Genomic DNA, 57671 nt, shown 5'->3' on the forward strand with positions numbered 1-57671 from the left:
GCCGAGCAGGCCGTCGGCCTGTAGCGGCGCCACCGCCCAGGCGCGCCAGTCGAACATGCCCTGGGCGGTGAATACCGCCACCAGCAACAACACGGCGGCCAGGCTGATGTTGAAGGCACGCAAGATCCGGGAACGATCCAGGCGAGCTTGGGTGGTGGTTTCTGCGGCGGCAACAGGATGCGGTGTCATACCTTCACGGATGGCGTCGCACGGGGGTTTTACAAGCCTGCCCGGCGCGGGATAAGCAGGCCCGGCGACGGGATAATCCAATCCCGGCGCCGATCGTTGGCGCATCCGCCTGCGCCACATCACGGATGATCTGTTGCTTGGCTGCAGGGTCCTTGCCCGCCCACCATCGCCGGACACGCTACAAGTACGTCCTTGTGAGCTCTGGCGCGGCATCCATGCCGCGCAAGGTCCCGCGACGGTGAGCGGGCAAGGACCAGTGGAGATGGTCGGTGCGCCTGTTTTCAACAAAGCCACCTACAACTCTTTGGTGCGGTGTCCTCGCCGCTTGCGAGACCGTTGGCGGCATGGATGCCGGCATCGAGTCCCCAGGGACGGGTTCACGGTGTGTCCCGCGAGCGGTGAGGGTACCGCGCCCTCGACTCACCTAGCTTTTGATTGTTGATCGTCGCTTGGCTGCAGGGCCCTTGCCCGCCCACCATCGCGGGACACGCTGCACGTACGTCCTTGTAGGCGCTTACGCAGCGTCCATGCCACATAAGGTCCCGCGCCGGTGAGCGGGCAAGGACCTGTCGAGATGGTCGACGCGCATGGTTGCCAGCAGTGCAGGCTGCGCCACCAATCCCGAATCCCGACTGCCCAATCCCGGCCCCTCAGTGCCCGGCAGGCTTGGGTGGGCGCAGCAGGCTCAGCACGATGGTGCCCACCAGGATCGCCACCACCACGCCCAGCGACACCAGCACCGGGATCTTGTACAGATCGATGATCATCATCTTGATGCCGATGAACACCAGGATCACCGCCAGGCCGTAGGGCAGCAGGTGGAAGCGGTCGGCCATGCCGGCCAGCAGGAAGAACATCGCGCGCAGGCCCAGCACCGCGAACACGTTGGAGGTGAGCACGATGAACGGGTCGGTGGTGATCGCGAAGATCGCCGGGATGCTGTCCACCGCGAAGATCACGTCGATCACCGCGATCAGGATCAGCACCACGAACAGCGGCGTAAACCAGCGCTTGCCGTCCTTGATCACGCTGAGCAGGTTGCCGTGGTACTGCGGGCTCAGGCGCAGGTGCCGGCGCATCCAGCGCAGCACCGGGTTGGCTTCCAGATCCGGCTCCTTGCCGGCGGAGAACCACATCTTGATGCCGGTCAGCAGCAGGAACGCGCCGAACACGTAGAGCAGCCAATGGAACTTGGCCAGCAGCATCGAGCCGGCAAAGATCATGATCGCGCGCAGCACGATCGCGCCCAGCACACCGATGATCAGCACGCGCTGGCGCTGTTCTTCGGGCACGCCGAAGTAGGTCATCACCATCAGGAACACGAAGATGTTGTCGACCGCCAGGGATTTTTCCACCAGGTAGCCGGTGAGGAACTGCAGCCCGATCTGGTCGGCCTGCGCGTCCCCGACGCTGCCTTGCAGGTACCACCACAGCCCGGCATCGAAGGCCAGCGCCAGCAGCACCCAACCGATGCTCCACCAGGTGGCTTCCTTGAAGGTCACCTTGTGGGCGCCCCCGTGGCGCATCAGCACCAGATCGATCAGCAGCGCGGCGACCACCACCACCGCGAAGCCACCCCATAACCAGACGTTGCCAATGGTTTGCATAAGAATCCCGAAAAAGTGAAAGCGGCCTGGACAGCCGGTTGGGCTGAGGCCTTGTGACACGGAAATCGTGGATTCCGGGTGACGGACCTTCGCCTGCGCGGCGAAGGTCTCGCTCGCAACCGGCTGGGCCGGTTGCCGTTGCACCGGAGCGCCTGATGCCAGGGCTCGTCATGACGGCGACAACGCTGGGAGCTACTCCCCTTCTGCGCCCGATTCTGCGTGCCCGGCGCAGGCACGTCAATCCAGCCGGATACAATGGGCCGATGAATATTCCAGTCCCCCTCGTCCGTCTCAAGAATGCCTGGCGCTCCAGCCACCCGTGGATCTTCCAGAAGTTGGTGGAAAAGCCTGCCGCCAAGCCCAAGCCCGGCACCATCGTCGATGTGGTCGGCGTGGACGGGGAGTGGGTCGGGCGCGGCTTCTACAACGGCCATTCGCGCATTGCCGTGCGCATCCTGGAAACCGACCGGTCGGTACCGGTGGATGCGGGCTGGTTCTCGCGCAAGATCGCCGCGGCAGTGAGCCTGCGCCGCGACTGGCTCAAGCTCGATGGCGTGTCCGATGCCTGGCGCGTGGTGCACAGCGAAGGCGACGGCCTGTCCGGCCTGGTGGTGGACCGCTACGGCGACCTGGTGGTGGTGGAGTTCTTCGCCGCCGGCATGTTCCGCCACCGCGAATGGATCTACGAGGCGCTGCGCGAACAGTTCCCCGGCTGCCGCTTCCACAGCTTTGCCGACGAGCACGTGCAGAAGCAGGAAAGCTTCGACTTCCACAGCAACACCACCACGGAAGCTGCGGTGATCACCGAGCACGGCATCAAGTTCCGCGCCGACCCGGCCGGTGCGCACAAGACCGGCTTCTTCGCCGACCAGCGCGACAACCGGCAGTGGCTGAGCGAGCAGGTGGACGGCAAGACCGTGCTGGACCTGTGCTGCAACACCGGCGGCTTTGCGGTGTATGCGGCCGCCCGTGGGGCAGCCGAGGTGCTGGGCGTGGACATCGACGAAGACGTCATCGCCATCGCCAAGGGCAACGCCAAGCTCAATAACGTGCGGCCCAAGTTCGTGCAGGCCGACATCTTTCCGTGGCTGCGCGACGCGGCCAATCGCGGCGAACAGTTCGATGTGGTGATCCTGGACCCGGCCAAGATGACCCGCGACCGCGACCAGGTGATCCCCGCGCTGAAGAAGTACCTGGACATGAATAAATTGGCGCTGGGCGTGGTCAAGCCCGGCGGCCTGTTCGCCACCTTCTCGTGCACCGGCCTGGTGGCCGAGCAGGAGTTTCTGGACATGCTGCGGCGCGCCTCGTATTTCTCCGGCCGCACCATCCAGATCCTGAAAGTGGCCGGCGCCGGTTCCGATCATCCGTTCATGGCGCATGTGCAGGAATCGCGCTATTTGAAGGCGGTGTTCTGCCGGGTGATGTAGCAGCGCGTTGCGGCGGAAGACGGTCTGCCGCGTTGCAGGCAGCGTCTTCCGCGCCGCGATGCCATCGCATCGCCGGCCAGCAGTAGGTCGAAGCAGACATGCAACCAGGAGCCGGCGATGACCTCCAGCGACGAAGACGAACGCAAGGCCCTGCGCCGGTTGCTGCGTGAGATTGAGCGGCCTAATGCCAGCCTGCTGGCCAGCAACTGGCCGGTGTTCGGCGTGTGGCTGCTGTTTTCCGGGGCCTTCATGTACCTGTTCCAGACCGGCGACGGTTCGCCGCTGCACCCGTTGCTGCTGGCGCTGGGCTCGACCTGTCTGGGCGTGTTCGGTGCGTGGATCGTGTTCCGTTCGGTGTGGGCGCGGCAGTGGCCGCATGTGCGCGAGCACATCGATGTGGACAGCGTGCGCGCGCGGCTGGCGGAACTGGAGGACTGACGCGGCAGCGCGCGTAGCGATCCACGCGCGCTGGGCTGGCGGACGTATCCCACCGCTGCGCAACTACCGTCGGCGGGTGGCGCCGTCATTGCCGGTATTGCGGGGCCTTGCTTGACACGGTGGCGCGTGGTCGCGCCGTCGGCATCGCCACCTCATCGGCGTTGCAACTTGCACATCGCACGCTATGCCGCGCGGATTGACCGCAGCGCTGCAGCGTCCCATGTGTGCCGCAGTGCGCATGCAGCAAGCCGCTATGATCGGCTCACCCCCACTGCCTGAGAGATCGCATGCACCTGCGTCCGCTGTGCCTGTCTGTCGCGTTGTTGCTGGCCGCCGCGCCGCCTGCACATGCACTGGAATTTTCCAAGGCCGAACTGGCGCGCGCGACTGCCCTGCAGAAACGCCTGGTCACGCTGGATTCGCATCTGGACACGCCGGCCAATCTGGAGCGCGCCGACTTCGATGTGCTGCAGGCGCATGCCGGCAACCGCCTGTCGCAGGTGGATTACCCGCGCATGGTCGAAGGCGCGCTCGATGGCGGTTTTTGGGCGGTCTACACCGGCCAGGGCAATCGCAGTGCAGCCGCGCACCTGGACGACCGCGATGCCGGCCTGCAGCGTCTGCTGAAGATCCACACATTGGTGGCCGCGCAACCGCAGCGTTTTGCGTTGGCCACCACGCCGGCCGATGCCGCGCGCATCAAGGCCGACGGCAAGCGCGTGGTGTACATCAGCATGGAAAACGCCAGCCCGCTGGTGGCCGATCCCAGCTTGCTGCGCTTCTATTACGCGCAGGGGCTGCGCTTGATGAGCACCGTGCACTTTCTCAACAACGAGTTCGCCGATTCGGCCACCGACCCCAAGGGTGCCGAATGGAACGGCCTGAGCCCGGCCGGCAAACAGCTGGTGCAACAGGCACAGGCGCTGGGCATCGTGATCGATCAATCGCATGCCTCCGATGCGGTGTTCGACCAGTTGATTGCGCTGTCGCCGGTGCCGATCGTGCTCTCGCACAGCGGCGCGCGTGCGGTCTACAACCACCCGCGCAACATCGACGATGCACGCCTGAAGGTGCTGGCCGCGCATGGCGGGGTGATCCAGGTCAATTCCTACGGCGGCTATCTGGTGGACAGCGGCGCCAGCCCCGAGCGCAAGGCGGCCGAGAAGGCGCTTACCGACCAGTACGGCGGCTGGGAGCACGTCAAGATCGCCGACGGCACCAAACTCAGCGCCGCGCTGAAGGACCTGGATGCACGCTACCCGATCAAGCGCGCCACCGAAGAAGACTTCTTCGCGCATCTTGAGCACATCTTGGCCGTGGTCGGGCCCGAGCACGTGGGCATCGGCATGGATTGGGACGGCGGTGGCGGCGTGGTGGGCCTGGAAGACGTCTCCGACCTGCCGCGTATCACCGCATGGCTGCTGCGCAAGGGCTACAGCGAACAGCAGATCGCCGGCATCTGGGGCGGCAACCTGTTGCGGGTGATGGGCCAGGCGCAGGCGTATGCGGCGGGGAATCGGGAATCGGGAAGGGGGAATCGGTGAAGCAGGCTGCCGGGATTCGGTGGTGGTGATTCGGGATTCGGGAGTCGCACGGCTGGCGGTGCGCGCGGATGTGGTGCCGGCTGCTGCATCGGACCCGCCGGGATGGGGAAGTCCGCGCGTTGCCGGTGCGGCGTCTCGAACGATTCGCCAGCCGTGCACCTAGCGCCGATCCTCAGGCGCGTTCCGGTTCGGCCGATGCCGCGCGTGCCTGGTCCGAAATCGAGCGCGACTCCACCACGTCGCGCGCAGGCGTCGGGTGAGTGCGGGTGGTACATGCCACAGTGTGCACCGGCCGCCTGACGCAGTCCTTAGGCATTTGCACAAAAAGTGGGCCGTGCAGGCGTCTAAACCGGCAGCACCCTGACGAAGATTCCGTAAAAACGCTCAATCTAGAATGCGTCGACCGCCTACCCGGTGTCGGCGCTGCCGCACTGTGCACCGGCTGGCCGACCGACTGCTGGAGCGTGCGATGACCCAAGCTACCCGGCCCCTGCCGCCCCCCGATGGCATGGGCCCGACCTACCGCAAGATCCTGTGGCGGCTGATCCCGTTCCTGTTCGTCTGCTACCTGTTCAATTACCTGGACCGGGTCAATGTCGGCTTCGCCAAGCTGCAGATGCTGGGCGATCTGGGCATGAGCGAGACCGTGTACGGGCTGGGCGCGGGGATCTTCTTCATCGGTTACCTGGCCTGTGGAGTACCGAGCAACCTGATCCTGCAGCGCATCGGTGCCCGGCGCTGGGTGGCGATCATGATGGTCAGCTGGGGCCTGCTCTCCACCTGCCTGCTGTTCGTGCGCACCCCGGCCGGGTTCTACACCCTGCGCCTGCTCACCGGTGCGGCCGAGGCGGGCTTCTTCCCCGGCATCGTGCTGTACCTGACGCGCTGGTTCCCGCGTGCCCGGCATGGTCGGGTCATGACCGTCTTCATGTCGGCGATCCCGATCTCCGGGGTGCTGGGCGGGCCGTTGTCCGGTTGGATCCTGGGTCACTTCTCGGCCGGGCAGGGCGGGTTGGCCGGCTGGCAGTGGATGTTCCTGCTGCAGGGCCTGCCGACCGTGCTGCTGGGCATCGGGGTGTGGTTCCTGCTCAGCGACGGCGTGCAACAGGCCAGCTGGCTCACCCCGCAGGAAAAACAGGACCTGGCAGGCGTGCTGGCCGAGGACGAAGCAGGCAAGCCGGCCGGCGCGTCCACCTCGCTGGGCGCGGTACTGCGCAATCGGGCGGTGTGGCTGCTGGGCACGGTGTACTTCTGCATCCAGAGCGGGGTGTATGCGATCAACTTCTGGCTGCCGTCGATCATCCAGGGCAGCGGCGTCACCGACCCGATCCGCATCGGTCTGATGAGCGCCATCCCGTACCTGGCTGCTGCGGTGTTCATGGTGTTGATGGGCCGCTCGGCCGACCGCCGCGGCGAGCGGCGCTGGCATCTGGTGGTTCCGCTGCTGATGGGCGCGGCCGGCCTGTGCATCGCCGCCAGCGTCACCGACAACCTGGGTTTGGCCTTGTTCGGCATGACCCTGGCCACGATGGGGGCGGTCAGCGGCTTGCCGCTGTTCTGGCCGCTGACCAACGGCTTTCTCACCGCCGCGGCGGCGGCCGGCGGGCTGGCGCTGATCAATTCCACCGGCCAGGTGGCCGGTTTCCTCAGCCCGTATCTGGTGGGCTGGATCAAGGACGCCACCCACAGCACCGAGGTGGCGCTGTACGTGCTGGCCGGCGCCATGCTGCTGGGTGCCGCGCTGGTGCTGCGGGTGCCGGCGCGCGCGGTGAACCGGTGATGCGTCCGTCCCAGCGAGTGTGCCCATGAAGATCGTCATTGCCCCCGATTCGTACAAGGAAAGCCTGTCTGCGCTGGAAGTGGCCACGCAGATCGAGGCGGGCTTTCGCGAGGTCTTCCCCGACTGGCAGTACCACAAGGTGCCGGTTGCCGACGGCGGCGAAGGCACCGTCGACGCGCTGGTGGCCGCCACCGGCGGGCGGGTGGTCGCCTGCACCGTCAGCGGCCCGCTCGGCACCCCGGTGCAGGCGTTCTTCGGCCTGACCGGCGACGGCCGCACCGCGGTGATCGAAATGGCCGCCGCCAGCGGCCTGGCGCTGTTGCCGCCGGCCGAGCGCGCGCCGCTGCGCACCAGCACCGCGGGCGTGGGCGAGCTGATCCTCGCCGCCTTGGACGCTGGCGCACGGCGTTTCATCATCGGCATCGGCGGCAGCGCCACCAACGACGGCGGCGCCGGCCTGGCGCAGGCCTTGGGCGTGCGGCTGCTGGATCGCCAGGGCGAGGCGATCGGTCCGGGCGGCGGCGCGCTGGCCACGCTGGCGCGCATCGACACCGAAGGCATGGATGTGCGGCTGCAGGATTGCCAGTTCGAAGTGGCCTGCGACGTGGACAACCCGCTGATCGGGCCGACCGGTGCCTCGGCGGTGTTCGGCCCGCAGAAGGGTGCCACCCCCAGCATGGTGCGCCAGCTCGATCGCAACCTGCAGCACTACGCCGACCTGCTGCAGCGCGACCTGGGCGTACGGTTGCACGCGCTGCCCGGCGGCGGCGCGGCCGGCGGGCTGGGCGCGGCCTTGGTGGCGTATCTGGGCGCGCAGCTGCGGCCCGGAGTGGAGATCGTCGCCCAGGCGCTCGGGTTGGACGCGCTGGTCGCCCAGGCCGATCTGGTCATCACCGGCGAAGGCCGCCTGGACAGTCAGAGCCTGCATGGCAAGACCCCGGTCGGCGTGGCGCGGGTGGCGCAACGGCATGCCAAACCGGTGATCGCCATTGCCGGTTGCCTGGGCAACGGTGCTGCGCTGCTGCATGGCCACGGCATCGAGGCCATGTTCGCGGTGGTGCATCGTGCCTGCACGGTGGAACAGGCATTGGCCGAGGCCGCCAGCAATGTGCGCATCGCCGCGCGCAACGTGGCGGCAACGCTGCAGCTGGGCGGGGCATTGGCACAGCTCGGATCGGGGAGCGGGCGGGGCTGACGGCAGCGCCCGGATGGCTCGGACGGGCGGGGCGCGTGCGCTCGCGTTCGAGTCCGCCCTCCTGGACGGCGGGCGCGCCCACTGCATGTACAACCCAACCGCGCGAAGGCTGCCGGCAGTCTTCGCACCGACCCCGGGCATCGGCCGCTGTGCCTCCACCGTCACACGCGTACGGAACACGTGCGACGCGAACATGCCACCGTAACCGCCCCCGATCGCGGCAACAGACCCCACGCCCATGCTCACGCTCGACCGCACCCTGGCGCAGTCCATCGTCGACCGCGCGATGACCATCATCGACGGCAACGTCAATGTGATGGACCACGCCGGCGTCATCATCGCCAGCGGCGAACCGGCGCGCATCGGCCAGCTGCACGAAGGCGCGCTGCTGGTGCTGTCCCGGCAGGGCCGGGTGGAGATCGATGCGGCGCTGGCGCAGCAGCTGGATGCGGTGCGCCCCGGCGTCAACCTGCCGCTGATCGCCGATGGCCGCATCGTCGGCTGCGTCGGGCTGACCGGCGACCCGCAGCGGATCGGGCAACAGGCCGAGCTGGTGCGCATGGCCGCCGAAGCGATGCTGGAACAGGCCGGGCTGCTGCGCCTGCTGGCGCGCGACGCGCGCCTGCGCGAAGAAGTCACGCTGGGCCTGATCCGTCCCGACGGTCCGACCCCGGCGCTGGCCGGCTGGGCCGAGCGGCTCGGCATCGCGCTGGACCTGCCGCGTGTGGCGGCGGTGATCGAAGTGGAAAGCGATAGCCTGGACCTGGACGCGACGCTGGTGGAACTGCAGCGCCTGCACACTCTGCTGTCCACGCCCGAGCGCGGCAACCTGATCGCCGCTACCGCTCTCAACGAGCTAGTGGTGCTCAAGCCGGCACTGGACCGGCGTGGCCACTGGGACGTGGAGGAGCAGCGCCGTCGCGCGCACAGCCTGCTCGAGCGCATGCGCGCCAGCAGCCGGCTGCGCATCCGGCTGGCCCTGGGCCAGTATTTTCCGCAGTCCAACGGCCTGGCGTTGTCGCACCAGATCGCGCGCACCACCATGCGCATCGGCAAGGCGCGCACCCCGCAGGCGGACGCGTTCTTCTACGACGATTACCGCCTGCCGGTGCTGGTGGACGACCTGCGCCAGGCCTGGCAGGCCGAGGAACTGCGCAAGCCGCTGCAGGCACTGCTGGCGCAGGACCGTCGCTGTCAGTTGCTGAAGACCTTGTCGGTCTGGTTCGGCGCCGGCATGCGCATGGCCCCCACCGCCAAGGCGCTGGGCATTCATCGCAACACCCTGGATTACCGCATGCAGCGCATCCAGGAACTGTGCGCGGTGGACCTGGGCAATACCGACGACTGCATGCGCCTGTACCTGACGCTGCAGATGCGCGACGACAGCGCCGCGACCGTGGCCAATACCGACGCGCACGCCCCCGACTGAGCGAGCCACAACCGCCCCTCATGCTGCGCTGTGCGGTGGCGCACGCAATGCCGCCTTGGCTGGTATGCGCAGTCCGCTAGACTGCGCGGATTGCCCGGCTGCGAGCGCTCCGTTGAACCAGTGCGATACCGTCGTGTCATCTGCGTCCAGCGAGGCCCAGCGCCTGGCACGTCTGGCGTTGTTGCAGGTGGTCGACACCGCCGCCGAGCCGTTCTTCGACGCCTTGGCCGCTGCCGCGCAGGCGATCGCCGGTACCCCCATCGCGCTGGTCTCGCTGGTGGACGAACATCGGCAGTGGTGGAAGGCCAACATCGGCCTGCCGGGGGTTTCGGAAACCCCACGCGAGCTGGCGTTCTGCGCCTACACCATCCAGGGCGATGCGGTGATGGAAGTGCGCGACGCGCCGGCCGACCCACGCTTCCACGACAACGCCCTGGTCACCGATGCGCCCGGTATCCGCTATTACGCCGGCGCCCCCATCGTGCTGCCGGATGGCCTACGCATGGGCACGGTATGCGTGATCGACCAGCGCCCGCGCGCGCTGGAGCCGGCGCAGTTGCAGGCCTTGCAGCAACTGGCCAGGGTGGCGGCCGAAGGCCTGGAGCAACGCCGCGTGATGCTCGAGCGCGAGACCGCCAACGCCCAGCTGCAGCAGCGGCTACGCGAGAGCGAGGCGTTCCTGGAGCGCACCGGGCGGGTGGCCGGGGTCGGCGGCTGGGAGGTGGATGTGGCCAGCGGCACGCTGATCTGGTCGGACCAGACCTGCCGCCTGCACGATGTTCCGCCCGGTTACCGGCCCAGCCTGACCGAGGCGATCGGCTTCTATCCGCTGGAAGCGCGCGCGGTCATCACCGAAGCGGTCGACGCCTGCGTGCGGGACGGCACGTCCTGGGATCTGGAGCTGCCGCTGACCAGCGCCACCGGGCGGAGGCTCTGGGTGCACAGCACCGGCTCGGTGGAACATGTGGATGGGCGCAAGCGCCTGATCGGTGCGGTCCAGGACGTGACCGACCGGCACCGGGCGGTGGACGCGCTGGCCGCCAGCGAGCGCAAGTTCCGCAAGATGTTCCAGTACAGCCTGGGCCTGATCTGCACCCACGACATGCATGGCCGGCTGGTCAGCATCAATCCGGCCGCCGCACGCTCGCTCGGCCGCAGCGTCGAGCAGATGGAAGGCCGCTCGCTGGTGGAATTCGTGCGCCCCGAGCGCCACGCCGCCTTGCGCGGGTACCTCTCGCGGATGGTGCTCGATGGCCAGGATTCGGGAGTGATCGAACTGGTGGCCGGCGACGGCAGCCTGCGTCACTGGCAATACCACAACGTGCTGGACGTGGAATCGGACGCCACGGTGGTGCTGGCGCATGCCCAGGACATCACCAACCAGTACCGGCAGGAAAAGCAGCTGCTGGAATGGTCGTTCACCGACCCGCTCACCAACTGCTACAACCGCCGCTTCCTGGACGAGCTGGACAAGCGCGATCCCAGCGTGCGCTGGGGCTGCATCGTGGTGGATCTGGACAAGTTCAAACTGGTCAACGACACCCATGGCCACCAACGTGGCGACGAGGTGTTGGTGCAGATGGCGTGGTTCCTCAACCAGCCGCTGCGCACCCAGGACCGCCTGGTCCGCCTGGGCGGCGACGAATTCCTGGTATTGCTGCACCAGGCCACCCAGGCACAGCTGGATGCGTTGAAGCGCGACTACGTGGGGGCCATCGACGACGCGCCGATCCGCTTCACCCTGGGCACGGCCCTGCGCCAGGACGGCGAGGCGCTGGCGGCGGTGGTCGATCGCGCCGACCACTCGCTGTACTCGCTGCGTCGCGCCCGCCGCGGCACGGGCACCAGCGACCAGCGCTGAGCCTGCGCGCCACCTAAAGCTGCACCGAACCCATGTGACCGGCTGCGGGGGCACGTGCCGATGAATACGCGATCGCCTATCATGTAAACGTTTACAACTACATGGATTGGAATGGATACCTTCGATCGCACCCAGCTCAGCCCCAAGTGGCAGTTCCGCTTCGCCTTCTTCGACCGTCACGGCGGCCCCAGGGACCCTGCCTACAAGGAGGCGCTCAAGACCCTGCCGTTCGGGGAGAAGCTCAAGGTGGGCATGAACTTCTACGCGTTGTTCTTCGGCTTCATCTATTTCTTCATCCTGGGCCTGTGGCGCAAGGCGCTGGGCCTGATCGGCGTCGGCCTGGTGGTCGGCATCGTGGCCTCGTTCCTGCCCGCATCGATCGGTAACGCGCTGAGCATTCCACTGGCCCTGCTGGCCGGCATGAGCGCCAACTACGCCTACTACCTGGACAAGGTGAAGGGCAGCACCAGCTTCAACCCGTTCGAAGGCATGCGCTGGTAAGTGGCGCATCCGGGCGCCGGACCCTCCCACCGACGTCCTCCTCCAAGCCCGGTCGCATGACCGGGCTTTTTTGTGGGCGCGGTGTCGGTACCCGCAGCGTCAGCGACCCGACTTCAATGTCTTAGCATCATTGCCAGCCAGATGGCAGACGATCGCAGTAGAAGCGCTTCATTCCTCGCCGCCCTCGCATCCCGCTGGCGGTGACGTCGTCGCCGCAACGCCAGGATTCGAAAACAGGCCTCGCTGCAATTGCATGCGTCCTGAGGCAGGTCTCTCGTGCATGCGCTGCGAGCGTGTTGCCGATGCACCTCCCTTCTCTTGCAGGTCCGGCAGCGCGACTGCTGCCCAGCGGCGCTGGGCCTGGAGACCGGCACCGGACCGACTGCCATCTAGGCGGCACCTGGGACACAGCCCGGACGCATTGCTTAGCGCAGCAGATAAGCAGTTGGAATGAAATTTTAACCCATTGATCAAAAAGACCTATCTCTCTTGAAGATCCGCTTGAGTCCGCCCGGATTGTTGCGTCGCGGCGTGGTGCAGATGCTGCCGCGTGCTTAATCTGTTCCAACAGGTGACCTGCCAGATCCAAATTTAGATCGATCCAAACGCGCCAACCATCCGCAGTGCTTGAAAGACGTGGTGTGCCCGTTGCACCGCCACCTTCGACGAGACGCTTGAATGACCGACTCCCGCCATTGTCGCCACACCCGCCTGCAGCAGGCGCTGCTGCTCGCATCGCTGTCGCCCGTGGCTGGGCTGGGCCCGGCCCGGCGCGCGCTCGCGGCAGAAGCCGTGCTCGATTCTTGAGGCGTGCAATTGGCTGGGCGCGGGTCGGATGCGGACGGGTCGTGCGCCCGGCATCGTCCAGGCACGCAAGCTGCCTGCCGATTCCGGACACGGCCAAACCGCACGACCATGTCGGCGCGCGGTGTCATCGTCTTGCGCACACGCGCGTGGTGCGTCGGTTGCTGCGTCGCGCGGCGGCGGGCACGCGCCTTCCACCTGCGGCTTTGTCCGCCCTCTCCCCCAAGGTGTCCTGCATGCTGTCAGTCGTCTCGCCCAATCGTTTTACCGCACGTGCTGCGCGCACACCGTTCTGGCGCCGCGCCGCCGTGGGTCTGTGCCTGCTTGGCGTGGCCATGTCCGGGCCGCTGGCCGCGCAGGACCCGGCGCAGGTCAACACCTTCATCGGCAGCAAGGACGACGGCAATACGTATCCGGGCGCCTCGGCGCCATTCGGCCTGATCCAGGTCAGCCCGATCGGCGCGCACTACGCTGGCTGGCGCTACGACGACCCCAGCATTCGGGGGTTCGGCCATTCGTTCCTGTCCGGCGCCGGCTGCTGGGAGCAGGGCGGCCAGGTGTCGGTGCTGCCGGTCACCGGCAGCATCGGCCCCGGCGGCGACTTCGACACCACCGATGCCAAGGCCTTCGACCAGAAACGCTACGCCGCGCGTTACACGCATGATGGCGAAGTCGGCCAGGCCGGCTACTACAAGGTGCGGCTCACCGATTACGGCGGCATCGATGCCGAAGCCAGCGCGCTCACCCGCGCCGCGACCGAGCGCTATACCTTCGCACCGGGCGCCGACACCGGCCATGTGCTGGTCAATGTGGCGCAGGCCAACGACCGCCATGTGGTGATCGGCAGCCAGGTGCAGATCGTCGGCGACCGCGTGGTCGAGGGCAAACTGACCACGCAGAGTTTCTGCGGCGGTCACGAATACACCACGTGGTTTCGGCTGGAATTCGATCGCCCGTTCACCGCGCATGGCGTCTGGGGCGAAGAGGGGGGCGTGCCCGGCGCGCGTCACAGCATGGGCGGCGAACTCAAGCCCAACGGCGCCTGGCTCAGCTTCCCACTGGGCAAGGACAAGAACGCGCGTGCGGTGACCGTGGTCAGCGCCATCTCGCACGTGGATGCGCAAGGCGCCCGCAGCAACCTGCGTGCCGATGGCATGCAGGGCGACAAACTGCTGAGTCTTGAACAGATGCGCCAGCGCGCGCAGCAGGCCTGGCGCAATGCGTTGGCCAGCATGCAGGTGGAAGGCGCCAGCAACGACGACCGTTCCGTGGCCTATACCGCGCTGTATCACGCCTTGCTGCAGCCGCTGACCGGCAGCGATGCCGATGGCCGCTATCGCGGCTACGACGACGCGATCCATCGCGCCGATGGCTGGACCTACTACGAGTATTTTTCGCTGTGGGATACCTATCGCTCGCAAAACCAGCTGCTCGCCCTGCTGCAGCCAGCGCGCGCGCGCGACATCGGCCGCTCGCTGCTGGCGATCCATCAGCAAGGCGGCTGGCTGCCACGTTGGGGCTATGCCAACTACGACACCAACATCATGACCGGCGACCCGGTGACCCCGTTCCTGGTGGATCTGTGGCGCTTCGGCGCGCTGCAGGGCAATGAAGCGCAGGCGTATGCAGCGCTGCGCCAGAATGCGTTCGGCCAGCCGCCGATCAATTCGCGCCACGCCGGGCGCTCGGGCAATGCCAACTATCTGGCCAATGGCTTCGTGCAATACGACCGTGCGTTTCCCTCCAAGGGCATGGACGTGGACCCGCACCACGGCGGCTCGGCCACGCTGGAATACGCGTTGGCCGATTGCGCGCTGGCACAAATGGCGCAAGCACTGGGCCATGGCGAGGACAGCGCGCAACTGCGCACACGCGGCGGCAACTGGCACCGCGTTTGGGACGCGGATGTGCGCGATACCGAGACCGGCTTTACCGGCTTCCCGCGTCCGCGGCTGGAAGACGGCAGTTGGTATGCGCCCTCCGACGATCGCTACAGCCCACGCTCCGAGCACGGCTTCCACGAAGGTACCGCCTGGCAGTATCAGTGGCTGGTGCAGCAGGACATTCCCGGCATGTTGCAGGCCATGCATGGCCGCGAACAAACCGGCAAGCGGCTGGACGCCTTCTTCGCCTACGACGACCTGCTGAAAGATCCGCTCACTGCCGCACGCACGCACTGGGTGGTTGGCCCGTACAGCTATTACAACCAGTACCGCTACAACCCCAACAACGAACCGGACCTGCACGCACCGTGGATGTACACGCTGATCGGGCAACCGTGGAAGACCGCCACCGTGGTGCGCGCCGCGCAGCAGTTGTTCACCAATGCGCCCAACGGCGTCACCGGCAACGACGACCTCGGCACCATGTCGGCCTGGTATCTGTTCAGCGCGCTCGGCCTGTATCCGGCAGTGCCGGGCAGCGGCGAATTTCTGCTGCATGCGCCGCGCTTCAAGCGGGTCACGCTGAATCTGGGCAACGGCAAGCGCCTGCGCATCGACGCCCCCGGCGCCGACGGCCGCGCGCTGCAATACGTGGACAGCGTGCGCTGGAACGGCAAGCCGCAGCCGCAGGTCTTCCTGGATTGGGCGCAGCTGCAGCAGGGCGGCACGCTATCGTTTGCCCTTACCAAGCAGGCACCCACGCAAGGTTGGGGTACGCAAGCGGATGCGTTGCCGATCTCGTTCTGCGCCACGCCAGCAGCATCGCAGTAACAACCGGCTGCAGCCACCCAGTCACTGCAAGCCCAGACGCCGCAAGCACTGACCAGCGGCACGCCGCTCAAAAGCCCCTCTCCACCGGGAGAGGGGTTGGGGTGAGGGTACGGGGCAAAGCGCCTGACGAATTGGATGACACGTGGCTTCGCCCGTACCCTCATCCGGCCCTTCGGGCCACCTTCTCCCGACGAACGAAGGGTAATAGCGCAGTAGCGCAGTAGCGCTAAAGAGCAGCAGCGCTAGAGCCCCTCTCCCCTCGGGAGAGGGGTTGGGGTGAGGGTACGGGGGCGAAGCGCCTGACGAATTGGATGACACGTGGCTTCGCCCGTACCCTCATCCGGCCCTTCGGGCCACCTTCTCCCGACGAGCGAAGGGTAATAGCGCAGTAGCGCTAAAGAGCAGCAGCGCTAGAGCCCCTCTCCCCCCGGGAGAGGGGTTGGGGTGAGGGTACGGGGGCAAAGCCCCTGACGAATTGGATGACACGAGGCTTCGCCCGTACCCTCATCCGGCCCTTCGGGCCACCTTCTCCCAGTGGGAGAAGGGCAACGTCGCAGCAGCGCTAGAGCCCCTCTCCCCTCGGGAGAGGGGTGAGGGTACGGGGGCAAAGCGCCTGACGAATTGGATGACACGAGGCTTCGCCCGCACCCTCATCCGGCCCTTCGGGCCACTTTCTCCCGACGGGAGAAGGGTACAGCTCGCCTATATCGATTCATTCTTGAAGGCGCGTGGCGACGCGTTCGTCATTGCTGGCATTCGCTGGATGTGCGGCGCCCCTCATCCGCCCTGCGGGCACCTTCTCCCCCATAAACGAGGACAGTGTCCCGACGGGAGAAGGGCGGCTCACCCCGCCTGATTCAACCGGCTATTGCGTCGCCCATAGGCCAGGTACACCACAACACCCAGCGCATTCCACAGCAGGAACCAGCCCTGCGTCTTGCTCGGCAAGCTCCAGAACAGATACAGGCAGCCGCCGATCGCCACCGGTCCCACCACCCACGCCAGCGGCGTGCGGAAGGCGCGCGCGCGGCCGGGTTCGCGCACGCGCAACACCAACAGGCAGGCCGCCACCGCGGTGAATGCGGCCAGCGTGCCGGCATTGGCCAACGCGGCGATTTCGTCCAACCGGGCCACGCCCGCCAGTGCTGCCACCAGCACCGCGGTGAACAGTGTGATCGCCACCGGCGTGCCAGTGCGTGCGTTGACCTTGGACAAGCCGCGCGGCAACAAGCCATCGCGCGACATCACGAAGAAGATGCGGCTCTGCCCATACAAGAACGCCAGCAATACCGTCGGCAACGCAATGATCGCCACCGCGCCGATCACCAGCGCCGCCTTGCCGTGGCCGAGTTCGCGCAGGATCAGCGCCAGCGGTTCCGGGCTCTTGCCGAACACGGTAAAGCTCATCGCGCCGACCGCCGCCAGCGCCACCAGCACATAGATCAACGTGCAGCCAATCATCGAACCGACGATGCCGATCGACAGATCGCGTCCCGGGTTCTTGGTTTCTTCGGCGGCGGTGGAAATCGCATCGAAGCCATAGAACGCGAAGAAGATGATGGCCGCCGCGGCCATCACGCCGCGCTCCACGCCGTCGGGACCCACCGCCTTGGAGAAACCGTACGGCATGAACGGCTGCAGATTCGCGCTGTTGAAGGCCGGCAGCGCAATGGCCACGAATACGCCCAGCGCGATGATCTTCAACACCACCAGCACGGCATTGAGCGTGGCGCTTTCCTTGGTGCCGGCCATCAGCAGGCCAGCCACCAGGAAGGTGATCACCACCGCCGGCAGGTTCACGATACCGCCGGCATGCGGCCCGGCAATGAGTTCATGCGGCAATCCCACGCCCAGCCATTGCAGGAAGCCGACGAAATAGCCCGACCAGCCGACCGCCACCGTGCTGACCACCAGCGAATATTCCAGCACCAGGCTCCAGCCCACCACCCAGGCAATGCTCTCGCCCAGCGCGGTGTAGCTGTAGGTATACGCGCTGCCGGCAGCCGGCATCATCGTGGCCATCTCCGCATACGCCAGCGCCGCGCAGGCGCACACGATGCCGGCGGCCACGAACGACAGCAGCACCGCCGGTCCGGCCTTGTCGGCGCCCACGCCGATCAGCGTGTAGATACCGGTACCGACGATGGCGCCGATGCCCAGCGCGATCAGATGCGGCCAACTCAGGCTGCGGACCAGTTGCCGACCGGCCTCGTGCACGGTGACCTGATCGATGGATTTGCGCCTGAGCCAAGACGACATGCGGACCTCGCGGGGATCAAAAGAATGCGCGAGTGTCGCCCAACGCAGCGCAGCAAAGCTATCGGTCCAAGGTCATGCGGCGGCGCTGGTCGGGCAGAGTAGACGCGCCACCCGCATCACCGTGGCGCGCGCATGCCCTAACCAGTCCTTCGACAACCTAGAACGTCTGCCGTCCAGCGCTTGTACGAATCCCAAATCCCGACGCACCAATCCGGCTTTATCGCTCACTCAACCGACGGGCGATGCGGCGGGCGCGCGTTGCGATAGATCAGCTGCACTGCCCAGGCCCCGGCAAGCCCGACCACGCCGGCAGCGAAGTGGCTCCAGTCCAGCACCCGCGGCGCCGCGCCATTGGCTTCATGGCCCCACAGGTTGAACCACAGCAGCACCAACGCGGTGATGCCCATGCCCATCCAGAACCACAGGCGGGTACCGCCGATCGCATAGATCAAAAACGGCAATGCCGCTCCGATCAGAAAATGCACCGGGAAAAAATACGCCGTGCCGTAGGGCCGCATCAGATACCAGACGATCGCTGCGAACGTGCCCAGAAAGACGAACAGTCCAAGGGCCAGCAGGCGGGTTTGGTGGGTGGCAGTGGTCATCGGCAAGCCTCGCAAAAGCAGACCCTCACCCTACCTATGCCCAGGTCAATGCAGTGCGAGCGTGCGGCATGCATCGCGTCGGTGGTCTGGTTCGCTTCGCACAAAGGCGACGCGCAGCATCACGGTGCCGTGCAACCATGGCGCTGGAATCCGGCGCGTGTCTTCAAGTGTGCGTAATACGCCGCCACCGCAGGCAACGCCGCATGCGCGATGGGGCTGGCAACCCAGCGCTGTGTCGACAACCCCAGCACGATGTCGGCAAGCGTAAAGCGTGCGCCGAGGACGAACGGACCGCCGCGTTGTAGTTGTGCATCCAGGATCGCCATGTGCCGGTTCCACTGCTCCACGCTCGCCGCAATCGCCTGCGCATCGGCATGCGCTGCACTGCCACGGACAGTGGCCATGAACGCGTAGCGCCAGGCTGTATTGAGTTCGGTAGCCTGCCAATCCATCCATTGCTCGACCAATGCGCGTGCGGCGGGCGCGGCCGGCAGCAGATCGTGGCGTTGGCTGCGCGCGGCCAGGTAGCGGCAGATCGTGTTCGATTCCCACAGCACCAGTTCGCCTACGCGGATGACCGGCACCAGCGCATTCGGGTTGAGTGCGCGAAATTCCGGCGTCTGCACCGACGCAACGCCGCTGCCATAGGCATGCAGCGTGTAGTCCAGCGCCAGCTCGTCGCACAGCCACAACACCTTGCGCACATTGATCGAGCCCGGCTTGCCGTAGATCTCCAGCATGTGTTCCTCGGTGCTATGCGTGATGGCCGGCGATTGGCGGCGGTGACATGCGCTGCATGCGACGCCGCGTGCATCCACGCACGCGGCGGCCAATCGCAGGGAGCAGTGCATTCTCACCGCTGCACTCTTGCGCCGCTACAGCGCGCGCTTGCCCGCATATGCATCGCGCACGCTCTGGCTGATATAGGTGCTCAGCCCGCGCCCGGCCGCGGCAAGCCGCTGCATGGTCGCGACCACGTCGGCACCCGCACTGTCGGCCGTATACACATAGGTCTCGCCGCTGCGAAAACGCACCGCGATGGCGTCATCGGCCAGCGCGTAGGCCACCACGCCCGAGTGGCCGTTGCGATTGCCATAGCGCTGCATGCGAACCGGGCGGGGTGTGGTCATGCCGGCAGGCTAGAACCGCTGCAGTGATGGGCGCTTCAACGAACGCGGCAATAGCGTGCGCAGCTGCGCCGCACCCCACGCGCAATCGAAACCGGTGTGCACACCCTTGGCATCGCGGTGTAGCAGGCACATTGCATTCAAGCGCAGGGAATAGGAAAACAGCCGGTCGCACGTGCCGCGAGCGCGGAATACGCCGCACCTCAAGCGTTGCGGCGTGCGGATGGCAGGCATTGAACCTACAACCCCTCAACCACCTCCACGCGGCCCAGCAAAGAGGCCGTACCGATGACGCCGCTGCGTTCTCCACCGCATCACCCCGCATCCACTGCATCGGCCTGCAGCGGGTACAACGCCGTCAGCGCCTGGCAACGCTGCGCAAACAGCGCATGCAATTGCCGGATCGCCGGCGAAAACTGCTTTCGGTGCGGGCACACCAGCTGCAGCGGCAGCCGATCGCCACACTCGGGCAACAGCGCCTCCAGCCGCCCGGCCTGCACGTCGGCGCACACATCCAGCCACGACTTGTAGGCAATGCCTTCGCCGGCGACTGCCCAACGCCGCACCACATCGGCGTCGTCGCACAGCATCGTGCCGCGCACCGGCACCACGTGGCGGCGCCCTTCCAGGTCGAATTGCCAACGGTCGTAGGCGCGCCCGGCCAGCACGTACAGCAGGCAGGCGTGCTCGCGCAGCGCATCCAGCGTGGCGGGGCGCCCGTGGCGCTGCAGGTAGGCCGGTGCGGCCACCAGCACGCGGCGGTTGTCCGCTGCCACCGGCAGTGCCACATGGTCTGCATCGTCGATACGGCCGAGCCGAAATGCCACATCCACCGGCGCGCGATACAGGTCGGCCACCTGGTCCGACAGGTGCAGGCGCAGGGTCAGCTTCGGATGTGCAGCGCGGAATTCGGTCAGCCACGGCAGCAGCACGTTGCGGCCCAGGTCCGACGGCGCCGTCACCTGCAGCACGCCGTGCAGCGCACTGTCGGCGCCCCGCACATGCTCGCGCCCGTCGCGCAGCAACTCCAGCACCTGACGCGCGTACGGCAGGTACTGCTCGCCCTCGGCGGTCAGCCGCAGGCTGCGCGTGGACCGGGCAAACAGGCGCAGATCCAGCGCGCGTTCCAGCCGGGCCACTGCCGCGCTGGCCTGTCCCGGCAGCAGATCGGCCTCGCGCGCCGCGCTGGAGAAGCTGCCCAGCGCCGCGGTACGGACGAATAGCGCCAGATCGTCGAAGCGGACCATCTTCACTCCAATCGTGAAAGTGCTTGCGCAGTTTGCCGGTTTTTCCGTGAATCCGGGTGACCGACCATGTAGCTCCCTCCCGCACGACGCCCCTGCCATGAAAGCCATCGCCTATCCGCAACACGGCCTGCCCATCGACGATGCGCGCGCGCTGGTCGAACTCGAGCTGCCGCTGCCAAAACCCGGTCCGCGCGATCTGCGCGTGCGCATCCACGCTGTCTCGGTCAACCCGGTCGACACCAAGATACGCAGCAACGCCGCGGTGGACACCCCGCGCGTGCTTGGCTGGGACGCCAGCGGCGTGGTCGATGCAGTAGGCAGCGATGTCAGCCTGTTCCAGCCCGGCGATGCGGTGTACTACGCCGGCACCTTGAATCGTCCGGGCACCAATGCCGAATACCACCTGGTGGACGAACGCCTGGTCGGGCGCAAACCGGCCACGCTCGACGACGCTGCGGCCGCCGCATTGCCGCTCACGGCCATCACTGCCTGGGAACTGTTGTTCGACCGCCTGCGCATCGCCGAAGGCGGCGGACAGGGCCAGACGTTGCTGGTGGTCGGTGCGGCCGGTGGCGTCGGCTCGATCCTGGTGCAGCTGGCGCGCTCGCTGACCCAGCTGACCGTGATCGGTACCGCCTCGCGTCCGGAAACCCAGGACTGGGTGCGCGCACTCGGCGCGCATCACGTGATCGACCACAGCCAGCCGCTGAGCGAAGGCCTGCAGCGCATCGGCATCGCGCAAGTGCAGCACGTCGCCAGCCTCACCCACACCGACCAGCACTTTTCCCAGCTGGTCGACGTGCTCGCGCCGCAGGGCCAGCTGGCCCTCATCGACGACCCGGCCACGCTCGACGCGTTGCCGCTCAAGCGCAAGAGCGCGTCGCTGCACTGGGAATTCATGTTCACCCGCTCGCTGTTCGAGACCGATGACATGATTGCCCAGCACCACTTGCTCAACCGCGTCGCCGCGCTGGTGGACAGCGGCACGCTGCGCAGCACGCTGGGCGAGCACTACGGCCGCATCACCGCCGACAACCTGCGCCGCGCCCACGCCGCGCTGGAATCGCACCGTACCCGCGGCAAGCTGGTGCTGGAAGGGTTCTGACTAAACGCCTCAAGACCAGGCAGCGGCGCGCATCGCCGCTGTCTGGCTGTTGCATCGGCCGCGCCGGTGCGCAGTGCCGCAGGCGCAACGTTCCACGCGCCTGCGACGGTGAGCACCGACCACGCAACCGGCATCGCACTGACGCAGCTGTTGCGACCGGCGCCGCTACACTGCGCGCATGTCATCCCAATCCCTGATCCTTCTCGGGCTGCTTGTCGCAGTCCTCGTGTTGCAGCTGCTGGCGCTGCTGCGACGTCCGTCCACCACCGCGCTGGAGCATGCACTGCGCGCCGAGCAACGCGACGGCCGTGGCGAATTGCGCGAGCAACTCGAAGGCCTGGCGCGGCAGCAGGACGCCCGCCTGGAAACCTTTGCGCGCAACCTCACCGAGCTGTCCACGCGCACCGACCAACGCCTGGACCTGCTGCGCGACGCGCTCGGCGAAGATGCCCGCAAGGCGCGCGAAGAAAGCGGCCTTGCACAACAACGCACCGGCGAGCTGCTGACCCTGCGGCTCACCGAATTGCGCACCCAGCTCGAAGGCTTCGGCCAGCAACAAGAAACCCGCATCCACGTGTTCGGCCAGCAACTGACCGAACTGATCGCGCGCACCGACACCCACATGGCCGCGCTGCGCGAAGCGTTGGCCGAAGACGCACGCAAGGGCCGCGCCGAAGCCGGCCAATCGCAACAACGCTTCACCGAAGCGCTGGGCCAGCGCTTGAACGAACTCACCCAGCGCAACGAATTGCGCCTGGGCGAGATGCGCGCCACGCTCGAGCAGCAGCTGGCCAGCCTGCAACACGACAACGCCAGCAAGCTCGAATTGATGCGCGCCACCGTCGACGAAAAACTGCAGACCACGCTCAACACGCGTCTGGATGCCTCCTTCAAGCTGGTCTCCGAACGGCTGGAACAGGTGCAGCGCGGTCTGGGCGAAATGCAGCAGCTGGCCACCGGCGTGGGCGACCTCAAGCGCGTGCTCAGCAACGTCAAGGACCGCGGCGGCTGGGGCGAAGTGCAGCTGGACAACATCCTCGAGCAAACGCTGACGATGGAGCAATACGCGCGCGGCGTGCGGGTCAAGCCCGACAGTGCCGAAGCGGTGGATTTCGCCATCCGCCTGCCCGGACGCGGCGACGCGCAGGTGGTGTGGCTGCCGGTCGATGCCAAGTTCCCGCGCGAAGATTACGAACGCCTGATCGACGCGCAGGAAAAGGGCGATCTCGACGCGATCAAGCAGTCGACCGCACAACTGGAACGCGCCATCCGCATCCAGGCCAAATCGATCAGCGACAAGTACGTCTGCCCGCCGCACACCACCGACTTCGCGGTGATGTTTCTGCCCACCGAAGGGCTGTATGCCGAAGTGATCCGCCGCGCCGGCCTGGTCGATCTGCTGCAGCGCGAGCATCGCGTGGTGCTGGCCGGCCCCACCACGTTCACCGCCTTGCTCAACAGCCTGCAGATGGGCTTTCGCACCTTGGCCATCGAAAAGCGCTCCAGCGAGGTCTGGCAGGTGCTGGGCGCGGTGAAGAGCGAGTTCGGCAAGTTCGCCGGCATTCTCGAAAAGGCCGAGCGGCAGATCAGCACCGTCGGCAAGAGCCTGGGCGAAGCCAGCCGCAAGACCCGCACCATCGAACGCCGCCTGCGCGGGGTGGAAACCCTGGCCGGCGAGCAGTCGCAGGCCTTGCTGGACGATGGCAGCGACGACACCGGAACCAGCAGCGAAGACGACAGCAACGACGAGCAGGCGTGATCCGGCTGCAGATGGCGAAGCACGGCGTCCGCAGGTGACAGCACACGTAAAAGCGCACCCGGGCGCGATGAAGCGTTATCGGTAGAGCTGGTCGCGCCCGGGTGCGCTCCTACGCATGCAGGTTTGCGGCATGTGCTTGTGCCGATAGCCAGCACATCGCGCAGACATCGCCACCGCGATGCTTGCACCCACACGATTCAAGACGAGAGTTTCAATATGGCGACCCGATGGATCCACGCAGGGCTCTGCGCGCTGCTGCTGACTGCCTGCAGCAATGCGCCAACCGCCTCTCCTGCCTCGCCAGCCGCGCAGGCCCCTGCTGCACAAACGAGCGCCGACGCCGCTGCCTGCACCGCAAAGGGTGGCCAACTGCGCCCGGTCGGCCGCATGCAGATTCCGCGCTGCATCGTGCCGTATGCCGATGCCGGCAAGACCTGCACCGACAACAGCGATTGCAGCGGCGACTGCCTGGCCACCAGCATCGTGCCGACCGGCGCGGCGGCCGGCGGGACCTGTCAGCGCGACAGCGATCGTTTCGGTTGCCGCCAGGAGGTGGTCGGCGGCAAGGGCCAGGCGGCGTTGTGCATCGATTGATGGCCTGGCCGCAGACAACGGCCGGCAGCGTGAGCCGGTGGCATCGCTCGCGCCACGTTGGCCGTTTATGCTCTGGGCTCTCCCTGCCCAGGACGCATCGATGAGCCAGACGCTTTACGACATCCCCGTGACCCGCATCGACGGCCAGCTCGCCACGTTGGCGGACTATCGCGGCAAGGTGCTGCTGGTGGTCAACGTCGCCTCCAAGTGCGGCCTGACCCCGCAGTACGAAGGACTGGAAGCGCTGTATCGCGACAAGCGCACGCAAGGTCTGGAAGTGCTGGCATTTCCGGCCAACGACTTCAACGGCCAGGAGCCGGGCAGCGAAGCGGAGATCGCGCAGTTCTGCCAGCTCACCTACGACGTCACCTTCCCGATGTTTGCCAAGATCGCCGTCACCGGCGACCAGGCGCATCCGCTGTATCGGGCGCTGACCAGCACGCACCCGCACACCACCGGCGACGGCCCGATGCGCGAAAAACTGGCCGGCTACGGCATCGCCCCCAATCCCGCACCCGGTGTGCTGTGGAACTTCGAAAAATTCCTGATCGGCCGCGACGGCACGATCATCGACCGCTTCGCTCCGGACATCCCCGCCGACGATGCGCGCCTGCGCGACGCAGTGGATGCGGCGCTGGCCACCCACGCATAGTGCGCTGTCGGCATTGCGCTAACGCGTCATGTCCCTGTCGGCAGCAAGGGAACAGGCAATGACCTTCAATCACGTCTTCAGCGCTTCAATGCTCGCGTTGTCGATGGTGGCTGGCTGCTCGCACATGCCCGGCACGGCGTCCGCCCCCGACGCGCAGGCGGAGCGGTACATCGTCGACTGTTCTCGCGACTGGGCAGAGTCTGTCGTTACAGGAAATCGGTCAAAGCGCAGGATTTACTTTGCCGACGACTTCATCGGTACCGATACCAAGGGCCGCAGATACGATAAATTCCAGGTCACCCGCGAGACCGGTCCGGCCAAGCAGATCATGTCCAACACACTGGACGAGATAAACGTCAGGTTCTTCGGAGATACCGCGATCGCGCATGGGAGTGAAACATGGACCCGTAAAGACGGGTCTACGGGCCGGTATGTCTGGACCGATATCTGGATCAAGCGGAGCGGTCGGTGGCAAATCATCGCGGCGCAAGATGCGGCGGCGTCGGTACCGGTACCGACACCGGCTCGCAACGACGGCATCTAGCAGCGCCGTCACACCGAGGCGCTTGGCAATGCGGGGTACGCAGTTGCGTCGCAACGGGTCTGCCTGGTGGCCAACACACAAAAAAGCCCGGGATCGCTCCCGGGCTTTTTCGTTCATCACTCACCAAACATCCAACCGCTCAACGCACCCAGTTCGGGATCGGCATGGCGTTACCCGGCACGGTATTGTCCTTGTCGTCGCGCAGGTAGTCCGGCAGCTCGTTGTTCTTCTCGCGATGGCTGCGCAGATCGCGGGTGATCTGGTAATTGCGGCGCTGCATCCATGCATCGCGGGTCAGCGCGTATTCGTCCGGCGCCTGGTCGCGCAGCGAATCCAGCGACATCAGCTGCGCGCGCGTATCCACCAGCTGCAAGCCCTGCAGGGCGAAGCGCGTACCGCCGTCGTCCACCTGGCGAATCCACGACAGCGGAATATCGCCCGCCAGCCCGAAGGTGTCGCGCACGGTGCGCGGCCCGAACAACGGCAGTTCGAAGTAGCGCGAGTTGCGCCAGCCCCACGCGCCCAGCGTCTGGCCGAAGTCTTCGCTGCGCCGCGGGATGCCGGCCGCCGAAGCGGGGTCGAACAAGCCGGCCACACCCAGCGTGCTGTTCATCACAAAGCGCCCCAGCGACTGCATTGCATGGACCGGGTGGCCTTGCAGCAGCTGGTTGACCATGGTCAGCGGCGTGCCCAGGTTGTCGAAGAAGTTGGTCACGCCCAGGCGCGCCGGACTCGGCACCACCTTGGTGTAGGCCGTCGCCAACGGACGCGCCACGCCGCGGTCCACCGCCATGTTGAAGCGGTGCATGCCGCGGTTGTAGCGCTCCCACGGGTCGTATGCCGGCGCCGCGCCCGGTTGTGCCGGCGCGCCGTTGGCACCCTGCGGGGTGGTCGTGCCGTACAGCGCGTCGAAGTCGCTTTCGGCATCGGTGGGCGCGCCTGCAGCGGTGGTGCCGGTGCCCGCCGCGGCCTGCGGATCGGCAGGAGCAGCAGCGCTGGCCGGCAGCGCGTCCGGGGCGGCCATGCCGGCGGCGGCCGGCTGCGCGGTCACTGCGGCATCGTCGCGGACCGGCGCATCGGCTGCAGGCGTGATGGCGGTTGCGGTACCGCCCGACGGCGGCGCGGACTTGGGCGCCTGGCTGGCGCAGGCACCCAGCAGCAGGCTGGCCAACAACGGAAGAGAACGGAACTGGGTCATGGGCTGGCGCTCAGGCCTGAAAATCGAGAGTGGGAGACAACCGGTAGGCAGCGCGCAATTCGTCCAGACCGGACGCCTCGCCCACCACCGCGCCGCTGCCGGCTTGGCGCAACCGGGCAGCCAGTTCGGCCAGCATTGCCACGCCGGCGCTGTCCAGGCGTTGTACACCCGACAGGTCCAGCGTGCGCGCGCCATCCAGCTGTGCGATCGCCTGCGGCCAGGCCGCGGTGACTGCCGCACGGTCGAGCACGCCGGCGATGACCAGCGCCTCGCCCGTGCGTTGCACGGTATTAGTTGCCATTGGCCGGTGCCGTACCGACCTGCAGGTTGCCGCTACGCAGCTCGGCGGCCACCTTGGCAATGCCCTTCTCGCGCAGCGGGCCGTCGAACTGGGTCTTGAAGGTCTGCACGTAGGAAATGCCTTCGATCATCACGTCGAAGATCTTCCACTGGCCGCCGGTATTGCGCATCAGGTAATCGACTGGGGTCGGGTCGTTGCCGGCACGCAGCAGGTCGGTGGACACCTTGACGCCACGGTTGCCCGGCAGCGCGCTTTCGGACTTGGCGCGGAAGGTCGGCTTGCCTTCGAAATTCAGCAGCGCGGTGCCATAACGCTGCATCAGGTTGTCGGCCAGCGCATCGGCAAACAGCTTGACGTCGGCATCGGAGGCGCCGCGACCATGCACGCCCAGCACCAGGCGGGCCGAGTAATCGCGGTCGAAGGCCTTGTTCAATTCGCCGTTGATGAACTGACGCAGCGCCGCCGGATTGCTGCGGAACTCGGCGCGGCGCTGGTCCAGCGTGCTCAGGATGCGAGTGCTGCTGTCGATGACGGTCTTGGTCGCCGCGCCCTGCGCAGGCGCGCTGGCAGCGGCCGGCTGCGCCAGCACGGTTGCCGGTGCGCACACCAGCAGGGTCGAGGCCAGGACGGCAGAAAGCACAGTGGTCTTCATTGATGTGGTTCCGTAGAGGGAGGAGCGGTTTGCGCAGGCGCAGGCGCCTGGCCGTTGGCGGCGGCCGGGGCATTGCTGCCGCCACCGCCACCACTGAACATGTATTTGCCGACCAGCTGCAGCAGATCCACCGCCGGCTGGGTGAAGCCGATTTCGTCGCCCGGCTTGAGGGTGTCCGGGTCGCCGCCCGGCTGCAGCCCGATATAACTCTCACCGAGCAAGCCGCTGGTGAAGATGCCAGCCGAGGTGTCGGCGGGCAGGTCCTTGTATTTGGTATCCAGCGACAAGGTCACGATCGAATCGAACTTGGTCGGGTCCAGGCTGATGTCGGCCACCTTGCCGATGGTCACGCCGCCGATCTTTACCGGCGCCTGCGCGCGCAGCTGGCCGATCTGGCTGAAGCGGGCGGTCAGCGTGTACTGGCTGGAGCCAAAACCCCAGCGCTGGTTGGTCGAGGCCACCGCCAGCACCAGCAGCGAGGCCAGGGTCAGCAGCAAAAAGGCGCCGACGGCGAATTCGAGTCGTGGTCCACGCATGGCCATAGTTATTCCACTCACCTAAACAACATTGCAGAAAGGACGAAGTTGAACATCAGCACCAGCAACGAGGCATTCACCACCGCGCGGGTGGTGGCGACCGAGGTGCCTTCGATGGTCGGTTCGGCACGGAAGCCCACGTAGGCGGCAACCAGTGCGGCGGTGCCGCCGAAAATCGCCGACTTGAGCATCGCCACGCCGAAGTCGTCCCAGACGTCCACGCTATTGCTCAGCCCGGACCAGAAGGTGCCGTTGTCGATCCCCAGCACATGCACCGCTTCGAAATAGCCACCGGTAATGGCCAGCGAGCAGAACACGCCCGTCAACAGCGGCACCGTCAGCACCGCCGCCCAGAAGCGCGGCGCCACCGCCTTGGCCACCGGGTCGATGGCCATCAGCTCCAGCGCCTTGATCTGGTCGGTGGCGCGCATCAAACCGAGCTCGGCGGCGATCGAACTGCCGGCGCGGCCGATGAACAACAGCGCGGTCAGCACCGGCGCCAGTTCGCGATACAGCGACAGGCCCAACAGCGTGGACAACGCATCCGATGCACCGTAGGTGGTGAGCGTGCGATAGCCCTGCAAGGTCAGCACCAGGCCGACGAAGGCGCCGCCCACCGCAATGATCGGCAGCGAGCGCGCGCCGACCTTGTAGATCTCGCGCACCAGTTCGGCAATGAAATCGCGCGTGGGCAACGAGCCGCGCAGCACCGTCAGCGAAAACAGGCCGGCGCGGCCGAAGGCGCGAATGGAATCGGCGAAGGCCATCAGGCAGCACTCCGGTCGCGGCGCGGGGCGGCATCGAAGGCGATCGGACCATCCGGCTGGCCATGCAGGAACTGCTGCACCAGCGGGTCGGTGCTGTCCTGCAACTGCGTAGGGGTGCCGGCGAACACGATGCCGCCATTGGCGATCACCACCGCCTGGTCGCAGATCGGCAGCGTCTCGTGCACATGGTGGCTGACGATGATGCTGGTCAGGCCCAGGCTGTCGTTGAGGCGCTGGATCAGGCTCATGATCACGCCCGAGGCGATCGGGTCCAGCCCGGTCAGCGGCTCGTCGTAGATCATCAGCGGTGGGTCCAGTGCCAGCGCGCGCGCCAGCGCCACGCGCCGCGCCATGCCGCCGGATAACTCGCGCGGCCAGGCATCGGCGGCGGCCAGCAGGCCGACTGCATGCAGCTTCATCTGGACCAGGCGCTGCAGCACCGCTGCCGGCAAGCGCGTGTGGGTGCGCAGTGGCAGCGCGACGTTCTCGGCCACGCTGAGGTCGGTGAGCAGGCCATTGCCCTGCAGCAGCACACCGACGTTGCGCCGCATCTCCAGCAGCGCGCGGCTGCCGGTGGGAATCGCATTGCCGAACAACGTGACCGTGCCGGCAACCGGGCGCAGCTCGCCAGTCAGCGCCGCCAGCATGGTGGACTTGCCGCTACCGGACGGACCGAGCACGGCCGTGATGCTGCCGCGTGGCACCTGCAGCGACACATCGCGCAGGATCGTGCGCCCGCCGCGGTCGATGCGGACACCGGACAACTGCACGACAGGGGAAGCGGAAGCCGTCATCGGTGCCTTTAACAAAATTACAACGCGATAGAGTAGCCCGCACAGCGCTGAACATAACCAGACTGGCGCGTGCAGTATTGTCGCATTCACCCAGTGGCGATGTGCGGGTTGCGTGTCGCTGTCTGCGTAACAGCGTGTCCTGCAGCGTAACCAGCCCACACGCATGCGAGCGGAATCGAGAAACGTACGCTGCAGTAGGGACGTCGGCGACAGTTTCCCCAGCGCGCCGTGTCTCCCTGCAGCTTGGCACGTGTGTTGTGCTGTCTTGCCTGTCGCTGTCGCGCCACGATCTGCCGAGCACGTCGCGTTGTCGGCAGCGGCAGCTTGTCGAACCGGCCACAAAACGTGACGATCCACGCTACTTCGTCGCTGCAGGAATCTTCCATGGAGTTGCTGACGCTTGAACACTTCGCCGGTAGCGTCAACGAGACCTTTGCTGCCGCATTGAATGAGGGCGAGGTGCCGTTCGTGCTGGTGGAAGCGCGGCCCTTGCAGCACGCGCGCCCTTCGCAACGTGCGCCGTTCTCCCTGTTGTTTCGTAACGGCTCGGCCTTTCTGTTTCCCCAGCAGACCTATCAGATGCGGCATGCGCGGCTCGGCGAGATCGGTATCTTCCTGGTGCCGGTGGCGCGCGAGCGCGACGGGTTCCTGTATCAGGCCGTCTTCAATTGAACACGGCCAGCTGCGCGTTCAACTGAGCAGGTGATCGCGCGGATGCCAGTGCATCTGCAGATGGGTCTGGGTGCTGTCGCCTGCAACGAATTCGTGGCGGGCATACAGGCGTCGCGCAGCGGGGTTGGCGTGCAGCACATGCAATGACAAAACACATCCAGCATCGCGGGCGCACGCCTGCGCATGCGCGATCAGGTGCGAGCCGATGCCTTTGCCACGCCAGTCCGGCAGCAAGCTGATATCGACCAGCGTGTGGTGCGCGGCGGCGCGGTGCAGATAGAGCCGGCCGATCGATAGACCGTTGGCCTGCACGATCAGAAAGTCCGCGTCGGCAAACTGTTGCCGGTAATGCGTGCGCTGCAATGCGAACTGCTGCAGCAGGAAGGCGCGCTTGGCAGCCTCTGGCCACGGTACCGGTGCGAGCTCGTCGCTGCGCGTGCTGGCATAGAGCTCCTGCAACCAGGCCAGATCGTCGGGTTGCTCCGGCCGCAGCGCAAGATCCGCTGCGGCAGGCGCGTCAGCGCAGAGGCGCGCGTGTGCTCCGGCCTGCGTCACGCGTTCGGGCATTGGCATCGCCTAATCGAACACAGGGTAGTCGCCCTGCAGCGCGATGCAGAAGTTCACCGCCAGATACGGCTGCCGGTTCTCGTGCGCCTGGCCGATACCGGTTGGCATCAACATGGTCGGGGAGAACTGCTTGTCCGGCGCGACCGTCAGGAACGGCCGCTCGCTGTTGATGCTCAGCGACGACAGGGTCACGCCGCTGGCGGGTGTGCCGGTCCGTTTGGTAGGGTCCGATTGCGAGTATGCAGTGACGCCGTGCTGGTGCAGCGGGATCTGCGAACTCTGCAGGCTCACCGAGGCGGAGCCGACGCTGCTGCCCAGCGTATGCGGAGACAGGCCCGGGCCCTGGCCCTGCTGGCAACCGGCGCGCGCGCAGAAGTTCGGCAACTGGAACGTGCTGCTGCCGTTGCCGCCATAGACCACGCCCAGGAGCGAATACAGCGTGGTGTTCTGCGCGATGGGCAGTACGGCGCCGTTGCACAGGGCCCAGCCATAGGGGTTGTAGTCGAAGCCGAACAGCTGGATTTCGCCGATGTAGGGTTCGGTCATGCGCGGATTCCTCGGATGGAACGGATGCGTGCCGCAGCCGGATCGGCGCGGCGCATGGATCAGGCCTGCTGCGGAAAGATGCCGGTGGTGGCGATGCAGTACTGCACCGTCAGCGTCGGCATCAGGTTGTCGTGTGGCTGGCTGCCGCCGGCGTACGAGGTGCTCTGCCCGGACATCGCGACCTGGCTGGCACCGGTCACATCGCTGGCGTAGAACAGACCGCCGTTGACGGCGCCCGGCACTAGCCCGGCGGGCGCCGCCGACGTGGCCGCCGCGGTGGTGGCCTGTGCGGTGTGCGTGTGCGCCGGCATCTGCAGGTCGACCAGGGTCACCGTCTCGGTGCCGGCGCGCTGGCCCAGGACGTAGTTGTTCAATCCAGGCCCCTGGCCCTGGTGGATCGGCAGACGCCCGCGCAGGTCCGGCACGCCGAAGGTGCTGGTGCCATTGCCGCCGTAGGTGGTGCCGAGCAGTAGGTACAACGGCTCGTATTCGGAGATCTGCAGCAGCGTGCCGTCGCATGCCTGCCAGCCCTGGGGGGTGCGGCCGAAGCCGAACATGCGGATTTCGCCGATGAATGGAGTGCCCATGTGGTCCTTCCTGGTCGATGACGCGCCGCGCGCGAGTGCGGAAACGGCTAGTTGCGCGAGGGGAAAATGCCGGACAGCGCGATGCAGAAATTCAGCGTGGTGTACGGCTGCAGGTTCGGGTGCGCCTGGCCGCCGCCGCTGTTGGCGATCGTGGACTGGGCCAGCGGCACCATCGTGCCGGGCGCGGCATACAGTGGGTGCGGCGTGCCCGGACCTGGACTGACGACATTGTTGGCAAACAGGCGCCCGGTCGGCACGCGGTTGTCGCCATTGGCGCTGCTGCAATCCATGAGGTGCAGATGTGCCGGCAGGTTGTCGCCGACCAGCGTCACCGTCTCCGCACCGGCGGCCTGCCCCATCGGCACCGCAGGCGGTTGCCAGGCTGGATCGACAGAGGGGCTGTAGCCGATGGGCGTGCGGCCGCGCAGGTCGGGAAGGCCGAACGTCGTCCTGCCATCGCCGCCATAGCGCGTGTTAAGCAGGCTGAACAGGGCCTGGTTCTGATTGATCGGCAACAACTGCCCGTTGCACTGCGCAAAAAACTTTGGCGCGAACGCGAAACCGGTCAGCATGATCTGACCAACGAAAAACTCGCTCATCCAAGCCCTCCCTGAGTAGGTGACCGCCCGACTGCATGTCGGAAAGTGGTCTACACATACCTGTCGCGCCTGCGCGCAGCAAGCCGCCACGCACCAAAAGTGGGATGAAGTATTAATTTTTTGTTCTTTAACTGGCAGTCAGTTCCTGCTTCAATGGCGCCGCAGCGCGGATATGTGCCGACAGGCATGAGCAGCGCGCTGATCTGAGGCACCAGGACTGCTGCCGGCGCCGTGGGACGGCGTGTTTCTAGGGGATTAGCGATGTCTACGAATTGCCATGCCGTCGGTGGCGTGCACTTGGCCCTGCGTTGGCTGATGGCACTGCTGCTATTAGCGAGCTCTCATACCGCCTTGGCAGCCTATTGCCCGGCCCCCAAGAGTGCCACCGTCAGCTCCGGCGGTTCGGTGACGTTCGACGTCAGCGACTGCGATGGCCCGTTCAATGCCGGCATGGCCGACGGTGCGCAACCATCGCATGGCAGCTACTCCCTCACCGGCCAACTCGACAGCGCCGGAACCGAGCGGGTGACCTACACCAACAACGGGGATGGCGCGACCTCGGACTCGTTCTATCTGCTGGACGAGGACAATAACCAGGTCGTCTTCAACATCACCATCAACCCCTCGCGCACCGCCAGCATCGCGGTCAGCCCGTCCGCCGCCAACGAGGACAGCGGTACCTCCTTGGTCTACACGGTGACGCTGAGCCAGACCAACAGTTCGCCGACCACGGTGAACCTGACCCGCAGCGGTACCGCCACCAGCGGCACCGACTACACCGGCGCGGTCAGCAGCGTGGTGGTGCCGGCCAACGCCACCTCCGTCAGTTTCAGCATCACCCCGGTCGCCGACACGACGGTGGAACCCGATGAGACGGCGATCTTCAGCGTCGCCAGCGGCACCGACTATTCGGTCGGCAATCCGTCCAGCGCCACCGCCACCATCGTCAACGACGACTTCCCGGTCGCCACCATCACCGTCTCGCCGGCCAGCGTGTACGAAGACGGTGCACCCAACCTGGTCTACACCGTCGCGCTGAGCCAGCCATCGCCGTCGGCGCTGTCGATCGGCTTCAACGTCGGCGGGACCGCCACCAACGGCACCGACTACGCCACGATCAATTCGCCCTTGGTGATCGCGGCCGGCCAGACCAGCGGCACCATCACCGTCAACCCAACGCCCGACACCACGGTCGAACCCGATGAGACAGTGGTGATCAGCCTCAATGCCGGCAGCGGTTACACGGTTGGTTCGCCGAACAGCGCCACCGGCACCATTCTCAACGACGACCTGCCGGGGCTGTCGATCAACGATGTCTCGGTGAACGAAGGCAATGCCGGCACCACCAATGCCGCCTTCACCGTGTCGCTGAGCGCGCCGGCCGGCGCCGGCGGCGTCAGCTTCGATCTCGCCACGGCCGATGGCACCGCCACGGCGGGCGTGGATTACGCCGCCTCCAGTCTGACCAGGACCATCCCCGCCGGCAGCAGCAGCGCCACCTTCACCGTGCTGGTCAACGGCGACACGCTGGCCGAGCCGGACGAAACGTTTTTCGTCAACGTCAGCAACGTCACCGGTGCCACCGTGAGCGACGGGCAGGGCCTGGGCACGATCGTCAACGACGATGCGCAGCCGGCCCTGTCGATCGACGATGTGAGCGTCAACGAAGGCAACAGCGGCACCACCACGGCCACCTTCACGGTGAGCCTGAGCGCGGCCAGCGGCCAGACGGTTACGGTCAACTACGCCACCGCCGACGGGACCGCCACCGCCGGCAGCGACTATGTCGCGCGCTCCGGCACGCTGAGCTTTGCGCCGGGCGTGACCGCGCAAGGCGTGGCCGTTACGGTCAATGGCGACACCGCGGTCGAGCCCAACGAGACCTTCAGTGTCGGCCTGTCCGGGGCCAGCAATGCGACCATCGCCCGCGCCACCGGCACCGGCACCATCCTCAACGACGATGCGGTGGTGACGATCTCGCCCACGTCGCTGCCCGCAGCAACCGCAGGCACTGCGTACAGCCAGACGCTGACCGCCAGCGGTGGCACCCCGGGCTACAGCTTCGTGATCAGTGCCGGGACGTTGCCGGCCGGAATGACATTGAATGCCGCCGGGGTGCTGTCCGGTACGCCGACCGCCAGCGGCAGCTTCAACTTCACCGTCACCGCGACCGACAGCGGGGTGCCGACCAGCGGCAGCCGCGCCTACACCCTGACCGTGGCCGGCGCCAACGTGACCTTGCCGGCCACCACCTTGCCGGCCGGCACCGCGGGCCAGGCCTATTCGAGTGCGATCACTCCGGCCACCGGCGGCATTGCGCCCTACAGCTACGCGCTCACCGCCGGCGCGTTGCCCGCCGGCATCACGCTCAACAGCAGCAGCGGGACGTTGACCGGCACCACCACCAGCGTGGGCAGCTTCAACTTCAGCGTCACTGCGACCGACAGTACCAGCGGCACGCCCTCCCAAGGCACGCGCGGCTACACGTTGAACATCGCCGCGCCGACGATTGCGCTGGCGCCGGCCACGGTCCCCACCGCAACACGTGGCACCGCCTACAGCCAGACGCTGACCGCCAGCGGCGGCACCGCGGCCTACACCTATGCGATCACCAGCGGTGCATTGCCGGCCGGCATCACCTTGGCCAGCAACGGCACCTTGTCGGGCACGGCCACGCTGGAGGGCACGTTCAACTTCACCGTGCAGGCCACCGACGCCAACAGCTTCACCGGCACGCAGGCATACAGCCTGACCGTGGCTGGCCCGAACCTGGTGTTGCCGGCGTCGACCTTGCCGGCAGGGACCGCCGGGCAGGCCTATGCGGCTGCGATCGCCCCGGCCACCGGCGGCACGGCGCCGTACAGTTATGCAGTCACTGCCGGCGCGCTGCCGGGTGGCGTGGTACTGGACGCTGCAACCGGCGGCCTCAGCGGGACGCCGACCGTATCGGGGACCTTCACCTTCACCCTGACGGTCACCGACAGCACGCCCAGCCCCGCCGCGCAGGCCAGCCGGAGCTACGCGCTGACCGTCAACGCCGCAACGCTGGTGCTGAGGCAGCCCACCTTGCCGGCGGCCGTGCGTGGCAGCGCCTACAGCCAGGTGCTCACCGCCAGCGGCGGCATTGCGCCGTACCGCTACAGCATCGCCAGCGGCACGTTGCCGGCCGGATTGACGCTGGCCAGCGACGGCACGTTGTCGGGCACGCCAACGGTACAGGGCACCTCGTCGTTCACCATTGCGGTGGCCGATGCGGGCAATGCCACCGCCACGCAGGCCTACACCTTCACGGTGAACGATGCGGCGCCGGTGGCGGTGGCCGATGTTGCCGCCACCATGACCGACACCGCCGTGACCGCAGCGGTCACCGCCAACGACACCGGCAGCATCACCGCGATCGCCATTGCCAGCGCACCCACCAACGGCACGGCCGTGGTCAGCGGGTTGGAAGTGGTCTATACGCCGAATGCCGGCTTTACCGGCACCGACGTGCTGAGCTACACCGCCACAGGCGCAGGCGGCACCTCGGCTGCGGTGACGTTGACCATCACGGTCAACGTGCGGCCGGTGGCGGTGTCGGTGACTGCAGCGGCAGTGCCGGGCGAAGCGCAACAGGTGGATATCACCCGTAACGCCACCGGCGGGCCGTTCGTGGCCGCTGCGGTGGTTGCGGTCCTGCCGGCCTCGGCCGGTACCGCCACCATCACCCGCGTGGGCGGCACTGCCACTGCGGCGGCGGCGCGTACCTCCGGCCTGTCGCCGGCAGCCACTGCAATGGCCGAAGCGCCGAGCTTTACCCTGACCTTTACGCCCAACCCGGCCTTCGTCGGCCAGGCCACGGTGCAGTTCACCTTGTCCAACGCATTCGCCACCTCGGCCCCGGCCAGTGTGGTGTTCAACATCGCACCACGGCGCGACCCGAGCGTGGATGCGGAAGTGCGTGGCCTGATCGATGCGCAGTCCGAGTCCACGCGGCGTTTTGCGCGGGCGCAGATCGACAACTTCCAGCGCCGTCTGGAGGCCACGCATCGCGGCGGTGGCAGCTTCACCAACGCAGTGAGCTTCCAGCCGACCTCGCACTGCCGCCAGGCCGAGCGCGGCATCAGTGCGCAGCCGTGCAGCCCGGACACGCAGGACGCCGACAACGACTTCCGCGACGCGCCCGCAGTTGCCAGCAGCACCGGCAGCAGCGCGCAGACGCAGGGCGACCTGGGTCTGTGGGTGGGCGGCGCGATCCGCTCGGGCAGCCTGAACCGGCAGACCAACAGCAACGGGGTGGATTTCCAGACCGATGGGTTGAGCGTGGGTGCCGACTACCGTGTTGCCTCGTCGCTGGCGATCGGTGCGGGCCTGGGTTGGGGCCGCGACGACAGCGATGTGGGCAACAACGGCAGCCATAGCAAGGCCACCGCCTACACGATGGCGTTGTACGCCAGCTTCCATCCGGGCAAGGCGTTCTTCTTCGACACCTTGGTCGGCTACCAGATGCTGTCGTACGACCTGCGCCGCTTCGTCACCGATGACAGCTCGCTGGCCGAGGGCAACCGCGACGGCAAGCAGTGGATCGCCTCGCTGTCCACCGGCGCCGATCTGCAACGCGGCACGCTGCAGATCACCCCGTACGCACGGGTGGATGTGGCGCGCGCCACCTTGGACGGTTATGCGGAACAAGGCGTGGCCCCGTTCGCACTGCGCTATGCCGACATGGACGTGGCCACCACCACCGGAAATCTCGGCCTGCGTCTGGAATGGCGCCGCGAGGTTGCCTGGGGACGGCTGAGCCCGCAGTTGCGCGTGGAATATCAGCGCGACTTCCAGGGCCGTGGCGATGCGATCCTGAGCTATGCCGACCTCACCGGTGGTCCGTTCTATCGCACGGCGCAGAGCGCGTTCGACCGCAACCGGTTGATGGTGGGCATCGGTGCGGCGCTGCTGACCGAACAAGGCCTGTCGACGCGGCTGGAATACCGCGGCATCACCGACGGCGACAGCAACAACGACCAGACCTGGATGATCAATCTGGAAAAGAAATACTGATCGGGTTGCACGCCGTGCAGTCATGCAATGCGATGGGCCGGGCGAACACCCCGGCCCATCGCGTTTGTGATGTCGGCGTGTTGCTGGCGTGGTTGCGCTGACGCTTGGGTACGGCGCCACTGGCTGCATCGGGCATTGGAAGGTTGCGCGTAACCACGGCAGCACGTCGTCTGCGGCGTGAGGCCTGATTGCAGTTGTCGATGCACGGTGTGTGGCGCGCCGTTGCTCGGCATCTTTCGCGTAGCGCTGTTACACGGTGTCGTGCGGCCTTGCGTTTCAGCGCGGCCACCGGGCGCCGACACGGCGGCAAATAACGCCTCACGCGCGCATCCGGCACAATGCGCCACGCATGCACGCCACTTCCGCGCCCGATTTCCGTCTTTATCCATCCAATGCGCTGGATACCCTGGCCGCCTTGCTCGCGCAGGAGTTGCGCCGGCCGATGCCGGGGCAACCGTTGCTGCAGCCGGAGGTGGTGCTGATTCCGCAGGTGGCGATGCGGCGCTGGTTGCAGTCCACGCTTGCGGCCGAGCACGGTGTTGCGGCGAATCTGGAATTTCTCACGCCCGGCGAATTCGTCGCGCGTGCGCTGGAGCGCAACCTCGGCGCGGCCGACGACGACCTGGACATGGCCACCACGCAGTGGCGGTTGTATGCGGCCCTGCAATCGGACCTGGGCCGCGATGCGGCGTTGGCGCCGCTGGCCGGCTATCTGGCCGATGGCGATGCGCTCAAGCCGTGGACGCTGGCCGGCGAATTGGGCAGCGTGTTCGAGAAATACCAGGCCTGGCGCCGCGACTGGCTGCTGCGCTGGGAAGCGGGCGCCGACCCGGACGATCCGCAGGCCCGGTTGTGGCGCAGCATCGCCACCGGCCGGCAATACCGCGCACGGCGCATCGGCCAGTATCTGGATCGCTACGCGCGTGCCGATGGCCCGTTGCCGCAGGGTTTGCCGCCGCGCGTGTTCGCGTTCGCCATCTTGAACATCTCGCCGGACGTCTTGCGCGTGCTGGCCACGCAGGCGCGCGTGGGCACGCTGCATTTCTATCTGCCCACACCGACGCAGGGGTACTGGGGCGACCTGCAGAGCGTGTGGCAACGTCGGCGCGAAGATGGCGCCGTGCAGCTGTTCGCCGAGCAGGTGCAGGAAAACCCCTTGTTGCAGGCCTGGGGCGCAGCCGGGCGCGATTTCATGGCATTGGTAGGCGACTACGAAGTGGTGCACCCACTGGCGGAAATTGCCGCCTACGCCGACCCGCTGGATTCCGGTCGCCGCACGCTGGCCAATGGCGGGCTGGGCGACAGCCTGTTGCGGCGCATGCAGAGCGATCTGTTCCATCGCCGCGCGCCCGCGGCGGAAGCGGTATTGCCGGCGGTGAATCTGCACGACCCCAGCCTGCAGGTGCACGCCTGCCACACGCGGCTGCGCGAGTTGCAGGTGTTGCACGACCAACTGCGCGCGCTGCTCGACGACCCACGCTTCGACCCGCCCCTGCAGCCGCGCGAGATCGCGGTGCTGTCGCCCAATATCGACCCGTACGTGCCGTATCTGGATGCGGTGTTCGGCAGCCATGGCAACGACGACGCGCTGCCCTATGCGCTGGCCGATGCCAGCCCGTTGGCGAGCGAGCCGCTGGCCGAGGTGTTCCTCACCTTGCTCGGTTTGCCGATCGCGCGTTTCGGGCTGCATGAAATCCTCGACCTGCTGGCCAGCGCGCCGATCGCCGAAGCCGCCGGCCTGGACGAAGCCGGGCTGGAACGCCTGCGCAGCTGGCTGCACGCGGCCGGCGCGCGCTGGGGCCTGGATGCGGCGCACCGGCGCCAGCACCAGGCACCGGGCGACGACGCCTATACCTGGCGTTTTGCGCTGGACCGGCTGCTGCTCGGCCATGCCAGCGGCGCCGACGAGGACATCGAGGGGGTAGCGCCGTGGCCGCAGCTGGAAGGCAGCGCGCTGGCCGCACTCGACACGTTGTTGCGGCTGTTGCGCGTGCTCGAACGGCATCAAGCTGCGCTGGCCGAGGCGATGACACCGGTCGAGTGGCGCGAGCGTTTGCTGGGCCTGCTCGAGGCATTGATTCCGACCACGCCAACGGCGCCGCGCGCGCCGCGCGCGCTGGATCGCTTGCGCACCTTGATCGACCAATTCGCCCGCGACGCGGTACGCGCCGAGTACGCCGGCGTGGTGCCGGCCGAGGTGGTGCGTGCGCATTTCGCGGCGGTGCTGGGCGAATCGGATACGCGCGCGCCGCTGCTCACCGGCGGCATCAGTTTCGGGCGCATGGTGCCGATGCGCTTGCTGCCGTTCCGCGTGATCTGCCTGCTCGGCATGAACGATGGCGATTTCCCGCGGCGCGACCCGGCCGCCGGGCTCAATCGCCTCACCGCGGAACTGGGGACCGAACGTCGCCGGCACGGCGACCGCTCCACGCGCGAGGACGACCGCTTTTTGTTCCTGCAGTTGTTCGCCTCCGCGCAGGACGTGTTCTACCTCAGCTATCTCGGCGCCGATGCGCGCGATGGCAGCGTGCGCGAGCCGTCGGTGCTGGTCAGCGAATTGCTGGCAAGCGCCGCGCAGTACCACGCCGCCAGCAACGCGCTCGACACGCTGGTGGTGCGGCACCCGTTGCAGCCCTTCGCCGCCGCTGCGTTCGGTGCGCTGGGCGACGACGGCGCCGACCCGCGCCGTTTCAGTTATCGCCGGCAATGGCGCCCGGCGGTGGACAGCCTGGTCGGCCAGCGGCAGCCGCTGGCGCCGTGGGTGGCCGGTGCATTGCCGGCTGACGAGATCGTGTTGCCGGCCAGCGTCTCCATCGACGCGTTGCGCCGGCTGCTGACCGACCCGGCCGGGCAGTTCCTGCGTCATCGGTTGGGCATGCGCCTGCCCGATCCGGCCGGGCAGGACAGCGATCTGGAACCTTTGCTCGCTCCCACGCGCGGGCTGGATCAATACGGTTTGCAGCAGCAGATATTCGACGCTGCACTGGCAGGCGACACCGAGCACCTGTACGCGCGTCTGCGTGCCCGCGCGCTGCTGCCGTCCGGCCCGCTGGGGCAGCGCCAGCTCGACGAGCGCGTGGCGCAATTGCGCCCGTATGCCGACGCGTTCCGCCAGTGGCGCGGCGAGTCCCCGGCCCAGTCGCGCCGGTTGCAGGTGCAGATGGACGAGATCGAAATCCACGGCCGTGTGCCGGGCTGGTACGCCAGCGGCGTGGGGCGCGTGCAGGTCGGCGCGCTCAGCGGCCGCAGCGCCATCCGTCATGGGCTGGAATGGCTGCTGCTGCGCGCCGCCGGCGAGCACGCCCCGTACGTGCGTTTCTTCGAACACGACGACGGCCTGGGCCCGCATCCCATCGATGCGCAGCCGCTGTCGCAGACACAGGCGCGCGCCGCATTGGCCGAACTGCTGCAGCTGTATCGCCACGGCTTGCAGGCGCCGCTGGCGTTCGCGCCGTACAGCAGCTGGAAGTATCACCAGGCCGCACGCAGCGGCGACCTGGACAAGGCCATCAAGGAGGCGGCCGGGCAGTGGCAATCGGGTTTTGGCTGGAGCGAATCGCACAGTCCGGAACTGCGCCTGGTCACCCGCGGCCGCGACCCGTTTGGCGACGCGCAACGCTTTGCCGAGTTCGCCGCCACCAGCCACCGTGTGTATGCATTGCTCGAACAGGGACACACCGGCGCGCCGCTCGAGACCGAGCGCGTGATCGACAGCTGGCGGCATTGGCACGGCGCGCAGGAAGACGCCGAATGAGCGTCAGTTCCGTCACCGACCCATACCTGCAGTTGCCGCTGCACGGCGTGCGCCTGATCGAGGCCAGCGCCGGCACCGGCAAGACCTTTACGCTGGCCACGCTGTTCACCCGGCTGGTGGTCGAACGCGGCCTGCGCATCGGCCAGATCCTCGCGATGACCTTCACCGAAGCCGCCACCCAGGAGCTGCGCCGCCGCATCCGCGAACGCCTGGTGCTGGCCGCAAGCCTGGTCCCCGATGCGCCATCGCTTGTCGTAGCAGCGGCCCAGGCCGTGACCGACCTCGCCGACGACCCGTCGCAGCCAGGTCCGCTCCTACGCGACCCCCCCGACGTGCTGCTCACCCGCGCCATCCTGGTCACGCACCTGGCCGGCGGCAGCGAAACGCCCGCCGCATTGCGTCGCCGCCTGCAGCAGGCGGTGGAAGAAATCGATCTGGCCGCGGTGTTCACCATCCACGGCTTTTGTGCGCGCGTGCTGCGCGAGCACGCGCTGGAAAGCGGCCAGGCGTTAGCTGCGCCGGAATTGCTCGCCAACGATCGCCAATTGCTCGGCGAAGTCGCGGTCGACCTGTGGCGGCAGCGCGCCGCCGATGCGGTGATGGCCGAAGATCTCATCGCGCTGTGGTCGGGCGGCCCCGAGGCCTTGGCCAGCGATCTGCGCACGCTGGTGCGGCATCCGACGCTGTTGCCGGCAGTCGCCACGACCACCGACGATGCGCCCGCCTTGTTGCAGGCCGTGCACGCGGCGGCCAACGCACTGGCTGACGCATTCAACACGCATGGCACCGCATTTTTCGAGGCCATCATGTCGGCCATCGAGGGCGGCATCCTGAGCAAGGTCAGCTACAAGCCGGAATGGCTGGCATCGCTGTGGCAGTGGTTCGAAAGCTTCGCTGCCGCGCCATCGTCCAACACCGCGCCACACGCCAAACTGCTCAAGTTGACCGCGGCGGAACTGGCCGCCGGCACCAACAAGAAGTTTCTCGATCGCACGCCGTCTTCGCCGATGAGCCACCAGATCGATGGCTATCTCACCGCGCTGGTGCACGTCGAAGCGTGGCGCAGCCGGCGCCGTATCGCCCTGCTGCACGCGCTACGCGACGATGCCATCGCACGGCTGGCGCTGCTCAAGCGGCAACGCCGCGTGCAGACCTACGACGACCTGGTCGATGGGGTCGCGCACGCATTGCAAGGCGCACAGGCCGACGCCTTGGTCAAACGCTTGCGCACGCAATACGCCATCGCGCTGGCGGACGAATTCCAGGACACCGACGACCGTCAGTGGTCGATCTTTTCCAACGTGTTCGGCGAAGGCCCGCTCGCACAAGCAGCAGGGCTGGAGCCGGCGCTGTTTCTGATCGGCGACCCCAAGCAGGCCATCTACGGCTTCCGTGGCGGCGATGTGCGCACCTATCTGGCCGCTGCAATGACCGCCGAACTGGCGCCGCCGCTGAGCCACAATTTCCGCTCGCGCCCGGGCGTACTGGCCGCCATCGACGCGCTCTACGCGCAGGCCGGCTACACCGATGCCTTCCTCACCGACGGCATCGCCTTCCACCCGGTGCAGGCCGGGACCAAGCGGGTGGATGAAGACCTGCAACGCGATGGCGTCGCTGCGCCGGCGTTGACGCTGTGGCGCGCGCCGGAACCGCCGCCGCCTGCGAAAGGCAAGCCCAGGCCCTGGAGCGCCGGCCGCGCGCGCGAGCTGGCCACCGCCGCCTGCGTTGCCGCGATCCGCGGCTGGTTGGCCGCTGCCCGCGACAGCACGGCCACGGTGTGCGGACGCCCGGTGCAGGCCGGCGATATCGCCGTGCTGGTGCGCAGCCACGGCGAGGCCACGCGCATCCAGCAGGCGCTCGGCGCGGTGGGCATCCCGGCGGTGGCCGCCGGCAAGCAAAGCCTGTTCGCCACCGAACAGGCGCTGGAAGTGCTTGCCTTGCTGCAGGCCTTGCTCGACCCGGGCGACGACAGCCGCCTGCGCGCCGCCTTGGCCACGGTGTTGATCGGCGAAGACGCCATCGCCATCGCCGCACTTGAGCGCGACGGCGAGCGTCACCGCCGCTGGCAGCAACAGGCGCTGGACTGGCGCGAACGCTGGCAGCGCGGCGGCCCGCTCGCCCTGCTCGGCGAGCTCGGCGCCACGCACGGGCAGCGCCTGCTCGCCCTGGTCGATGGCGAGCGGCGCCTCACCAACTATCTGCAACTGGCCGAACTGCTGCAGGAAGCCGACGCGCGCGCACTCGGCCCGCATGGCCTGGTCGACTGGCTGGCGCGGCGCATCGCCAATGCCGACGACAACGACGAAACCCAGCAATTGCGGCTGGAATCGGACGCGCGCCGCGTGCAGATCGTCACCCTGCACAAGAGCAAGGGCCTGGAATATCCGCTGGTGTTCCTGCCGTATGTCGGCATCGGCCGCAGCGACAAGGGCGCCGGCCGCCATTGCGTGGTGCATGCGCCGGACCTGGGCCGTCAGCTGCACTGGAAGACAGAGCGCGACGACCCGAGCTGGAGCGCCGCCGAAGCCGCCTGGAAGCAGGAACAACGCGCCGAAGATGCGCGCCTGCTGTATGTCGGTCTCACCCGCGCCGAGCACGCGCTGTGGATCGCCAGCGGCCCGTTCCATCAGCACGAACGCACCGCGTTGTCGCCCATGCTGCGTGCGCTCGATGCGCTGCAGGGCGCGGCGGGCGAGGGCACCGTGGCGGTGGACACCCGCACGCCGCCGGCCCACCTGCCGCGGCTGCCGGCGCCGAGCGAGGCGCAGGTGCCGCCTGCGCGCAGCGCGCAACGGCACATCGCCCCGGAATGGTGGGTGTACAGCTTCACCCAACTGGCCAACGCCGACGCCGGCGCGGTCACCGACCCGATGGCCAGCGCCACCGTCGTCGGCAGCGGCGGCAGCGATGAACCGTCCGGCAGCGAGGCGGTTGCCGTGGCCGTTGCCAGCGACGCCGAACCGTTCGATCCCCGCTTTGCCGGCAACCGCTTCGGCGTGGTGATGCACGACGTGTTCGAACGTTGCGACTTCGCCGCCTGGCAGGCCTGGCGGCCGGGCCAACCTGCGCCTGACGGCCAGGCCGCACCCATCCACGAGGCCCTGCAACGCGGCGGCTACGCCCAGGACGACCTCGACGACGGCCTGCGCATGCTCACCGCGCTGATCGGCCACACGCTCACCGTGGCCTTGCCCGAAGGCACCTGCCTGGCCGACGTGCCCGAACCGCAGCGCCGCAACGAAATGGAATTCCATTTCGCCATGCGGCCCACCCGCGTCGATGCGTTGCTGGCCCTGCTGCATCGGTTTGGCGTGGTCGGCGACCGCCAGGCCTTCGGCGCGCGCCAGCGCCTGGAAGGCCTGATGACCGGCCTGATCGACCTCACCTACAGCGTGGACGGGCGCTGGTATGTGCTGGACTACAAATCCAACCGCCTGCCCAGCTACGACGCCGACGCCCTGGCGCGGGCCATGGCGCACAGCGAGTACGAACTGCAGGCGCTGATCTACACCGTGGCGTTGCACCGCTGGCTGCGCTTCCGCCTGGGCGATGCCTACGACTACGCCCGCGACTTCGGCGGCGTGCGCTATCTGTTCTGTCGCGGCCTGGATGCCGGGCGCCCTGCGGAGGCTGCCGGGTCGGAAGCCGCTGACGAAACCCATGGCCATTCCATCGCGGGCCAGCGTACGTCCGCACCCACGCGCGATTCCACCGGCGACAGACCCGACTCCGCTCCGAACGCCGTCGCCACGACCGCCGGCGTTCCGCGCGCGCCGCTTGGCGATCCGGCACCGGGCATCCACGCCTGGCGCTTCGAACCAGCGCTGGTGCACGCCGTGGACGCCTTGTTCGCCGGCAAGCCTGCAGATGCGCTGTCCAATGACGCGCCAGCGCAAGGTGGCGCCAACCACCCTGAGCCCCTCTCCCCCCGGGAGAAGGGGTGGGGTGAGGGTACGTCCGCACCAGGGACACCCACCCCATGAACCAATGCACCGCGCCAGTCGCATGGCCGGCCCGCACCGCGTTCGCGCCTCTCAGCGATCGCGCCGAGCACGCACCGCCCGCGCGTCATCGGCGTCAACGCTGCTGCGCGCCCGCACTGCACGCCAACACAGGTGGGCGCAGCATGACCGGGCGCGAGCGCGTATCCGCCAACGGAATGCCAACGCCATGAACCCCCCAAACCTGTTCGCCGCCCTCAACCAGAGCGGCGCCCTGCGCACCCTGGATCTGGCCTTCGCGCAAAGCCTGCAACGCCTGGAACCGGACACCGATCCACAGGTGCTGGCCGGCGCCGCGCTCGCCTCGCTGGCAGTGACCAGCGGCCACGCCGGGCTGGACCCGGCCCGCGCCGCCATGGTGCTGGACGCGCGCGACGGCCCGCCGCCGACCTTCCCGGATCCCGCCGACTGGCAACGCAGCCTGGCCGCCTCGCGTTGGGTCGATCAACCGCAGCCCGAGGCCCCGGCGGCCGCCGATTGCCCGCTCGTCCTCGAACGCGGCCTGCTCTACCTGCGCCGCTATCGCGAGTACGAACGCCGCCTGGCCCTGGGCCTGCAACGCATCGCCGCGCAAGCGCCGCCGCCGGTCGACGCCGCCACGCTGGCGCCGCTGTTCGCGCAGTTGTTCCCGAACGCCACCGCAACGCCTCGCAGCGCGGCCCCAACCCCTCTCCCCCCGGCAGAGGGTGCCCGCGGGGCGGGTGAGGGGTCGGGCCTGCCCGCGCCCTCCCTCCGGCAAGAGGGCACAAATCCGCCTGCGCCGTCCATCACAGGGTCGAACCAGGCAGCGCCAGCCCGCAGCCCCGACCGCCAAGCCCAGGCCGCGGCCCTCGCGCTGCGCCGCATGCTGCTGCTGGTCACCGGCGGCCCCGGCACCGGCAAGACCACCACCATCGCCCGCATGCTGCTGCTGCGCATCGCCCAGGCCCGGGCCGCCGGCACATCGCCGCCGCGCATCGCCCTGGCCGCGCCCACCGGCCGCGCCGCCGAGCGCATGGCCGAGAGCCTGCGCCTGGCCGTGGCCCGCGCCATGGAGCAAGGGCTGCCGCCTCCCTGCGACACACCGACCCCGGAGATGTCCCCTCTCCCGTCCACCGCACCGCACCCAGACGCTTTCCCTCTCCCGCCTGCGGGAGAGGGTGCCCGCAGGGCGGGTGAGGGCAGCCCCCCCACCGATTTCCCGTCCACCGCACCGGAAGACGCTTTCCCTCTCCTGCCTGCGGGAGAGGGTGCCCGCAGGGCGGGTGAGGGCAGCGCCCCTACCGATCTCCCGTCCACCGCACCGGACCCAGGCGTTTTCCCTCTTCCGCCTGCGGGAGAGGGCGCCCGCAGGGCGGGTGAAGGCAGCCCCCCCACCGATCTCCCGCCTACCGCACCGCACCCAGACGCTTTCCCTCTTCCGCCTGCGGGAGAGGGCGCCCGCAGGGCGGGTGAAGGCAGCCCCCCCACCGATCTCCCGCCTACCGCACCGCACCCAGACGCTTTCCCTCTCCCGCCCGCGGGAGAGGGTGCCCGCAGGGCGGGTGAGGGCAGTGCGCCCATCGACCCGTACGGGAACTCCGCCCTGCCCAGCGGCGCCAGCACCCTGCATCGTCTGCTCGGCGTCATCCCGGATTCCCCACACTTCCACCACAATGCCGACAACCCGCTGCCGTTCGACCTGATCGTGGTCGACGAAGCGTCCATGGTCGACCTGCCGCTGATGTGCAAACTGGTCGAAGCCGTCGCCGATGGCACCCAGCTGATCCTGCTCGGCGATGCCGACCAGCTGCCTTCGGTGGAAGCCGGCGATGTGCTGGCCGCCATCCTGCAGGCCGCCGGCCCGGGCGATGCCCTGCAGCCCGAGGATGCCCAGGCCCTGCAACCGCTGCTCGGCAGCGCGCCTGTCGATCCGCCTGCGGTCACCTCCGCCACCCGCAACGGCGGCCTGGCCGGCCACCGCGTGCACCTGCTGCGCGGCTATCGCCAGGCGGAGGATTTCGCACTGGCGCCACTGGCCGACGCCATCCGCGCCGGCGATGCCGACACCGCCTTGGCCCTGCTACGCAGCGGCGAACTGCCCGGCGTGTACTTCCACGAAGACGGCGAAGACCCGCTGACACTCGGCCGCGATGCGCTGCTCGCCCACTGGCGCGCGCTGGCCAACGCGCAAGACCCCGCCGCCGCCCTGCGCGATGCCGCCCGCCTGCGCCTGCTCACCGCGGTGCGCGCCGGCCCGCAAGGCGCGCGCGGCCTCAACGCCCGCATCGAACAACTGCTGGCCGACACCGGCGCCGGCGCCCGTCGTCTGGGCGGCGCCTCGCCCTGGTTCCAGGGCCGCCTGCTGCTGATCACCGAAAACAGCTACCGCCACGGCCTGTTCAACGGCGACGTCGGTATCTGCCTGCGCAGCGACCCGGGCGCCTTGCCTGGCCGCAGCGACGCGCGCCCGTCCCCCGGGCAGGGCGATGCAAGTGCCGTGACCACGCGTGGCCACGTGCCACCGTCGCCAAGGCCGGGCCACGCCGGCGACCGCGCACACCATGACACCCCCGCCACCGACAGCCGTGCCCAAGGCCCCTTGGTCGCCTGGTTCGAAGGCGACGGCGACGGCCAGGTGCGCGGCTTCCATCCCGCCGCACTTCCCGCGCACGAAAGCGCCTTCGCCATGACCGTGCACAAGGCCCAAGGCAGCGAATTCGACGAGGTCTGGCTGCAACTGCCCACCCGCGACGCCCGCGTACTCAGCCGCGAACTGCTCTATACCGGCCTCACCCGCGCCCGCCGCGCCCTGCACTTGGCCGGCAGCGAAGCGGTCATGCGCGCCGCGCTGGCGCGGCACGCCGCACGCATCTCGGGGTTGGCGTGGCGCTTGGGTGCAAAAGACGACAAGCCACCGCCAGTTCCAGCACCCACGCCAGCGCCGCTTCCACAACCGCCGCCTAGTGCGCCTGTGCAAGGTGCGCTGTTCTGATCCAATCCAGTCGGTGCCGGCGCTTGTCCCGCAATGGCAGGCTGCACGTTCGTAACGGGTTGCGTCATATAACGCAGGCCGTTATGGCTGTCACATGATCAGGAGCTTTATCGACAAGGAAGCCGAAAGATCTGGCTGGGTGCGCGTTCCCGCCGGTTGCCTGCCGGCATCCAATTGGTCGCGCGCCGCAAGTTGCGCATGCTCAATGCCGCCGAGCCCATCTCGACGATCTACGGATCCCGCCCGCCAACCGGCTGGAAGCGTTGAAGGGCGAGCGGCGCGGCCAGTACAGCATCCGGATCAACGATCAATGGGGCATCTGCTTCCGATGGATGGAAGGCGATGTGGTGCAGGTCGAAATCGTCGATTACCACTGAGCACGAGGCATCTGTCGATGACGGTCCTACCCAATATCCACCCTGGCGCAATTCTGCTTGAGGAGTTTTTCGAGCCTCTGGGCATCAGCCAGAACGCACTGGCACGCGCCACCGGCGTCCCGCCGCGCCGTATCAACGAAATCGTGCTGGGCAAGCGCGGCATCACTGCCGACACTGCCGTGCGTCTGGCCGCCGCGTTGGGAACCTCCGAGCGCTTCTGGCTTGGCCTGCAGGCCGACTACGAGCTGGAGCAGGCGCATCGCGCGCTGGGCGACTTGCCGGCGCGGATCAAGCGGCTGGCGGCATGATCCGGGCGGCTTCCAGCACATGCTGCTAAGTCGGCGCAGCGTCTGCGCTGCTCGCCAACACCGGCGTCGGGTTGGGTCGATGCGGCGGCGTGCCGACCGGTGATTCTTCGTCACCGCACACAGGAATTCACCACGCCGCCATGGCGCTGGCATGGACGTGGGTAACGTTGCGCGCCTGGCCGTCCGCTGGATCGCGTGATCGCGCCGTACGCAGGGCCGCGGCCCACTGACGCACGCGTCAGCGCTGACACGCGACTGTTTCGCGCGGCGTTGCGCCTGCATGACCGTGAGCCCGGTCTGTCGTGTTGCCAACAGGCGCTGCCAGCACCGCCGTTCACTCTCAGAGGTCCTCCCATGCAGCCCACCGCAATCCGTTCCACCGCCGGCTTGCCCAGCGCAGACATGACGGCTGACCTGCGCGATCCTCCACCCGTCTCCGCGCAGGCACAGTCCTCCGCAGCCGCGGCGCCGCCGGATGCCTTGCAGGCGATGATTGGCCGTGCTCCCCGCCCGGACGCGCCACGGCACCGACGCACGCAGAGCCTGCCCGCGCGATTGACGCCTGCCCAGCGCAGCATGCTGGCCGAACTCGGCGTCGCCGACACGCCCGTGCTGACGCCCACCGAGGCGGCCGTGCTGCGGGAGCTGCGTCTGCACCGGCCGCAGCTCCCGCTGGACACGCTGCTGTTCACCGACCCGAACAAGGACCCCGACGATGTCGTGACCTACACCATCGCCAAGCAGCTGCAGGTCGAAGGCTTTTTGCGTCTGACCGATGTCGTCGTCACCCTGGGCGATGCCACCATGCGATCGCAACGCGCGCAGCTGGCAAAAGGTGTCTTCGATCGCCTGGCTTTGCCGGATGTGCGCGTCGCGCGCGGCCAGGACTATCCCATGACGCCCACGCAGGCCCGGGAGCATTCCAAGTTCCTCGCCGAGGGAGCCGCGCTGCGTGCGGCGCCGGACGCGGTGCACACCGATGGCGTCGGTGCGATGCGTCAGCGCCTGGCGAGCTCGCCCCACAAGCTCGGCATGGTGGTCATCGCCGGAATGACCGATGCCAGCGCCCTGCTTGCCGAGGCGGGCGATCTGGTGCGGGACAAGGTCGCGTCCATCACCATCATGGGAGGCATCGACCCGGCCAAAGACGCCGATGGCCTCGTGCAACCGGACACGCGTGCCTACAACAACGCCACCGACATCCACGCCGCCCGTGCGCTCTACCGCCGCGCGCAGCAACTCGGCATTCCCCTGCGCATCCTGAGCAAGGAGGCTGCCTACAGGGCCGCCGTGCCGCCGGCGTTCTACGAAGGCATCGCACGCAATGGCCACCCCGTGGGCGAGTACCTGCGCGATGTCCAGAAAAACGCCTTGAAAGGCCTGTGGGAAGGCATCCAGGCCAACCTGATCCCCGGCCTGGATTCGGCGTGGTTCTTCCGTACGTTCGTCACAGCAGAAGCCCAAGAGGCTGCGGCAGCGGGTCGGCAAGCTGCCATGAGCTTCGACGCCATCTGGCCGCAGGTGACCAAGCTCAATCTCTACGATCCGCTGACCTTGCTGGCGGCGCTGCCCGGCACCGCGCGCCTGCTGTTCCAGCCAACGCCCATGCACCGCGAGGGAGCCAGCCCGGTGGAGCACGTGGGACACGCCGAGGTTGTGCGTCCGGAAAAAGCCAGGTTGTTGCTGTCGGCGCTGGTCAAGGCCGCGCTCGCCCAGCAGGACCAGGGGCAACACGCGCGCTGAGCAGTTGGCAGCATTCGCGGAGTGGCGCCGTCCGGCGTCATCCGCGAAGCGCGAGGTTGGGCATCCCCTCCAATTCGTCCGCCTGCGACCAGGTCGGGCGGCTTACTTGCCCTTCTTTTCCTGCTTGGCCGCGCGCTTTTCTTTCAGCGTCTTGGTCGGCTCTTTCTTCTGGTTCTTCTTCTGGTCCATCCCCTTGCTCATGACACCCTCGTGGTTGCTGGATTGAACGCGCTGGCAGCGCCGGACCCGGCGTGCCAGCGCACTGTAAGGCTTGTGCGCCATCGAAGGGCAGAGGGTCTGGCGCAGTGGAGTACGTGACACCGGGTGGCGGCCGCCGGCGCCCATCGCCTCAGCGTGGCGCAAGCAGCCTGGCAAGGGTATCGGGCCGCCCGGCCAGCCGTTCCAGCCGTGGGTAGCGCAGCGGCCCGGTGTACTGGATCTGCACGTCCGCGCGCTGCCCGTCCTGCGCAATGCCCAACACGATGGGGCGGCGTGCCGCGCCGCGCACCGCATCGCGCAACGCGTCCTGCGAGAACGGCGATCCATTGACGGTCGACACGCGCGTGCCCGGCCGCAGCCCGGCGGCGAAGGCGGGGCCGTTCCAGGCCACCGTGCGCAGCATGCCGTCGGCGCGCGCCGTCAATCCGATTGAGTAGGTGAGATCGGCAACGCCCGCTTCGTCTTCGCTGGCACGGAACGCCGCCGTCGGCGTGTCGGTGTAGACCAGCGACCAACCGTGCTGGGTCAGGCCGCGTGTGGTGTCCAGTTCGTCGTGGGCATCGATCCATCCGCGAAGGAAGCCTGCCCAGTTGGCTGGCGCCACGGTATGCAAGGTGGCGCAGATGTCCTCGAACGTATAGGTGCGCGTGGGCGCGTCCGGGGTGGCGCCGGCGAAGAAGCGCTGCGCGAAATCGTCGATGCTGCGCTTGCCCCCGCTGCGCGCGCGCAGTTCGGCATCCACCGCCAGCCACAGCATCACGCCTTCGGCGTAGTAATCGCGCCGGCGCTGCCAGTCGCGCCACGCCACCGGCTGGCGCAACATGAAAGCCGGGTAGTGCACGTCGTCGGCTAAAGAGCGCCATGCCCGCCCGGGCCGCGTTGCGATCTCCGCCGCTTCCAGCGCCAGGCGGTCGCGCACCTCATCGGGCGTGAACTGGCCGGCACGCGTCGCCAGCACCCGTCCCCAGAACTCGGTCTGTCCTTCGTACATCCACAGCAGGCTTCCGGAGACCGGCACGTTCGGCGTCGGTGCCCATAGATCGGCAGGCGTCCGGTAAAAGCCGTTCCAGGCATGCACGATTTCGTGCGCAATCAGGTCGCGCGCGAGGAGTTGGCCCGGCCAGTCCTGGAAATGCGACGACGCCAGACCGTTCTCGCTGGAGGCGCGATGCTCGGTGCCGCCGGAAGCGCCCTCATCGCTCAGCCGCGCCAGGATGGCGTAGCGCGCAAACGGCGGCGGGCCGAACACCGCGCCTAGCTGCGCAAGCAGCGAACGGAGTTCGGCCACGCGTGCGGGCGGCACCTGCAGGTCGGCGGGCCGCTGCGCCACGATATCCAGCGATACCGTCCCGGTCAGCGGCAGCTGCGCGGCAAATCTGCCGGCAAGCACCGGCGCGTCCAGCAACGTTTCCAGCGATGTCGTCTTGAAGGCGTAGTGCTTGCCGCGCACGCGCTCCACGTCCAACGCACTGAACGGTCGCAGCCCGTCCGGCAGCGTCAGCATGGCGGCCACCGCAATGTTGCGGGCATACCAACCGGCCGGATACAGCACCAACCGCTGCCAGGGCACAGACACGATGTCGCGCGTCAGCAACTCGCCGCCGGCCAGCATCTGGAACTGCACGTCGAGTTGCTGCACACCAGCCGGCACCTCTACATGGAAGGCATGCGGTTCGTAGGCATCGCGCCGCCATGCCAGGCGGCGCCCCGCTGCGCTGACCTCCAGGCCGGCAAGATCGGTCACCGTCAGACTCGGCCCATGGCTGGCAGCCTCCCAACGTGGATACAGCAGCGTCACCGCACCGCTCGCGTCCACCGGTATCTGCTGGTGCACAGTGAAGATGCGGCGCGCGACGTCGGTGGCATCCACGTCCACGCGCATCACCCCGGCAAAGGCGTGGTCTACCGGCGGCGCAACCGTCGGTGTCGGGGCAATGTAGGTCGGGCCGCGACTGGATTGCGCGAACCCTTGACCTGCGAACAGTGCGAGCACCACCGCCAAGACCGACGCACGCGCAAAGCAAAAAGGGGGGATGTGGCTTGAATGGATGCGCATTGCACGGCCTTGAACAAGGCCGTGATCCTATACGCCTGCAACACCCTGCAGCCATCTCGAAAACAGCGCGCTGCTCCAGCTCGCTTTTAGCGCGTTCACCCGCATCGAAGAACACACACGTGTCCACAGCCCGAACGCCCGTGCGACCGTCAAGGTCTGCACGCGGGCGCCGGTGACAACTGCGGCCTTGGAGCGGCTTACACCACGTGGCGAGCAGTCCTCAGGTGGGTGCGGACGGCGCGCTCAGAACCGCAGTGGACGAGTGCTACATGCCGATTCCGAGCACCGGCCGCGCCCGCCTGGCGGCTGCGCAGTGGTTTTGTTCGCTGCCCTTATTTGGCCGGCACGCGCTCGTACTGCTCTCCACCGGTGTTGAGATGGCCGTTGCTTTCGTCGATGGCGAAGTTCACCGTCTCGCCATCGTTGGTCACCTGCAGCGCGCCGTCCTTGTAGACCGCCGGGTAGCTTTCGGTCTTGGGCTGGCGGCTGAAGAACTTGGGCGTGGTGCTGCGGACCATGAAGGTCTCGCCATTGCGCTCGATGTCCATCGTCTCGTCCTGCGACTGCAGGTTGACCCAGTGCCCAACGAACTTCTCGCCTTCCACCTTGGCGCAACCGCTCATCAACAGTGCCGCGGCCAGCGCGGTGCCCATCCACTTCATCATCGTGCATTCTCCAGTTGAGGCTGCAGCGAGGATGGCGGGTGGGGGATGTATGGGAGGTCAAGGAGCCGCCATGATGCATGGCGCACCGCCCTGATGTACTTTTGAGCGAGATAACAACGCCTCTGGCTGGGTTGATCGCTCTGGTAGTGCTGCGTCTGAAGGGACGACGCGATGGAACAGACGCCTGGCGATTCTCCGACCAACGAGTACCAACGTGTCGCTTGTAGACCATATCCAGATCTCGCACCCCTATCTGGTCCGCGTCGTCCGCTGCGGCAAAGGGTTTGAAGTTACCTTGAGCGATGCCTTCCCTGCAGAATTCCGTGTCTTCGAATTATGTCCCGCAGCAGAAGTTTGGCCCGGCTACAAAGAAGTCGAAAGTAGCCTTGGCTTGATCGAAGAAGATGGCAGCACGTTTTGGCTATCCGGGACGGGGGGTTCCATGGAGGAGGCCGTGGAAGATGCGTTGATGAAGTTCATCAATTGGGCCGTGCATCCAGCGCATGTCACTGCAAACAACTTCTGCATGCGACCGATGCATGCTGATGACCTAGATGGGCATTGATGTAGGGTCCGTCGCGCTTGTCTATCCGCCAAGCCCGACAACGCGTCACGTGCGAACCTGTTGCGACAGAAGACCCGCTCAAATACGCTGTCGAACTGCCTTCGCAAAAAGTACGGAGATAGCGTGAAGCACATATGGATAGCGGTGCTGGCGACAGGATGTGCCGTTGTCTCGACGTGGGCCGAGGCCGTTGCAATCCGGTGCGACACTTGCCGAGTAGACAGCGATTTTCGTGCTGAAGCGATGGGCAGGGGACCTGGCACCCACATCGTCTACAACGTAAAAGATAACCTGGTTCAACAGTGGTCCGTTGGATCGGACGGCGACACAGTGCTGGCGGCGGTGAAAACTCCACCGACACCCGTCGTGCCGCAGCAGAGGCCATCAACGGGAGCGACACGACAGGTCGCGAATGCGCACACGTTCCACGTGATCGGCGCGGGCACCATTCGACCTATCTACAATATCCCGATCGAGATGCTGGGATTGAATTCTCATGCACGCGAGAAAAGCGCATACGATTACGTCACCGACGCAAATCTGAGGGCCATGGTTGAATCTGCCACGGGCAGCAGCTCGCTGATACGACAGGTCACAGGCTCCGGGACCACGGCGTCGCTGGCCAACCCGCATCGGGCAAACCTGCTTTTCAGGGTTGTCTTCAAGGACGGCTCCTATGTCGGCGTGATCGTTGATGTGAATCAGGCCAACGGAAAATCCGAACCCGGTAGCGAAAGAACAGCAGCGGGCCAATCGATTCCGAGCCAAGCCAGCGAACTCTCTGGCACCTGGACCAACAACGGGGGCGACAACCTGGCCCCGATGGTGGCGCACATGCAACGCCTTGGCACTGTGAGCGACGCGGGGGCTGCGGGCGCAGGCGGCACAATCACCGCCATCATGTGCGTGGTTCAGCACTGCACGGTCGCGCGTTCGGCGTCCTGATCGATCGTTGGAAGACACTCCAGCGCTGATGACGACCATTCGTCAGGCGACTGGAGCGCGCGACATGGCACAGGCAGGAAACCGCAAAAAAACCGCGCTCAGGTGTCACCCAATATCGCGCTGCAGGTTCGGTGCCACGCTGGAGCAGATCGATCGGTTCTCGGTGTTGCTTCGCACGGCCAGCGCGCAAGGCGACATGGCGTGGCGACGCGGTGCCGGAGTCCCCCGGATCGGCGGCAACCATTGGACAAGGCCGCCGAAGAAGTGAGCCCGGCGACGTTGCCCGCCAACATGGCGACAACCGTCACCTGCGCGCGGTCGAGCGCGCAGTCGCTCTGGCTGATGCAGCGCTCTGGCAGGCGGCCTAAATCGCCATGACCCCGCCATCGATAAACAACTCGTGCCCCGCGATGAAGCTGGACGCATCCGAGGCCAGGAACAGCACCGCCTCGGCGATCTCTTCGGCATCGCCCAAACGCCCGAACGGAATCATCTGCTTGAACGCGTCCTCGGCTCCTGCATTGGCGTCCAGGTAGGTCTGCATGGCCGGTGTGTGCACCATGCCGGGCGACATCACGTTCACGCGGATGCCGCGGCGTTTCAGGTCGCTCGTCCAGGTGCGGGCGAACGAGCGGATGGCCGCCTTGGTGGCGCTGTAGACCGAGAGCGCGCCGATGCCCTTGCTGCCTGCCACGGAGCCGGCCAGGATCACAGCCCCACCGCTGGCCATCAGCGGCAGTGCATTCTGCACGGTGAAGACCGTGCCCTTGATGTTGGTCGCCAACAGGCGCTCCAGGTGTGCGATGTCGATCTCGCCCAGCGCGGCCGACTCGGAAACGCCCGCGTTGGCGAAGACGACATCCAGCCGGCCGTGCTCCTGCTGGATGCACGCATAAAGCCGGTCCATGTCCTCGGGCACGCCGACATCGCCCTGCACGCCCACCGCGCCGCCGCCGATCTCCGCCACCGCAGCGTCCAGCCGGTCCTGCCGCCGCCCGGTGATGTAGACCTGCGCGCCCTCGGCCGAAAACGCCTTCGCCGTCACCAGCCCGATACCGTCGGTGCCGCCGGTAACCACGACCACCTTGCCTCCGAATCGCTTGCCCATTGTGCTTCCCTGATAAGTGGAGGATTGCTCCACTTAGTATATGGAGGTAGCCTCCACTTCCACAAGCCACGTCGGAAGAGCCCGTTGACCGCCGATACGCCCTTGCGCGCCGATGCCCAGCGAAACCGCGAACGCCTGCTCGCCGCAGCTGAGCAGGTCTTCCTGGAGCGCGGTGCCGAAGCGTCGATGGAAGACGTCGCAAAACGCGCCGGCGTCGGGATCGGCACGTTGTATCGGCGCTTCCCCACCCGCGAGTCGTTGTTTGCCGCGGCCTATAGCGGGCGTTTCTTGTCGCTGGCTGCTGCCAGTCACGCGCGCGCCAGTTCGCTCGACGCGCTGGCTGCGCTGCGCGCGTATCTCGAGGATCTGGCACTGCATACCAGTGTCTATCGTGGGCTGGCTGCGTCGCTGGGCGCAGTGCTGCAGAGCGGCACGCCAGGGTGCGAGGCCGTCAGCAAGCAAGGGCAGCAGCTGTTGCGCAGCGCCCAGAAGCGCGGCGTCGTCCGCCGCGATGTGTCCTTCGACGATCTCGTCGTCGTCGCCATTGCGACCTCGCTGGCCACCGAACAGCTTGGCTCCCCAAAGACGCGCATCGCGCACCTGATCGGGCTGTTCGTCGACGGCATTGCAGCGCCAGGGGCGGGAGCGGCTGCGTAAGTCAGCCGCCAACGCGCTGGCGCCTAGAGTGCTTCATCGTCGTCTTGGGTGATGGCGAGCAACCCACGCAACGCGCAGGCGTTGACATGGGAGAACGATCGTTCTACCTTGACGCCGTGGACAAGCCAACCAACGACACCCAACAGAAGATCCTGGCAACGGCAGAGGCGCTGATCTACCAGCACGGCATCCATGCCACCGGCATGGACCTGCTGGTGAAGACCTCAGGCGTGGCGCGGAAAAGCATCTACCGCCACTTCGATAACAAGGACGAGGTGGCCGCCGCTGCATTGAACGCGCGCGACGTCCGTTGGCTCGCGTGGTTCAGGCAGCAATGTGACAAGGCCGACCGTCCCGAGGCGCGCATCCTGCGCATGTTTACGGTGCTCAAGGAATGGTTCCAGTCGGAGGGTTACCGCGGCTGTGCGTTCATCAACACCGCAGGCGAGGTCGGGGACCCCGACGATCCGGTTCGCAAGATCGCCAGGCATCACAAGCAAAAGTTGCTCGACTACACGCTGGAACTGACCGGGCAACTGGGTATCACGCAGCCGGACGCACTGGCGCGCCAGCTGCTGCTTCTCATGGAAGGCGCAATCACCGTCTCGCGCGTGATGGGTGACGAGGACGCCGCAGACACCGCAAGGGATATCGCGCAGTTGTTGCTAAAACAGGCCACC

General features: G+C 67.2%; 48 protein-coding genes, 1 other RNA gene and 2 pseudogenes (2 of these 51 cut by a window edge). 29 read left to right on the forward strand and 22 right to left on the reverse strand.

Features of this window, described 5'->3' with window-relative positions; translation table 11 throughout:
* Together FLG15_RS22330 and FLG15_RS22340 are read right to left on the reverse strand one after the other, a co-directional pair.
* Positions 1-189, reverse strand: partial view of a rhomboid family intramembrane serine protease gene (locus FLG15_RS22330; RefSeq protein WP_057687104.1) — the 5' portion only. It extends 600 nt beyond the left edge of the window; only the first 189 of its 789 coding nucleotides appear in the window; the start codon lies at positions 187-189; the stop codon falls past the left edge of the window.
* A 650-nt stretch (positions 190-839) separates the two neighbouring features.
* Positions 840-1796 (reverse strand): TerC family protein, encoded by a 957-nt coding sequence (locus tag FLG15_RS22340; protein ID WP_057677379.1) that lies wholly within the window; start codon positions 1794-1796, stop codon positions 840-842.
* Positions 1797-2059: 263 nt separating this feature from the next.
* Between FLG15_RS22340 and FLG15_RS22350 the strand changes: the two genes are divergently transcribed.
* From FLG15_RS22350 to FLG15_RS22395, 11 genes and pseudogenes are all read left to right on the forward strand, one after another.
* A complete protein-coding gene (locus tag FLG15_RS22350) occupies positions 2060-3226 on the forward strand; it encodes a class I SAM-dependent rRNA methyltransferase (RefSeq protein ID WP_057677378.1) in 1167 nt (388 codons plus the stop codon).
* A 117-nt stretch (positions 3227-3343) separates the two neighbouring features.
* A complete protein-coding gene (locus tag FLG15_RS22355; protein ID WP_017155990.1) occupies positions 3344-3664 on the forward strand; it encodes a hypothetical protein in 321 nt (106 codons plus the stop codon).
* Between the two features lie 287 nt (positions 3665-3951).
* Positions 3952-5208: a dipeptidase gene (locus tag FLG15_RS22360; protein WP_057687103.1), complete on the forward strand. Its 1257-nt coding sequence runs from the start codon at positions 3952-3954 to the stop codon at positions 5206-5208.
* A 469-nt stretch (positions 5209-5677) separates the two neighbouring features.
* Positions 5678-6988 (forward strand): MFS transporter, encoded by a 1311-nt coding sequence (locus FLG15_RS22365; protein ID WP_057677380.1) that lies wholly within the window; start codon positions 5678-5680, stop codon positions 6986-6988.
* A 25-nt stretch (positions 6989-7013) separates the two neighbouring features.
* A complete protein-coding gene (locus FLG15_RS22370; protein ID WP_150147457.1) occupies positions 7014-8183 on the forward strand; it encodes a glycerate kinase in 1170 nt (389 codons plus the stop codon).
* Between the two features lie 238 nt (positions 8184-8421).
* A complete protein-coding gene (locus FLG15_RS22375; protein WP_150147460.1) occupies positions 8422-9612 on the forward strand; it encodes a sugar diacid recognition domain-containing protein in 1191 nt (396 codons plus the stop codon).
* A gap of 112 nt (positions 9613-9724) precedes the next feature.
* Positions 9725-11473, forward strand: coding sequence for a sensor domain-containing diguanylate cyclase (locus tag FLG15_RS22380; RefSeq protein WP_039571241.1), 1749 nt, complete (start codon positions 9725-9727; stop codon positions 11471-11473).
* Between the two features lie 111 nt (positions 11474-11584).
* Positions 11585-11974, forward strand: coding sequence for a DUF2628 domain-containing protein (locus tag FLG15_RS22385; RefSeq protein WP_008573104.1), 390 nt, complete (start codon positions 11585-11587; stop codon positions 11972-11974).
* A 200-nt stretch (positions 11975-12174) separates the two neighbouring features.
* Positions 12175-12367: pseudogene (locus FLG15_RS22390) on the forward strand (hypothetical protein).
* A gap of 285 nt (positions 12368-12652) precedes the next feature.
* A complete protein-coding gene (locus FLG15_RS23675) occupies positions 12653-12781 on the forward strand; it encodes a hypothetical protein (RefSeq protein ID WP_257721560.1) in 129 nt (42 codons plus the stop codon).
* Positions 12782-13014: 233 nt separating this feature from the next.
* Positions 13015-15492 (forward strand): GH92 family glycosyl hydrolase, encoded by a 2478-nt coding sequence (locus FLG15_RS22395; RefSeq protein ID WP_150147463.1) that lies wholly within the window; start codon positions 13015-13017, stop codon positions 15490-15492.
* Between the two features lie 843 nt (positions 15493-16335).
* Here the strand turns inward: FLG15_RS22395 and FLG15_RS22400 are convergent.
* From FLG15_RS22400 to FLG15_RS22420, 5 genes are all read right to left on the reverse strand, one after another.
* Complete coding sequence (locus FLG15_RS22400; RefSeq protein WP_057678403.1) at positions 16336-17751, reverse strand: amino acid permease; 1416 nt, start codon at positions 17749-17751, stop codon at positions 16336-16338.
* Positions 17752-17975: 224 nt separating this feature from the next.
* Positions 17976-18356: a hypothetical protein gene (locus tag FLG15_RS22405; RefSeq protein ID WP_057678404.1), complete on the reverse strand. Its 381-nt coding sequence runs from the start codon at positions 18354-18356 to the stop codon at positions 17976-17978.
* Between the two features lie 119 nt (positions 18357-18475).
* Positions 18476-19096: a glutathione S-transferase family protein gene (locus FLG15_RS22410; RefSeq protein ID WP_057678420.1), complete on the reverse strand. Its 621-nt coding sequence runs from the start codon at positions 19094-19096 to the stop codon at positions 18476-18478.
* Between the two features lie 135 nt (positions 19097-19231).
* Positions 19232-19462 carry a hypothetical protein gene (locus FLG15_RS22415; RefSeq protein ID WP_057678405.1) on the reverse strand — a complete coding sequence of 77 codons (231 nt, stop codon included), beginning with the start codon at positions 19460-19462 and terminating at the stop codon, positions 19232-19234.
* A 335-nt stretch (positions 19463-19797) separates the two neighbouring features.
* On the reverse strand, positions 19798-20730 hold the full coding sequence (locus FLG15_RS22420; protein ID WP_057678406.1) for a LysR family transcriptional regulator: 933 nt from the start codon (positions 20728-20730) through the stop codon (positions 19798-19800).
* A 97-nt stretch (positions 20731-20827) separates the two neighbouring features.
* On the opposite strand from FLG15_RS22420, the gene FLG15_RS22425 reads away from it, so the two are divergent.
* The 5 genes from FLG15_RS22425 to FLG15_RS22445 all read left to right on the forward strand — a co-directional run bounded on the left by FLG15_RS22425 (position 20828) and on the right by FLG15_RS22445 (position 25384).
* Positions 20828-21835 (forward strand): zinc-binding alcohol dehydrogenase family protein, encoded by a 1008-nt coding sequence (locus tag FLG15_RS22425; protein WP_057678407.1) that lies wholly within the window; start codon positions 20828-20830, stop codon positions 21833-21835.
* Between the two features lie 226 nt (positions 21836-22061).
* Complete coding sequence (locus FLG15_RS22430) at positions 22062-23594, forward strand: DNA recombination protein RmuC (RefSeq protein WP_170922338.1); 1533 nt, start codon at positions 22062-22064, stop codon at positions 23592-23594.
* A 216-nt stretch (positions 23595-23810) separates the two neighbouring features.
* On the forward strand, positions 23811-24188 hold the full coding sequence (locus FLG15_RS22435; protein ID WP_057678409.1) for a hypothetical protein: 378 nt from the start codon (positions 23811-23813) through the stop codon (positions 24186-24188).
* Positions 24189-24288: 100 nt separating this feature from the next.
* A complete protein-coding gene (locus FLG15_RS22440; protein ID WP_150147466.1) occupies positions 24289-24840 on the forward strand; it encodes a glutathione peroxidase in 552 nt (183 codons plus the stop codon).
* A 28-nt stretch (positions 24841-24868) separates the two neighbouring features.
* On the forward strand, positions 24869-25384 hold the full coding sequence (locus FLG15_RS22445; RefSeq protein WP_057678411.1) for a nuclear transport factor 2 family protein: 516 nt from the start codon (positions 24869-24871) through the stop codon (positions 25382-25384).
* Positions 25385-25523: 139 nt separating this feature from the next.
* Here FLG15_RS22445 and FLG15_RS22450 read toward each other — a convergent pair whose 3' ends face one another.
* Genes FLG15_RS22450 through FLG15_RS22475 form a run of 6 tightly spaced genes read right to left on the reverse strand, consistent with a single transcriptional unit; the run spans position 25524 to position 29632 of the window.
* On the reverse strand, positions 25524-26582 hold the full coding sequence (locus FLG15_RS22450) for an MlaA family lipoprotein (RefSeq protein ID WP_017158961.1): 1059 nt from the start codon (positions 26580-26582) through the stop codon (positions 25524-25526).
* 10 nt (positions 26583-26592) lie between these two features.
* Positions 26593-26883 (reverse strand): STAS domain-containing protein, encoded by a 291-nt coding sequence (locus FLG15_RS22455; RefSeq protein WP_017156012.1) that lies wholly within the window; start codon positions 26881-26883, stop codon positions 26593-26595.
* Positions 26873-27535: an MlaC/ttg2D family ABC transporter substrate-binding protein gene (locus tag FLG15_RS22460; RefSeq protein WP_011349189.1), complete on the reverse strand. Its 663-nt coding sequence runs from the start codon at positions 27533-27535 to the stop codon at positions 26873-26875. The genes FLG15_RS22455 and FLG15_RS22460 overlap by 11 nt, the downstream gene beginning before the upstream one ends.
* On the reverse strand, positions 27532-28077 hold the full coding sequence (gene mlaD / locus FLG15_RS22465; RefSeq protein ID WP_005912377.1) for an outer membrane lipid asymmetry maintenance protein MlaD: 546 nt from the start codon (positions 28075-28077) through the stop codon (positions 27532-27534). Before mlaD ends, FLG15_RS22460 begins: the two co-directional genes overlap by 4 nt.
* Before the next feature lie 11 nt (positions 28078-28088).
* Positions 28089-28838, reverse strand: coding sequence for an MlaE family lipid ABC transporter permease subunit (locus FLG15_RS22470; RefSeq protein WP_057678412.1), 750 nt, complete (start codon positions 28836-28838; stop codon positions 28089-28091).
* A complete protein-coding gene (locus FLG15_RS22475) occupies positions 28838-29632 on the reverse strand; it encodes an ABC transporter ATP-binding protein (protein ID WP_057678413.1) in 795 nt (264 codons plus the stop codon). Before FLG15_RS22475 ends, FLG15_RS22470 begins: the two co-directional genes overlap by 1 nt.
* Positions 29633-30016: 384 nt before the next feature.
* Between FLG15_RS22475 and FLG15_RS22480 the strand changes: the two genes are divergently transcribed.
* The gene (locus FLG15_RS22480; RefSeq protein ID WP_057678414.1) at positions 30017-30304 is read left to right on the forward strand and encodes a DUF6916 family protein; all 288 of its coding nucleotides are present in this window, start codon (positions 30017-30019) and stop codon (positions 30302-30304) included.
* Positions 30305-30322: 18 nt separating this feature from the next.
* On the opposite strand, the gene FLG15_RS22485 is transcribed toward FLG15_RS22480, so the two are convergent.
* From FLG15_RS22485 to FLG15_RS22500, 4 genes are read right to left on the reverse strand one after another with little or no spacing between them, the layout of a single operon-like run.
* Positions 30323-30871, reverse strand: coding sequence for a GNAT family N-acetyltransferase (locus tag FLG15_RS22485; protein ID WP_057678415.1), 549 nt, complete (start codon positions 30869-30871; stop codon positions 30323-30325).
* Positions 30872-30880: 9 nt separating this feature from the next.
* Positions 30881-31417 (reverse strand): phage tail protein, encoded by a 537-nt coding sequence (locus tag FLG15_RS22490; RefSeq protein ID WP_057678416.1) that lies wholly within the window; start codon positions 31415-31417, stop codon positions 30881-30883.
* A gap of 59 nt (positions 31418-31476) precedes the next feature.
* Entirely contained in the window at positions 31477-32004 is a 528-nt protein-coding gene (locus tag FLG15_RS22495; RefSeq protein ID WP_039569016.1) for a phage tail protein, read from the reverse strand.
* 47 nt (positions 32005-32051) lie between these two features.
* The gene (locus FLG15_RS22500; RefSeq protein WP_017165353.1) at positions 32052-32603 is read right to left on the reverse strand and encodes a phage tail protein; all 552 of its coding nucleotides are present in this window, start codon (positions 32601-32603) and stop codon (positions 32052-32054) included.
* Between the two features lie 297 nt (positions 32604-32900).
* Between FLG15_RS22500 and FLG15_RS22505 the strand changes: the two genes are divergently transcribed.
* From FLG15_RS22505 to xopQ, 7 genes and pseudogenes are all read left to right on the forward strand, one after another.
* Positions 32901-37640: a putative Ig domain-containing protein gene (locus FLG15_RS22505; protein WP_209228231.1), complete on the forward strand. Its 4740-nt coding sequence runs from the start codon at positions 32901-32903 to the stop codon at positions 37638-37640.
* Positions 37641-37989: 349 nt separating this feature from the next.
* A complete protein-coding gene (gene recC / locus FLG15_RS22510; RefSeq protein WP_057678419.1) occupies positions 37990-41394 on the forward strand; it encodes an exodeoxyribonuclease V subunit gamma in 3405 nt (1134 codons plus the stop codon).
* Positions 41391-45377, forward strand: coding sequence for an exodeoxyribonuclease V subunit beta (recB, locus tag FLG15_RS22515; RefSeq protein ID WP_150147472.1), 3987 nt, complete (start codon positions 41391-41393; stop codon positions 45375-45377). The genes recC and recB overlap by 4 nt, the downstream gene beginning before the upstream one ends.
* Before the next feature lie 187 nt (positions 45378-45564).
* Positions 45565-48348, forward strand: coding sequence for an AAA family ATPase (locus tag FLG15_RS23750; protein WP_150147475.1), 2784 nt, complete (start codon positions 45565-45567; stop codon positions 48346-48348).
* A gap of 94 nt (positions 48349-48442) precedes the next feature.
* A pseudogene (locus FLG15_RS22525) lies at positions 48443-48725 on the forward strand (type II toxin-antitoxin system RelE/ParE family toxin).
* 17 nt (positions 48726-48742) lie between these two features.
* Positions 48743-49033, forward strand: coding sequence for a HigA family addiction module antitoxin (locus FLG15_RS22530; protein ID WP_057678188.1), 291 nt, complete (start codon positions 48743-48745; stop codon positions 49031-49033).
* A gap of 354 nt (positions 49034-49387) precedes the next feature.
* Positions 49388-50776 (forward strand): type III secretion system effector XopQ, encoded by a 1389-nt coding sequence (gene xopQ, locus FLG15_RS22540; RefSeq protein WP_150147478.1) that lies wholly within the window; start codon positions 49388-49390, stop codon positions 50774-50776.
* A 102-nt stretch (positions 50777-50878) separates the two neighbouring features.
* Here xopQ and FLG15_RS23690 read toward each other — a convergent pair whose 3' ends face one another.
* The 4 genes from FLG15_RS23690 to FLG15_RS22560 all read right to left on the reverse strand — a co-directional run bounded on the left by FLG15_RS23690 (position 50879) and on the right by FLG15_RS22560 (position 53716).
* Entirely contained in the window at positions 50879-51058 is a 180-nt protein-coding gene (locus FLG15_RS23690; RefSeq protein WP_057678186.1) for a hypothetical protein, read from the reverse strand.
* Positions 51059-51125: 67 nt separating this feature from the next.
* Entirely contained in the window at positions 51126-53051 is a 1926-nt protein-coding gene (locus FLG15_RS22550; protein ID WP_057678185.1) for a M61 family metallopeptidase, read from the reverse strand.
* 194 nt (positions 53052-53245) lie between these two features.
* Positions 53246-53322, reverse strand: a non-coding RNA gene (locus FLG15_RS22555) — sX9 sRNA.
* Between the two features lie 61 nt (positions 53323-53383).
* A complete protein-coding gene (locus FLG15_RS22560) occupies positions 53384-53716 on the reverse strand; it encodes a hypothetical protein (protein ID WP_003482333.1) in 333 nt (110 codons plus the stop codon).
* Between the two features lie 214 nt (positions 53717-53930).
* On the opposite strand from FLG15_RS22560, the gene FLG15_RS22565 reads away from it, so the two are divergent.
* From FLG15_RS22565 to FLG15_RS22580, 3 genes are all read left to right on the forward strand, one after another.
* Positions 53931-54281 (forward strand): hypothetical protein, encoded by a 351-nt coding sequence (locus FLG15_RS22565; RefSeq protein WP_237377042.1) that lies wholly within the window; start codon positions 53931-53933, stop codon positions 54279-54281.
* Between the two features lie 429 nt (positions 54282-54710).
* Positions 54711-55226, forward strand: coding sequence for a hypothetical protein (locus FLG15_RS22575; RefSeq protein ID WP_057678192.1), 516 nt, complete (start codon positions 54711-54713; stop codon positions 55224-55226).
* A 7-nt stretch (positions 55227-55233) separates the two neighbouring features.
* The gene (locus tag FLG15_RS22580; protein WP_150117235.1) at positions 55234-55494 is read left to right on the forward strand and encodes a hypothetical protein; all 261 of its coding nucleotides are present in this window, start codon (positions 55234-55236) and stop codon (positions 55492-55494) included.
* Between the two features lie 96 nt (positions 55495-55590).
* Here the strand turns inward: FLG15_RS22580 and FLG15_RS22585 are convergent, their stop codons facing one another.
* A complete protein-coding gene (locus tag FLG15_RS22585) occupies positions 55591-56334 on the reverse strand; it encodes an SDR family oxidoreductase (RefSeq protein WP_057678183.1) in 744 nt (247 codons plus the stop codon).
* An 84-nt stretch (positions 56335-56418) separates the two neighbouring features.
* Here FLG15_RS22585 and FLG15_RS22590 point away from each other — a divergent pair, with 84 nt between their 5' ends.
* Both FLG15_RS22590 and FLG15_RS22595 read left to right on the forward strand, forming a co-directional pair.
* Complete coding sequence (locus tag FLG15_RS22590; protein ID WP_017158948.1) at positions 56419-56991, forward strand: TetR/AcrR family transcriptional regulator; 573 nt, start codon at positions 56419-56421, stop codon at positions 56989-56991.
* A gap of 116 nt (positions 56992-57107) precedes the next feature.
* On the forward strand, positions 57108-57671 hold the 5' portion of the coding sequence (locus tag FLG15_RS22595; RefSeq protein ID WP_057678191.1) for a TetR/AcrR family transcriptional regulator. 6 nt of this gene lie beyond the right edge of the window; the window shows 564 of its 570 coding nt (coding positions 1-564); its start codon is at positions 57108-57110; the stop codon falls past the right edge of the window.

Source organism: Xanthomonas phaseoli pv. dieffenbachiae (assembly GCF_008639345.1).
Taxonomy (GTDB): domain Bacteria; phylum Pseudomonadota; class Gammaproteobacteria; order Xanthomonadales; family Xanthomonadaceae; genus Xanthomonas; species Xanthomonas phaseoli.

Coding starts and splice junctions, on each gene's coding strand:
- FLG15_RS22360 (WP_057687103.1), top strand. CDS start 3,952: ATGCACCTGCGTCCGCTGTGCCTGTCTGTCGCGTTGTTGCTGGCCGCC.
- FLG15_RS23690 (WP_057678186.1), bottom strand. CDS start 51,058: ATGGCGCACAAGCCTTACAGTGCGCTGGCACGCCGGGTCCGGCGCTGC.
- FLG15_RS22385 (WP_008573104.1), top strand. CDS start 11,585: ATGGATACCTTCGATCGCACCCAGCTCAGCCCCAAGTGGCAGTTCCGC.
- FLG15_RS22480 (WP_057678414.1), top strand. CDS start 30,017: ATGGAGTTGCTGACGCTTGAACACTTCGCCGGTAGCGTCAACGAGACC.
- FLG15_RS22460 (WP_011349189.1), bottom strand. CDS start 27,535: ATGAAGACCACTGTGCTTTCTGCCGTCCTGGCCTCGACCCTGCTGGTG.
- FLG15_RS22410 (WP_057678420.1), bottom strand. CDS start 19,096: ATGCTGGAGATCTACGGCAAGCCGGGCTCGATCAATGTGCGCAAGGTG.
- FLG15_RS22500 (WP_017165353.1), bottom strand. CDS start 32,603: ATGAGCGAGTTTTTCGTTGGTCAGATCATGCTGACCGGTTTCGCGTTC.
- FLG15_RS22350 (WP_057677378.1), top strand. CDS start 2,060: ATGAATATTCCAGTCCCCCTCGTCCGTCTCAAGAATGCCTGGCGCTCC.
- FLG15_RS22420 (WP_057678406.1), bottom strand. CDS start 20,730: ATGGTCCGCTTCGACGATCTGGCGCTATTCGTCCGTACCGCGGCGCTG.
- FLG15_RS22470 (WP_057678412.1), bottom strand. CDS start 28,838: ATGGCCTTCGCCGATTCCATTCGCGCCTTCGGCCGCGCCGGCCTGTTT.
- FLG15_RS22370 (WP_150147457.1), top strand. CDS start 7,014: ATGAAGATCGTCATTGCCCCCGATTCGTACAAGGAAAGCCTGTCTGCG.
- FLG15_RS22490 (WP_057678416.1), bottom strand. CDS start 31,417: ATGACCGAACCCTACATCGGCGAAATCCAGCTGTTCGGCTTCGACTAC.
- FLG15_RS22440 (WP_150147466.1), top strand. CDS start 24,289: ATGAGCCAGACGCTTTACGACATCCCCGTGACCCGCATCGACGGCCAG.
- mlaD (WP_005912377.1), bottom strand. CDS start 28,077: ATGGCCATGCGTGGACCACGACTCGAATTCGCCGTCGGCGCCTTTTTG.
- FLG15_RS22485 (WP_057678415.1), bottom strand. CDS start 30,871: ATGCCCGAACGCGTGACGCAGGCCGGAGCACACGCGCGCCTCTGCGCT.
- FLG15_RS22435 (WP_057678409.1), top strand. CDS start 23,811: ATGGCGACCCGATGGATCCACGCAGGGCTCTGCGCGCTGCTGCTGACT.
- FLG15_RS23675 (WP_257721560.1), top strand. CDS start 12,653: ATGACCGACTCCCGCCATTGTCGCCACACCCGCCTGCAGCAGGCGCTG.
- FLG15_RS22395 (WP_150147463.1), top strand. CDS start 13,015: ATGCTGTCAGTCGTCTCGCCCAATCGTTTTACCGCACGTGCTGCGCGC.
- FLG15_RS22415 (WP_057678405.1), bottom strand. CDS start 19,462: ATGCAGCGCTATGGCAATCGCAACGGCCACTCGGGCGTGGTGGCCTAC.
- FLG15_RS22365 (WP_057677380.1), top strand. CDS start 5,678: ATGACCCAAGCTACCCGGCCCCTGCCGCCCCCCGATGGCATGGGCCCG.
- FLG15_RS22445 (WP_057678411.1), top strand. CDS start 24,869: ATGTCCCTGTCGGCAGCAAGGGAACAGGCAATGACCTTCAATCACGTC.
- FLG15_RS22455 (WP_017156012.1), bottom strand. CDS start 26,883: ATGGCAACTAATACCGTGCAACGCACGGGCGAGGCGCTGGTCATCGCC.
- FLG15_RS22530 (WP_057678188.1), top strand. CDS start 48,743: ATGACGGTCCTACCCAATATCCACCCTGGCGCAATTCTGCTTGAGGAG.
- FLG15_RS22585 (WP_057678183.1), bottom strand. CDS start 56,334: ATGGGCAAGCGATTCGGAGGCAAGGTGGTCGTGGTTACCGGCGGCACC.
- FLG15_RS22355 (WP_017155990.1), top strand. CDS start 3,344: ATGACCTCCAGCGACGAAGACGAACGCAAGGCCCTGCGCCGGTTGCTG.
- FLG15_RS22475 (WP_057678413.1), bottom strand. CDS start 29,632: ATGACGGCTTCCGCTTCCCCTGTCGTGCAGTTGTCCGGTGTCCGCATC.
- FLG15_RS22495 (WP_039569016.1), bottom strand. CDS start 32,004: ATGGGCACTCCATTCATCGGCGAAATCCGCATGTTCGGCTTCGGCCGC.
- FLG15_RS22560 (WP_003482333.1), bottom strand. CDS start 53,716: ATGATGAAGTGGATGGGCACCGCGCTGGCCGCGGCACTGTTGATGAGC.
- FLG15_RS22375 (WP_150147460.1), top strand. CDS start 8,422: ATGCTCACGCTCGACCGCACCCTGGCGCAGTCCATCGTCGACCGCGCG.
- FLG15_RS22405 (WP_057678404.1), bottom strand. CDS start 18,356: ATGACCACTGCCACCCACCAAACCCGCCTGCTGGCCCTTGGACTGTTC.
- FLG15_RS22425 (WP_057678407.1), top strand. CDS start 20,828: ATGAAAGCCATCGCCTATCCGCAACACGGCCTGCCCATCGACGATGCG.
- FLG15_RS22340 (WP_057677379.1), bottom strand. CDS start 1,796: ATGCAAACCATTGGCAACGTCTGGTTATGGGGTGGCTTCGCGGTGGTG.
- recB (WP_150147472.1), top strand. CDS start 41,391: ATGAGCGTCAGTTCCGTCACCGACCCATACCTGCAGTTGCCGCTGCAC.
- FLG15_RS22450 (WP_017158961.1), bottom strand. CDS start 26,582: ATGACCCAGTTCCGTTCTCTTCCGTTGTTGGCCAGCCTGCTGCTGGGT.
- FLG15_RS22550 (WP_057678185.1), bottom strand. CDS start 53,051: ATGCGCATCCATTCAAGCCACATCCCCCCTTTTTGCTTTGCGCGTGCG.
- FLG15_RS22400 (WP_057678403.1), bottom strand. CDS start 17,751: ATGTCGTCTTGGCTCAGGCGCAAATCCATCGATCAGGTCACCGTGCAC.
- recC (WP_057678419.1), top strand. CDS start 37,990: ATGCACGCCACTTCCGCGCCCGATTTCCGTCTTTATCCATCCAATGCG.
- xopQ (WP_150147478.1), top strand. CDS start 49,388: ATGCAGCCCACCGCAATCCGTTCCACCGCCGGCTTGCCCAGCGCAGAC.
- FLG15_RS23750 (WP_150147475.1), top strand. CDS start 45,565: ATGAACCCCCCAAACCTGTTCGCCGCCCTCAACCAGAGCGGCGCCCTG.